Origin of the sequence: Streptomyces sp. NPDC020845, from assembly GCF_044334165.1 — a bacterium.
GTDB lineage: Bacteria > Actinomycetota > Actinomycetes > Streptomycetales > Streptomycetaceae > Streptomyces.
Genome location: NZ_JBIRSJ010000031.1, coordinates 1 through 57,671 on the forward strand (window position 1 = coordinate 1; position 57,671 = coordinate 57,671).

Genomic DNA, 57,671 nt, shown 5'->3' on the forward strand with positions numbered 1-57,671 from the left:
CAACCCACCAGCCACACACGCAGCCGCCACCTCACCCTGCGAATGCCCCACCACCGCAGCAGGCTCCACCCCGAAAGACCGCCACACCGCAGCCAACGACACCATCACCGCCCACAACACCGGCTGCACCACATCCACACGGGCCCACAGCGGATCCTCCGCGTCCCGGAACACCACATCCTTCAGCGACCAGTCCACAAACGGCGCCAGCGCACGCTCACACGCCACCATCGACTCCGCGAACACCGGCGAGGCATCCCACAACTCCCTCCCCATACCGACCCACTGCGACCCCTGACCCGGGAACACGAAGACGATGCCGCTGCGGACCTCGGCGGTGCCGGCGATCACATCGGTGTTCGGCTCCTGGGCCGCCAGGGCGCGGACCCCCTCGGTCAGCGCCGCCATGTCGCCGCCCAGCACGACCGCGCGCTGCTCGAACGCCGAGCGTGTCCCTACCAGCGAGAAGCCCACGTCCCGCGGGCTCAGGTCGGGCTGCTGTGTGAGGTGGTCCAGCAGCCGTGCGGCCTGCTCGCGCAGCGCCGCCTCGTTCCGGCCGGTGACCACCCACGGTGTCACCGGCAGCTCCGCCGGGGCGTCCCCGTCCGCCTGTTCCGCCGGGGCGGCCTCGGGGGCCTGCTCCAGGATGACGTGGGCGTTCGTGCCGCTGATCCCGAAGGACGACACACCCACGCGACGCGGCTGCTCCGTCTCCGGCCACTGACGTGCCTCGGTCAGCAGCTCCACCGCACCCGCCGACCAGTCGACCTCAGGCGTCGGCTCGTCCACGTGCAGCGTCTTGGGCATGATGCCGTGCTGGAGCGCGAGGGCGGCCTTGATGACGCCGGAGATGCCGGCCGCAGCCTGGGTGTGACCGACGTTGGATTTGAGGGTGCCGAGCCAGAGAGGCCGGCCGTCGTGCCGTTCCTGGCCATAGGTGGCGAGCAGCGCCTCGGCTTCGATGGGGTCGCCGAGCGTGGTGCCGGTGCCATGCGCCTCGACCATGTCGACGTCCGCGAGGGTCAGCCCGGCATTGGCGACCGCCTGCCGGATCACCCGCTGCTGCGACGGACCGTTCGGAGCACTCAGACCGTTCGACGCACCATCCTGGTTCACGGCCGACCCGCGGATCACCGCGAGGACGGGGTTGCCGTCCCGGCGCGCGTCGGACAGGCGTTGGATCGCGAGGACGCCCGCGCCTTCGCCCCAGCCGGTGCCGTCCGCGTCCGAGGAGAACGCCTTGCAGCGGCCGTCGCCGGCCGATCCGCCGGTGGCGGAGAACTCGGTGAAAATGGTCGGCGTGATCAGGACAAGAACGCCGCCGGCCAGTGCGAGGTCGCACTCGCCGGTGCGCAGCGACTTGATCGCGAGGTGCAGGGCGACGAGGGAGGACGAGCACGCGGTGTCCACCGTGACCGCCGGCCCCTCCAGGCCCAGCACGTAGGAGATCCGGCCGGACAGGACACTGCCGGGGGCGCCGGTGAGTGCGTAGCCTCCGGCGCCCTGGGCTGAGTTCATCACGAGCGCGCCGTACTCCTGGGGGGCGCCGCCGATGAACACGCCGGTGCGGCTGCCCTTGAGCGAGGCCGGGTCGATACCGGCGCGTTCGAGGGCTTCCCAGGAGGTTTCCAGGAGCAGTCGCTGCTGGGGGTCCATCGCCATCGCCTCGCGCGGCGAGATGCGGAAGAACGCGGGGTCGAAGTTGCCCGCGTCGTGGAGGAAAGCGCCGGTACGGGCGGCGGGGACATCCCAGTCCTCCCATCCACGGTCGGTGGGGAAGTCCGACATGGCGTCACGGCCCTCGGCGATGAGCTGCCACAGGCCCTCGGTATCACGGACTCCGCCGGGATAGCGGCAGCCGATGCCCACGATGGCGAGGGGCTCCGAGGATGCCGCGCTGAGCCGCTGGTTCTGCTGGCGCAGCCGCTCGTTCTCCAGCAGTGAGGCCCGCAGCGCATCGACGATCTCCGACATGGAACTGCTCATGCTCAACTCCCACTCAGGTGTTTCGTCAATGCGCAAGGACAGGCTTGTTTGCAGGCTAGGGGGCCAGGGCGTGGATCCCGGCCCCAGTTCAGGACCGCGAACACCCCTAAGTTCGGGTGGGGTGGCGCAGGCAGGGGTGGTTCTCAGGTGAGGCCGAACTCGTCGCCGAGCAGGTTGACTAGTTCCTCGGTGCTCACCGAGTCGAGGTCGGTATCGCCGTCCGTGTCCTCACCGTCGGTGTCGTCCGCGGTCTCCTCGAGCGCTGTCAGCAGCACCCGCAGCCGGGTCGCCATCGCTCCGCGGTCGTCGGCACCGGGCGCCATCGAGCGGACCGCGGTTTCGAGTTCACGCAGGGCGAGCAGGGCCGGGTCGGTGGCGGTGGCGGTGTCCAGTTCCATGCCGGCGAGCAGGCGGGTGGCCAGGGCCCGTGGGGTGGGGTGGTCGAAGACCAGGGTCGCGGGGAGCCTGACGCCGGTGAGGGCGCTGAGGCGATTGCGGAGGTCGACGGCCATCAGGGAGTCGAAGCCGAGGGTCTTGAACGCCTTGGTGACCGGTACCGCGTCCGCCGAGGGCAGGGCGAGCACCGAGGCCACCTCGGTGCGGACGAGATTCTCCAGGGCGCCGGTCCGGTCGTCCTGCGACAGGGGGCGCAGGCGGTCGCGGAGACCGGACAGGTCGGGGGCGGGGTCGCCGGGCCGGCGTCGGGGTCGGGGCACCAGGGGGCGCAGGGCGGGGGGCAGGGACGCCCGGTCGGCGGTGGACAGGCCGCCGGGTTCGAAGCGGAAGGGCAGCAGCACCGCTTCCCCGGTGGCGTGGGCCGCGTCGAAGAGGGCCAACCCGTCGTCCGGGGTGAGCGGCTGCATGCCCGCGCGGGAGATGCGTCGCAGGTCGGCCGCGGCGAGCTGGGCGGTCATGCCGGCGCTGCTCTCCCAAGGACCCCAGGCGAGCGAGAGCGCGGGCAGGCCATCGGCCCGCCGTCGCAGGCACAGGGCGTCCAGGTAGGCGTTGGCAGCGGCGTAGGCGGACTGGCCGCCGCCGCCGAGGGCTCCGGCGAGGGAGGAGCAGACGACGAAGGCGCGCAGACCGAGGGGGGCGGTGAGGTGGTGCAGGTTCACCGCGGCGTCGATCTTGGGGCGTAGGACGCGGTCGACCTGCTCATCGGTGACCGAGCCGAGCACCCCGTCGTCGACGACGCCCGCGGCGTGCACGACGGCGGTCAAGGGGGCAGTGGACGGGATGCGGCCGAGTACTGCGGCCAGGGCCTCCCGGTCGGCGGCGTCGCAGGCGGTGATGTGGACGTCGGCTCCCGCGTCGGTGAGTTCCCGGCGCAGCTCGGCCATGCCCGGGGTGTCCTCGCCGCGGCGGCCGAGGAGCAGCAGGTGGCGTACGCCGTGTTCGCGGACGAGATGCCGGGCGAGCAGTCCGCCGATCATGCCGCCGGCTCCGGTGATCAGGGTGGTGCCGTCGGCCGGCCACGGTGCTTCCGGCGCCGGGACCTGTCCGGCCTGACGGGTGACGGCCGGTACGAGGGTCAGGGCGTCGCGGATCGCGAACTGGGCCGCGTCGGTGGCCTCGGTCCGGGCCAGGAGCTGCGACCGGGTGAGGTCGTCGAGCGTGGTGCCGGTGTCGAGGTCGACCAGGACGAACCGGTCGGGGTGTTCCAGCTGTGCGCTGCGGGCGAGGCCCCAGACCGCGGCGTGCGCCAGGTCGCGTACGCCTTCGCCCGGTTGTGCCACGACGGCGCCGCGGGTGCACAGCACCAGTCGGCTCTTGGCGAAGTGCTCGTCCTCCGCCCAGGTACGCAGAGTGTGCAGCGCCGCGTGCACGGCGTCGCGGGCTGCGCCGGCGTCGGCGCCGCCGGCGGAGGGGGCACACGGCAGGAGTACCTGGTCGGGTGCCGGGCCGCCGTCGGCGAGGTGCCGGCGCAGGGCCACGAGGTCGGCGTAGTGGTCGATGTCGGGTGTTCCGGGGGCGTCCGGGCCCACCACGGCCCAGCGGACCGTCGGGGCGCCGACGGCCCTGGGCTGTGAGGCGGGTGTCCAGTCCATACGGAACAGGGACGACGCGACCGCGGACGTGCCCAGTTGAGTGCGGGAGACGCTGCGCAGGCTCAGTCCGCCCACGGCTGCGAGTGGCCGGCCGTCGCCGTCCCAGAGGCTAACGGCCACCTCGTCGGTTCCGTTGCCGGGCGTGAGGCGGATCCGGCAGGAGGTGGCGCCGGGGCCGGGGACGGTGACGTCCCGCCAGGCGAACGGCAGAAACGGGCCGCTGCTCCGGTCGGCGCCGGGCAGGAACGCGAGGGTGTGCAGAGCGGCGTCCAGCAGTGCGGGGTGAACTCCGAAGCGCCTGGCGTCGTCGGCCGCCTGCGCGGGCAGCGCCACGTCGGCGTAGATCTCACCGTCCAGCCGCCAGACCGCGGTGAGGCCCTGGAACACCGGCCCGTAGGCGGTCCCGGCGTCGGCCAGACCGGCGTAGAACTCGTCCAGGTCGACGCGCTCGGCGCCCTGCGGCGGCCAGTGGGCCGACGGGTCGGCCGGCTGGGCCGCGGGTCCGGTGGCGAGCAGTCCCTCCGCATGCCTGGTCCATCCGGCGTCGTCGGCGGCGCGGGAGTAGACGGCGACCGGCCTGCGGTCCTCATCGGTGGCCTCGCCGACGACCACCTGCACGGTGACGCCGCCGTGTTCGGGCAGCACCAGCGGGCGGTGGACGACCAGTTCCTCCAGGTCGCCGGCGTCCAGGCGGCTGCCCGCCCAGGAGGCGAGTTCGAGGAAGCCGGTGCCGGGAAACAGGACGGCGTCCAGGACGCGGTGGTCAGCCAGCCAGGGCTGGGCGGCCAGCGAGAGCTCGCCGGTGAACAGGACGTCGCCGCCGGCTGCGCTGACCATGGCGCCGAGCAGGGGGTGCCCGGTGTCGTCGAAACCGGCCGAGGATGGGTCGCTGCGTCTGGCCGTGGACTCCGCGGGCCAGTAGGACTCCCGCTGGAAGGCGTAGGTCGGCAGGTCCACCCACCGAGCGCCGGTGCCGGCGAGGACGGCCTTCCAGTCGACGGTGACGCCGTGCACATGGGCACGGGCCAGGGCCATCAGCAGGGTGACCGGTTCCGATCCGTCACGGCGCAGCAGCGAGGTGCACACGCCGGTGGGGGCGGTGGCGAAGCAGTCCTCGGCCATCGTGGTGAGCGTGGCGTCCGGGCCCAGTTCCAGGAAGTCGGTGACGCCTGCGCCGACGAGGGTGTCGATGCCGTCTGCGAAGCGGACGGTGTGCCGGGCATGCCTTACCCAGTGGCGAGGGTCGGCGAGATCGCTCGCGCCGAGAACGGATCCGGTGAGATCGGAGACAACGGGGATCCTGGGCGCGGCGAAGGTCAGCCGGGACACCAGTTCGGCGAACTCGTCGAGCATCGGTTCCATGAGCGGCGAGTGGAAGGCGTGGCTCACGGTGAGCCGGCGGGTCCGCCGACCCCGCGCGGTGAAGTGCGCGTCGAGCGCGTCCACGGATCGAGCGGTGCCGGAGAACACCACCGAGTGGGGGCCGTTGACGGCGGCCAGGTCCACGGTGGTCGCCCTCTCGCCGAGCACCGCGCCGAGCGCCTCGGTGGCCTCCGTTTCCCCAATCTGCACGGCCAGCATGGCTCCGCCGGGCGGCAGGGCCTGCATCAGGCGCCCCCGGGCGGCCACCAGCCGGGCGGCGTCGGGCAGGTCGAGGACCCCGGCCGCATGGGCGGCGGCGATCTCGCCGACGGAGTGGCCGAGGACGTAGTCCGGCTCCACGCCCCAGGACTCCAGCAGCCGGTACAGGGCCACTTCGAGGGCGAAGAGGGCGGGCTGGGTGATGGCGGTCCGGTCGAGTTCGGCGGCCTCGGCGGTGAACACGGTGTCACGCAAGGGCCGTCCGAGCAGGGGGTCGAGATGTGCGCAGGCCTCGTCGAAGGCGTGGGCGAACGCGGGGAAGGCCGCGTACAGGTCACGCCCCATGCCGGGCCGCTGGGTGCCCTGTCCGGCGAAGAGCAGGGCGAGGCCGCCCTCTTGGGCCGTGCCGCGCAGCAGCCCGTCTAGGACGCGGCCGGCCGCGAACTCGGCGAGCCGGGCGAGCGCCTCGTCCCGGTCGGTGACCGGCAGGGCTGCTCGGTGTTCCAGTGCGGCCCGGCGGGTGGCGAGCGCGTGGCCGATGTCGGTGACAGAGCCCTCCGGCTGTTCCCGCAACCAGCTCACGAGTGTTTCGGCCTGAGCGCGTAGGCCTTGTTCGTCGTGCCCGGACAGCAGCCACGGAGTGACGGGCAGGGGTACCTGATCGACGATCGCCGACTCGGGCTCGGTGGCCTGTTCGAGGATGACGTGGGCGTTGGTGCCGCTGACGCCGAAGGAGGACACACCGGCCCGGCGGGGATGGTCCGTGGCGGGCCAGGAGCGGGTCTCGGTGAGCAGATCGACGGCGCCCGCGGACCAGTCGACGTGCGGGGTCGGCTCGTCGATGTGCAGGGTACGGGGCAGGATGCCGTGGAGCAGGGCCTGCACCGTCTTGATCACTCCGCCGATACCAGCTGCGGCCTGGCTGTGACCGATGTTGGACTTCAGGGAACCGAGCAGCACGGGGCGGTCCGGATCCCGGTCCCGTCCGTAGGTGGCGAGGACGGCCTGTGCCTCGATGGGGTCACCGAGGACGGTTCCGGTGCCGTGCGCCTCGACGGCATCGATGTCCGCAGGGGTGAGCCCGGCCCTGTCGAGTGCCTGCCTGATCACCCGTTGCTGTGACGGCCCGTTGGGCGCGGTCAGCCCGTTGGAGGCGCCATCCTGGTTGACGGCGCTGCCGCGCAGCACCGCGAGGACCGGATGCCCGTTCCGGCGGGCGTCGGAGAGACGTTCGAGGAGGACCATACCGGTGCCCTCCGCCCAGCCGGTGCCGTCGGCGGAACCGGCGAAGGCCTTGCAGCGGCCGTCGGGCGAGAGGCCGCCCTGCCTGGCGAAGTCATCGAAGAGGAACGGACTGGTCATCACGGCAACACCGCCGGCGAGGGCGAGGTCGCAGTCGCCGGCGCGCAGTGACAGGGCGGCGGTGTGCAGGGCGACCAACGAGGACGAGCAGGCCGTGTCCACGGTGACGGCGGGCCCCTCCAGGCCCAGCACGTAGGCCACGCGTCCGGACACCACACTGGTGGAGGCGCCGGTCACGCCGTATCCGGCGAGGGCCTCCGAGCCGCGGCGGAACAGACTGGTGTACCCGGAGGCGGCGGCACCGACGAAGACGCCAGTACGGCTGCCGCGCAGGGTACCCGGCGCGATACCGGCGCGTTCGAGGGCCTCCCAGGATGTCTCCAGCAGCAGCCGCTGCTGCGGGTCCATGGTCAGTGCCTCGCGGGGGGAGATGCCGAAGAACGCGGCGTCGAACTCCGCGACGCGGTCGAGAAACCCGCCCTGCTGCGGCGCGGAGCCGTCGGCGGACCGCTCGCGGCACCAGCCGCGGTCCTCCGGGAAGCCGGAGATGGCGTCGCGCTCCGCGAGGACGAAGTCCCACAGCTCCTCCGGGGTGGAGATACCGCCCGGGTAGCGGCAGGCCATGCCGACGATCACCAGGGGTTCTTCATCGGTGCGGGCGACGGCCGCGGGCGTGGCGCGGGACGGACCGGCCGGGGCGTCGGTTTCGTCCAGGCCACCGAGGAGTTCGGCGGCGAGGAAGTCGGTCAGTGCGCCGGGGGTGGGGTGGTCGAAGACCACGGTGACGGGGAGCCGGAAGCCGACGGCGCCGGTGAGCCGGTTGCGGAACTCAACGGCGGTCAGCGAGTCGAAGCCGAGTTCACGGAAGGGCTTGGCCGCGCCGACCGCGTCTGGGTCAGTGTGGCCAAGCACGGTGGCGGCATTCGAGCGGACCAACTGGAGCAGGATGCGCGTGCGTTCGGTGCCGGTGAGCGGGACCAGCCGTGCGCGCAGCGAGTCGTCCCCGGCCTCGGCGGAGCGGCGTCCGGAACGCCGGGCGGGAGCGGGTATCAGGGCTCGCATGACGGGAGGAACCCGACCGGTGGTCCCGGCGAGCGCAGCGGGGTCGAGCCTCGCGGGGACCAGTTGAGCGCGGTCGGTGCGGCAGGCCAGGTCGAATGTGGCGAGGCCCTCCTCGCTGCTCATGGGCACGATGCCGCCGCGGCTCATGCGCTGTATGTCGCGGTCGTCGAGGTTGCCGGACATCTCACTGCGCTGGTCCCAGAAACCCCAGGCGAGGGATAGCCCGGGCAGCCCCTGGGCCCGCCGGTGTGCGGCCAGGGCGTCGAGCATCACGTTGGCGGCGGCGTAGTTGCCCTGGCCGGGGGCGCCCATGGTGCCGGCCAGGGACGAGAACAGCACGAACGCGCCGAGGTCGAGGTCGCGGGTGAGTTCGTGCAGATGGACGGCACCATCGATCTTGGGGCGCAGAACGGCGCGGGTGCGCTCGGCGGTGAGGGACTCGACGAGACCGTCGTCCAGGGCCGCCGCGGTGTGCAGTACGGCGGTCAGTGGGCGCTCGGCGGGAATGCCGGCGAGCAGAGCGGCCAGCTGATCGCGGTCGGCGACGTCGCACGCGACGACGTCCACCCGGGCACCGGCCTCGGTCAGTTCCGCCGTGAGCTCCGCGACACCCGGGGCGTCGGGGCCGCGCCGGCTGGTGAGCAGCAGGCTGGTCACGTTGTGCGCGGTGACCAGGTGGCGGGCGAGCAGTGCGCCGAGCATACCGGTGCCACCGGTGATCAGGACCGTGCCGTGCGGGGAGAACGGGACGCCGGGAAGGGTGAGCACGGCCTTGCCGACGAGCGCGGCCTGGCTCAGAGCCCGGAAGGCGGCCCGGGCGTCGCGGATGTCCCAGGCGTTGACGTGCGGTGGCCGCAGGACACCGTCCTCGAACAGCCCGGTGAGGGTGACCAGCATCTCGTGGATGCGGTCGGGACCGGCTTCCGGCAGGTCGTACGCCCGGTAGACGACGCCCGGGTGGGCCGCGCCGACCTGTTCGGCATCGCGCTTGTCGGTCTTGCCCATCTCCAGGAAGTACCCGCCGCGGGGCAGCAGTCTGAGGCCCGCGTCGACGAATTCACCTGCCAGACAGTCGAGTACGACGTCCATGCCCCGGCCGTCGGTGGAGTGCAGGAACCACTGCTCGAAGTCGAGGGTCCGCGAGTTGGCGATGTGCGCGCCGTCCAGGCCCTGGGCGCGCAGGGCGTCCCACTTACCGGGGCTGGCCGTCGCGTAGACCTCGGCTCCGAGGTGGCGGGCCAGTTGGACGGCAGCGCTGCCGACGCCGCCGGCTCCGGCGTGGATGAGCACGCTCTGCCCGGCGCGCAGGCCGCCGAGGTCGACAAGTCCGTAGTAGGCCGTCATATGGGTGACGGCGACGGAGGCGGCCTCCTCGAAGGTCCAGCCATCGGGTATCCGGTGGACGGTGCGTTCGTCGGCGACGGTCACCGGGCCGAAGACCTCGGTGGCCAGGCCGAACACCTGGTCGCCGACCCGGTGGTAGGTGACCTCAGCGCCGACGGCGGTGATCACACCGGCGACCTCGCCGCCCAGGCCGGTCAGCCCGGGCACCAGGTCGAGGGCGACGACCACGTCCTTGAAGTTGATGCCGGCGGCGCGGACGGCGATCCGTACCTGCCGGGGTCCGAGGGGGGCGAGAAGCTCCGGGCAGGGGGCCGCGGCCAGCCCCTCGATCGTGCCGGGCCGGGTGTTCTCCAGCCGCCAGGCGCTCTCGCCGGCGGGGGGCAGGATGGTCGTGCCCGGGTCCCACCGGGTCAGGCTCGGCCCGCGCAGTGCTCCGTCGCGCAGCGCGAGTTGCTCCTCCTCCGAGGCGAGCGCCGTGCCGAGCGCCGCGGTGGAGGAGTCGGCGGTGTCGAGGTCGATGAGGCCGAAGCGCCCAGGATGCTCGTTCTGCGCCGAGCGCATCAGGCCCCAGACGCCGGCGGCGGCGAGGTCGGTGACGTCCTCCCTGGGGGCGGTCGCCACCGCGCCCCGGGTGAGCACGACGAGCCGGGTGTCGTCGAGCCGGCCGTCGGCGATCCAGGACTGCAGCACGGCGACGGTGTCGATCACCGGATCGCCGATCCGCTCGGCGGAGCCGTCGCCGGCGACGGGCAGCAGTGCGGTGACGGGGCCGCCCGCGGCGGCCAGCTCGGCGAGTCGCTCGACGTCGGCCACACGCGCGGTGCCTGGCAGGGCGGCGGCGACGCCCAGCGGGTCGGTGCCCAGCAGGACGCAGCGGGGCGCGGATGTCTCCTCCCCGGCCCGGACGGTCTTCCAGTCGAGCCGGTAGAGCGTGTCGGTGCGTACGGTGTCCGGCGCGGCCCCGGTCATCCGGCGCACGACCAGGGAGTCGACCGATACGACGGGGTCACCGGCCTCGTCCGCCAGTGCCACCGTGAAGTCGCTCTCGCCGCGCCGGGCGAGCCGTACCCGCAGCCGTGCGCAGCCGGTGGCGTGCAGCCGAACCCCGGTCCAGGAGAACGGCATGCCGACCCCGCCGCCGTCATCGCCGTCCCAGGTGAAGATGGCGTGCAGGGCGGCGTCGAAGAGGGCGGGGTGCAGGCCGTAGCGTTCCGCCGCTGACGTCTGGTCGGCGGGCAGCGCCACCTCGGCGTAGACGTCGCCGTCGAGGTGCCAGGCCCGGCTCAGACCGCGGAACCCGGGCCCGTACTGGTAGCCGGCCGCGGCCATGCCGTCGTAGAGACCGGAGATGTCCACGGGCTCGGCGCCCTCGGGGGGCCAGACGCCGCTGAGCCCGTCGGTATCCTCCGCGTCCACGGTGTCCTCGGGGACGAGGACACCGGAGGCGTGCCGGGTCCAGACCATGTCGGCGCCGGCGTCGTCAGGGCGGGAGTACACGCCGAGCGCGCGTGCTCCGGTGTCATCGGCCGCCTCGACGTTCACCTGGACGACGAGCGCGCCGGTGCGGGGCACGACGAGCGGGGTGTGCAGGGTCAGTTCCTCGATCCGGCCGCAGCCGACCTGGTCTCCGGCAAGCACCGCCAGCTCCACGAAGCCGGTGCCGGGGAAGATCACCTGGTCGGCCACGCCGTGATCGGCCAGCCAGCCGTGAGTGTGCAAGGAGAGCCGTCCGGTCAGCACGGCCCCGTCGCCGTCGGCCATCCGGACCAGGGCACCGAGCAGCGGGTGGTCTACCGGCGACAGGCCGACCGAGCCCACATCACCGGTGCGATCGGCGGTCTCGGCCCAGTACCGGGTGCGCTGGAAGGCATAGGTGGGCAGGTCCACGGTGCGGGCGCCGGTGCCGGCGAACACCGTGGGCCAGTCGACGCGGACGCCGCCCAGGTGGGCCTTGGTCAGGGAGGTCAGCATCCGGCCGGGGCCGCCCTCGTCCCGCCGCAGGGACTCCACTACGGCGCCCGGCGCCCCTGTGGCATCGACCGTCTGCTCGACGGCCATGGCCAGCACCGGATGCGCGCTGGACTCGACGAAAGCGTGGTGTCCCTCGGCGAGCAGGGTGCGGACGACGGGTTCGAAGAGCACCGGCGCCCGTGTGTTGTCGTACCAGTAGCCGGCGTCCATGGTGGCGGTGTCCAGCAGGCCCCCGGTCACCGTCGAGTACAGCGGCACGGTGCCGGTGCGCGGCCGGACCGGGGCCAGCAGTTCCAGCAGCCGCTCGCGCAGCGGGTCGACGAGGGCGCAGTGCGTCGGCACGGTGGCGGCCACGGTCCTGGCGCGGATGTCGTCGCGGGCGCACTCCTCGACGAACTCGGCGAGCGCGGCGTCGTCCCCGGCCACCGCGACGAGGCGGGGCCCGTTCACGCCGGCGACGGACAGCCGGCCGTCCCAGCGCCGCAGCCGCTCGCGCACCTGGTCGGCGGGGAGCGCCACCGACGCGACGGCGCCCTTGCCGACCAGGGTCTCGGCCAGCAAGCGGCTGCGCAGGCAGATCACACGGGCTGCGTCCTCGAGGGTCAGCCCGCCCGCGACGTGGGCGGCGGCGATCTCGCCCTGGGAGCTGCCGACCACGGCGTCGGGCTGGATGCCGAAGGACCGCCACAGCTCGGCCAGCGACACCATGACGGTGAACAGCACGGGCTGGACGACCTCGATGCGGTCCATGGACGCGGCGCCGGGCTCGTCGCGCAGCACGTCCAGGACCTTGAAGTCCACGAACTCCTCGATGGCCGCGGCGCACTCGGCCGCCTTGGCCGCGAACACCGGCGAGGTGTCGAGGAGTTCCCGGGCCATGCCGGTCCACTGCGCGCCCTGGCCGGGGAAGACGAACACGGCCTTGCCCTCGGCGGCGGTTCCGCGCAGTACCCCGTTGGTGGGGCGGTCGTCGGCGAGGGCCTCCAGCGCGTTCAGGAATCCATCCCGGTCGGCGGCCAGGACGGCGGCCCGGTACTCAAGACCGGTCCGGGTGGTGGCGAGCGAGAGTGCCACGTCGGTGTCGGCCGGTTCGGGATGGGCCAGCAGGTGCGTGTGCAGGGCGCGGGCCTGGCCGCGCAGGGCGTGTTCGCTGCGCGCGGACAGCACCCACGGCAGCAGCGGCCAGGGGGTTCCCTCGGGTGATGGGTCCGCCTCGTCGCCGGTCTCCGGACCACTGTCCTGCGGAGCCTCTTCGAGGATGACATGCGCGTTGGTGCCGCTGATACCGAAGGAGGAGACGGCGGCCCGGCGGCGCGTGCCGGAGGCGGGCCAGTCGCGCGCCCGGTTGAGCAGTTCCACGGCGCCGGAGGACCAGTCGACGTTCGGGGTGGGTTCCTCGGCATGCAGCGTCCTGGGCATGACGCCGTGCCGCAGAGCCTGCACCATCTTGATCACGCCGGCCACCCCGGCCGCGGCTCCGCTGTGCCCGATGTTGGACTTCAGCGAGCCCAGCCACAGCGGCCGGTCGGCCGGCCTGGCCTGGCCGTAGGTGGACAGCAGCGCATCCGCCTCGATCGGGTCGCCGAGACTGGTCCCGGTGCCGTGCGCCTCGACGATGTCCACGTCGGCGGGTGTGAGGCCCGCGTTGGCCAGCGCCTGGCGGATGACTCGCTGCTGCGAGGGGCCGTTGGGCGCGGTCAGCCCGTTGGACGCGCCGTCCTGGTTGACGGCGCTGCCCCGCAGAACCGCGAGGACCCGGTGGCCGAGCCGGCGGGCGTCGGACAGCCGCTCGACGGCGAGGACACCGACTCCCTCGCTCCATCCGGCACCGTCGGCCGCCGCCGAGAACGCCTTGGAGCGGCCGTCGGGTGCCAGTGCGCGCTGACCGGACAGGGCCAGGTGGACGGCGGAGGTGGACAACGTCGTCGCCCCGCCCGCCAGCGCGAGGTCGCACTCGCCGTTGCGCAGCGCCTGCACGGCGAGGTGCAGGGCCACCAGTGAGGAGGAGCAGGCGGTGTCGACGGTGACGGCGGGGCCCTCCAGGCCCAGGACGTACGAGATGCGGCCGGACAGGACGCTGTTGGAGGTGCCGGTGGCGGCGTAGCCGTCCAGCCCGCCCGGTGCGGCGGCCAGCAGAGTGCCGTAGTCCTGCTGGCTGAGGCCGGCGAACACTCCGGTACGGCTGCCGCGTAACGCGTGGATGTCGAGACCGGCCTGTTCCAGCGCTTCCCAGGAGGTCTCGAGGAGCAGGCGCTGCTGAGGGTCCATGGCCTGCGCCTCACGCGGGGAGATGCCGAAGAAGGCCGCGTCGAACGAGGCGATGTCGTCGATGAACCCGCCACCATCCGCGTAGCAGGTGCCGGGGTTGCCGGGGTCGGGGTGGTAGAAGCCGTCCAGGTCCCAGCCCCGGTCGGTGGGGTAGGGGCCGATCGCGTCGGTCTCCTCGATCACGAGCCGCCAAAGGTCCTCGGGGGTGCTCGCCCCGCCGGGATAGCGGCAGGCCATTCCGATGATCGCGACCGGCTCGGTGCTCCGTGCCTCCACGTCGGCCAGGCGCCGACGCGTACGGTGCAGTTCGGCGCCGGCCCGCTTGAGGTAGTCGCGCAGCTGCTGCTCGTTGGCCATCGGACTCAGTCCTCTCCGAATTCCCCGCTGATGAAGTCGAACAGCTCTTCATCCGTGGCGGAATCGAGCTTGCTGCTGATGTCGCCGTCATCGGCTCCATGGCCGTCGTCGGGCTGGGCGCTCCAGGCGGAGGCCAGGGCGCGCAACCGGGCCGCGATCTGCTCGCGGGTGGCGGTGTCGGCCGGGGGCGCCGCGAGCGCGGCCTCCAGGTGGTCGAGCTGGGTGAGCACCGGCAGGGGCGCCCCGACCTGTGACCGCAGGACCTTGCTCTCCAGGTATTCGGCGAGCGCGTCCGCCGTGGGGTGGTCGAAGACCAGCGCGGCGGAGAGCTGGACGCCCGTCGCGGCGACCAGGCGATTGCGCAGCTCCACCGCGGTGAGTGAGTCGAAGCCCAGCTCCCGGAAGGTGCGCCGGGCATCGAGCGGGGTGTCGGCCCCGTAGTCCAGCACGGTGCCCACCTGTCGCTGGATCAACTCCAGCAGCAGCCGCCTGCGACTGCTCCCGGGCTGCTCTGCCAGCCGCTGCGCGAAGGACTGTCCCGCCGCCTGTGCGGGGCCGGCGGCGGCTCGGCGCAGCGGTGTGCGGACCAGTGCGCGGAACGGGGCGGGCAGGGCGGAGTCGGCTGCCTTCCTGCGCAGCACAGCCGTGTCCAGGCTCATCGGTACCAGGGTCGCCGCACCGGAGTTCCACGCCCGGTCGAACAGCGCGATGCCCTGCTGCGGGGTGAGGGCGAGGACGCCCGCCTGGGCCATCCGACGGCGGTCGACCTCGGACAGGCGCGCCGACATGCCCATGTCGGTCTCCCACAGGCCCCAGGCGAGCGAGGACGCCGGGAGCCCGGCAGCCTGTCTGGTCTGCGCCAGCGCGTCCAGGAAGGCGTTGGCCGCCGCGTAGTTGGCCTGCCCGGCGCCCCCGAGCACGCCGACGCCGGAGGAGAACAGCACGAAATGGGAAAGCTCAAGGCCGGCGGTCAGCTCGTGCAGGTGCTGCGCGGCCTCGGCCTTGGGCCGCAGCACGGTGTCGACGCGCTCGGGGCTCAGTGTGGTGAGCACGCCGTCGTCCACGACTCCGGCGATGTGCACGACCGCGGTCACCGGGTGCTCGGCCGGCACCTCGGCCAGGACGGCCTCGAGTGCCGCGCGGTCAGCGATGTCACAGGCCGTGAACGTCGCCTCGGCGCCGTACGCTGCCAGCTCACGGCCCAGTTCGGCCGCGCGGGGGTCGTCAGGGCCCTTCCGGCTGAGCAGCAGCAGCCTGCGCACGCCGTGCTCGGCCACCAGGTGCGGCACGATCTTGGTGCCGATGCCTCCGGTGGCGCCGGTGACCAGCACCGTGCCGTGCTCCTCGGGCCCGGCTGCAAAGGCCTGCGGTGGCTCGGTGACCCGGGCCAGCCGCGGCACGAGCAGCCGGCCGTCGCGGATCGCGAGGTGCGGCTCAGCCGCCGCCAGGGAGGTGCCGACGGCCGCCGTGAGCAGATCGGCGTCCTCCTCCCGGCCGCCCAGGTCGACGACGACGAACCGGTCCGGGTGCTCGGCCTGGGCGGAGAGCAGCAGCCCGCGGACCGCTGCCTGCGCCGGGTCGACCGCCGCGCCGTCGCCGGTGGACACGGACGCCCTCGTGACGAAGGCGAACCGGGTGCCGGTGAGCCGGGTGTCCGCGAGGAGTTCCCCGACCAGACGCAGGGTGTGGTGAACGGTCAGTCGCGCGGACTCCAGGGGTGCGCCGGGTGCCGTCTCCACGGGCAGGACGACAAGACCAGGCATGTCACCGCGGTCGGCCGTGCTGCCGAGGGACGCCAGGTCAGGGTGGGTTGCCACCTCGGCGCCCTGCGCCTCCAGGACCTTGGCCAGGTCGCCGGCGGGGACGCCCACCACTGCCCAGCCGGTGTCCGGTGGGAGGGCCTCGGCGCCGACCGGTGTCCAGGTCAGCTCGTACAGGGCGTCCGGTGCGGCGGCCGTGGCCGAGCGCACGGCCGCCGCACCGTCGGCACGGACCTGGACCCGGTCCACCGAGAGCACCGGTTCGCCTTCCGCGTCCGTCAGCAGCGCGGTGACGGTGTCGGGGGCGACGCGGGTCAGATGGACGCGCAGCACGGTGGCGCCGGTCGCGTACCGGGTCACCCCGGTGAAGTGGACCGGTTCTCCGGCCAGTCCGGCGATCAGCTCCATCACCTCCGCCAGCAGCCCGGGGTGCAGGGCGAAACGGTCGACGTCCGCCGCGTTCCGTTCGGCCAGCGCCGGTTCGGCGAACAACTCGTCCTCCCGGCGCCAGACGAGGTCGGCTCCGACGGGCTCGGCGTGGGCCGGCGGCCAGGCCGCGGTGCCGGGCTCCGGCGGCAGGGGGGTGGGGGTGCCGCCGAGTACGCCGTGGGCGATCCGCGTCCAGGGGCCCTCCACCGGGCCGTGCGGGCCGCCCACCGGGCCCAGGTGGAGCGTGAAGGCCCGGTTTCCGGACTCGTCGGGTGCTGCCACCACCAGTTGCAGCGGCGCCTGGGGAGCGTGGGGCACCGATCCGGCGACATCGAGTCCGGCGATCCGGTGGCAGCCGAAGTTCCCGCCCGCCCACAGCACCAGTTCGAGGATCTCGCCGCCCGACAGGGGCCGTCCGTCCGGGGCCCCGGGCAGGCTGCCGCTGAAGAGGGACTCGCCCGTCCCGGGCAGCGTCGCGGACGCCGTCAACAGCGGGTGTCCGGTACCCGCCAGGCCCGCGCCGGCCAGTGCCTCGGCACCACCCGACGGCGTGTCCAGCCAGTAGCGCCGGCGCTGGAAGGCGTAGGTGGGCAGGTCCACCCGGCGGGCCCCGGTGCCGCGGAAGAACGCGGCCCAGTCCACGCGTTCGGTGCGCACGTGGAGCCTGCCGAGTGCGGTGAGCAGGGTCCGCACCTGGTCACGGTCCCGGCGCTGGGCGGCGATACCGGTGGCCCGCTCCCCGGCCGACTCCTGCGCCATGGCGGTCAGGACGCCATCCGGGCCCAGTTCCAGGAAGGTGGTCACGCCCTCGTCGAGCACGGTGCGCACCCCGTCCGCGAACCGCACGGCCTGCCGCACCTGCCTCACCCAGTAGGCGGGTTCGCACAGCTCGGCGCCGGCCACCTCCCCGGTGAGGTTGGAGACGACGGGCAACGCCGGCTCGGCGAAGGCGACCTGGGCGAGTTCATGCTCGTACGCGGCGAGCATCGGTTCCATGAGGGACGAGTGGAAGGCATGGCTGACGGTAAGTCGCTTGGTGCGCAGCCCCGCCTCGGCGAGCCGGGCGCCGGCGGCCGTCACGGACTCCTCGGTGCCGGACAGGACCAGCGACGCGGGGCCGTTGACCGCAGCGACGGCGACTTCGGCGGACGCGTCGCCGAGCACGGCGGACACCTCGTCCCCGGCCGCAGCGACGGACAGCATCGCGCCGCCCTCCGGCAGTTCCTGCATCAGCCGGGCGCGGGCGGCGACCACCCGGGCCGCGTCCTCGGTCGACCACACGCCGGCCAAGTGGGCGGCGGCGAGCTCGCCGACCGAGTGGCCGAGCAGGGCGTCGGGCCGTACGCCCCAGTGCTCCAGCAGCCGGAACAGTGCCACCTCGACGGCGAACAAGCCGGTCTGGGTGTACAGGGTCTGGTCGAGCAGCGCGGCCTCGTCCGTCCCGGGCTCGGCCCACACGACCGTGCGCAGCGGGCGGGGCAGGTGCCGGTCGAGTTCCGCGCACACCTCGTCGAAGGCCGCGGCGAACTCGGGGAAGGCGTCGTACAGGGAACGTCCCATGCCGGCGCGCTGGGCGCCCTGACCGGTGAAGAGGAAGGCGAGGCCGCCCTCGGCCCGCTCCTCGGCGACCGCTCCCGTGGCCAGGTCGGCCAGGTTCCGGCGCAGTTCGTCCGGGTCCGCGGCGACGACGACCGCGGCCCGGTCCAGCACACCGCGGGTCGTGGCAAGCGAGTAGGCGAGGTCGGTGACCGGGTGATCTTCCCGGTCCAGCAGGGCGGTCAGGCGGGCGGCCTGGTCGCGCAGTGCGTCCGGGGTGCGGGCCGAGACGACGAACGGCACGGGACGGCCGGTGTCCGCCCCGACCGGCGCGCCCGGAGTATCCGACGCCCCGGCGCTCCCGTCGGGCGTCGGCTCCTGCGGTGCCTCTTCCAGGACGACATGCGCGTTGGTGCCGCTGATCCCGAACGCGGAGACCCCAGCACGGCGCGGCTCATCACCTCGCGGCCACGGTCGCGCCTCGACGAGGAGCTCCACCGCCCCGGAGCTCCAGTCCACGTGCGGGCTGGGCGCGTCCACGTGCAGGGTGCGCGGCATCAACTCGTGCCGCATGGCCTGCACCATCTTGATAACACCGGCCATGCCGGCCGCGGCCTGCGTGTGTCCGAGGTTCGACTTGACCGAGCCCAGTCGCAGCGGCCGGTCGGCCGGGCGGTCCTGGCCGTACGTGGCCAGCAGCGCCTGCGCCTCGATCGGGTCGCCGAGCGTGGTGCCGGTCCCGTGCGCCTCCACCACGTCCACCGCGGAGGCGGGCAGCGCGGCGTTGACCAGAGCCTGCCGGATGACCCGCTCCTGGGAAGGGCCGTTGGGCGCGGTGATGCCGTTGGAGGCCCCGTCCTGGTTCACCGCGGAGCCACGGATCAGCGCCAGCACGGGGTGTCCGAGCCGGCGGGCGTCGGACAGCCGCTCCACCAGCAGGACGCCGACACCCTCGCCGAGGGAGAACCCGTCCGCGGCGGCGGCGAACGGCTTGCAGCGGCCGTCGGCGGCCAGTCCGCGCTGTCGGCTGAAGGCCATGAAGGAGGTGGGGTCCGGCATGACGGTGGCGGCGCCCGCGATGGCGAGGTCGCACTCGCCGTTGCGCAGCGCCTGGGTGGCCAGGTGCAGGGCCACCAGCGAGGACGAGCAGGCCGTGTCCACGGTGAGCGCAGGGCCCTGGAGCCCGAGCGAGTACGAGATCCGGCCGGAGGCCACGTTGGACGACGCGCTGACGAGGAAGCCCTCCATGCCGTCCAAGGATCCGCGCAGGCGAGTGCCGTAGGCCTGGTCGGTCAGACCGACGTATACCCCGGTCCGGCTGCCTCGCAGGGACTTCGGGACCATACCGGCGTGTTCCAGTGCTTCCCAGGACGATTCGAGCAGCAGCCGCTGCTGCGGGTCCATGGCCTGTGCCTCTCGCGGCGAGATACCGAAGAAGCCGGGGTCGAAGTCACCGGCGTCGTGCAGGAATCCGCCGTGGTCGACGTAGCTGGTGCCGGGCCGGTCGGGATCGGCGTCCAGCAGTCGGTCAACCGGCCAGCCCCGGTTGATGGGGAATGGGCTGATCAGGTCCTTCTCGTCGCGGACAGCACGCCACAGCTCCTCCGCGGAGGCGATGTCGCCGGGGTAGCGGCAGGCCATGGCGACGATGGCGACCGGCTCGTCCTGGTCGACGCGTACGACGGTGGCGGGTGCGGCGGTCGGCCGGGCCGTCTCCGGCTCCAGGCCACGGCCCAGGAAGTCGGCCAGTTCGGCGATGGTGGGATGGTCGAAGACCAGGGTGGCCGGGAGGCGCATTGCGGCCACGGTGCTCAGTCGGTCACGCAGTTCCACCGCCGTCAGTGAGTCGAAGCCGAGGTCCTTCAGCGCCCGGCCGGCGTCGACGGCCGCCGGGTCGTTGTGGCCCAGCACCGCGGCGACGTGCTCGCGTACGAGGTCGCGCAGCGCCGTGGCGTGCTTGGCCTTGCTCAGCCCGGCCAGCCGACCGGCCAGCGGGGAAGGGGCGTCGGCCTTGGCAGGCCCCGTGTCGGCCTCCGCCGCCCGTGCCTCGGGCAGTTCGTCGAACAGACGGCTGGGGCGGCGCAGGGTGAACTGGGGGATGAACCTGCCCCAGTCCACGTCCACCAGCAGCAGCGACTCCTCCCCCTCGGCGAGGATCGTGGCGAGACCACTGATCGCGAGGTCGGGGTCCACCAGGGGCAGACCCATGCGGTTCAGTGTGTCCGCCACGGCCGGGTCGTCGATCATGCCGCCTCCGCCCCAGGGCGCCCAGGCCACCGACACGGTGTGCACGCCGACCGCACGCCGGGCCTCGGCGCGGGCGTCCAGGACGGCGTTGGCCGCCGCGTAGATGCCGTGGTCACCGGCGCCCCAGGACGCGCTGATGGAGGAGAAGTAGACGACCGCGTCGAGCTGTTGGTCGTCCAGCGCCCGCTCCAGGTTCTCGATGCCGGCGACCTTGCCGGCCATGGCCAGCTCCATGTCGTCCAGTCCCGCGTCGACGAGCGGTCCGAGGCCACCCGCGCCCGCGGTGTGGATGACCGCCCCGATCCGGTCGCCGTCGCGCTGTATCCGGTCGACCAGCGCGAACGCTTCCGAGGCCACGCTCAGGTCGCAGGAGTCCACCGTCACCTGGGCCCCGAGGCCGCTCAGTTCGGCCACCAGGCCGTCGACTCCCGGTGCCTGCGAGCCGCGGCGGCTGGCGAGCACGATATGCTCCGCGCCGTCCCGGGCGAGCCAGCGGGCGACGCGCCCGCCGAGCGCTCCGGTGCCGCCGGTCACCAGCACGGTGCCGCGCGGGCGCCAGCCGGAGCCGGGTGAGGCAGTGGGGTTGGCGCGCATCAGCCGACGGCCGTACGCGCCAGAGGTGCGCAGCGCCACCTGATCCTCGCCGTCCAGGCCGGCGAGGACCGACACCAGTCGCCCCGCGGCGCTGTCGTCGAAGGTGTCCGGCAGGTCGACGAGACCGCCCCAGCTGCCGGGAGCCTCCACGGCCGCGATCCGGCCCAGGGCCCAGAGCGCCGACTGGAGCGGGCTGCCGGGCCCGGCGGTGTCGTCGTCGGTGGCGACGGCGCCGCGGGTCAGGCACCACAGCGGCGCATCGACGTCGGCCGCGTCCAGGGCTTGGAGCAGGGTGACGGTGAGGGCCGTGCCCACCGGGACGACCGGGCTGGCCGGGTGCGGTGAGACGTCCGTGCCGGTCAGTGTGACCACGCCGGCCGGGTGCGTTCCGTCCAGCGCCTCGCGCAACGCTGCCGCGAGTGAAGCCGGCTCGTCGTCGCTGCCGACAGCAAGGGTCACGGTGTGCCCGGCGGCGTCCCGCACCGCCTGGAGGGCGGCGGCGGCAGACGGGTCCCCGACAGCGCCCTCGGTGGTCACCAGGAGCCAGGTGCCGGGCAGTTCGGCGGGGGCCGCGTCCGGCAGCCGCTTCCAACACACGCGGTAGCGCCAGCTGTCTGTGACCGCTTGTTCCGTACGGCTGCGCCGCCAGGCCGACAGAGCGGGCAGCACCTCGTGCAGCGGCTGGTCGTCGGTGACGCCCAGGGTGCCGGTCAGCGCGGGCAGGTCCGCCTCGTCCACCGCCCGCCAGAAGGTCTCGTACACCGGATCGGCGGAGGCCGGGCGCGGATCGGGCCAATAGCGGTCGCGCTGGAAGGCGTAGGTGGGCAACGGCAACGGCCCCGCCGGGGCCTGGTCGAATGCAGCCGACCAGTCGACGGGCGTGCCATGCACCCACAGTTCGGCGAGCGAGGCACGCATCCGGGCGAGCCCGCCTTCACCCCGGCGCAGGGTGCCGGTGACCGTCAGGTCCACGTCGGCGCGTTCAGCGGTCTCCAGCAGGCCGGAGGTGAGCACCGGGTGAGGGCTGACCTCTACGAACACCGTGTGCCCCTGGTCGACGAGCGCGCCGACGGACGGGGCGAACAGCACCGGATCGCGCAGGTTGCGGTACCAGTAGGCAGCGTCCATCGCGGTGGTGTCCTGCCACTGCGTGGAGACGGTGGAGAAGAAGGGGACCTCGGACGCCCGCGGCCGAATCGGTTCCAGCAGTCGGAGGACCTCGTCCTCGATACGGGCCACCTGTGCCGAATGCGAGGCGTAGTCGACCTCGATGCGGCGCACCCGGACGTCCCGGGTGCGGGCGTGCTCCATCAGTTCCTCCAGGGCAGCCGGTTCACCGGAGACCACGACGGAGGAGGGGCCGTTGACCGCGGCCACGGAGATGCGGTCCTCCCAACGCCGCAGCCAGCCCTCGGCCTCGGCGGGCGGGAGTGCGACGGAGACCATGCCGCCCGCACCGGCCAGCACGCCGAGCGCCCTGGCGCGCAGCGCGACGACGCGGGCGGCATCGTCAAGGGACAGCGCTCCCGCGACGCAGGCCGCGGCGATCTCGCCCTGCGAGTGCCCGATCACCGCGGCAGGCCGTACCCCGTACGAACGCCACACCTCAACCAGCGACACCATGACCGCGAAGAGCACGGGCTGGACGACATCGACCCGCTCCAGGGCCGCGGCGTCGCGGACCGCCTCCGTGAGCGAGACGTCCATGTGCGGCGCGAACGCACGCTCGCACTCGGCCCAGCGGGCGGCGAAGGCCGGGCAGATGTCGAGGAGTTCGGACGCCATGCCGGGCCACTGACCGCCCTGGCCGGGAAAGACGAAGACGGGTCCACGGCCGGCCGGACGAGGTGCACCGGCGACCACCGACGGGGTCGGTTCCCCGGCGGCGAGAGCGTCCAGTCCTTCGACGAGATCGACGGTACCGCTGCCCAGCACGACGGCCCGGTGCTCGAAGGCGGTACGGGAGGTGAGCAGCGCGTGTCCGATCGCTTCGGCCGACGGGTCACCGTGCGTCAGATGCCCGGCGAGACGGGCCGCCTGGTCGCGCAGAGCCCGGGCGGAACGTCCGGACAGCAGCCAGGGGACGGCGTTGCCGACAAACCCTCCCGCAGCCCTGGGCGCGGGGTCCTCCTGGACACCGGGCACGCCGCCCGGGGCCAGGTCGGGGCCCTGTTCCAGGATGACGTGCGCGTTGGTGCCGCTGACGCCGAACGACGACACCGCGGCGCGGCGCGGCCGCCCGGTCTCGGGCCAGTCCCGTGCCGTGGTGAGCAGTTCCACCGCGCCCACGGACCAGTCCACCTCGTGGGTCGGCTCGTCGGCGTGCAGGGTCGGCGGCAGGACTCCGTGCCGCATCGCCTCCACCATCTTGATCACGCCGCCGACACCGGCTGCGGCGGCGCTGTGGCCGATGTTCGACTTCAGTGAGCCCAGCCACAGCGGCCGATCGGCGGGGCGACCCTGGCCGTAGGTGGCCAGCACGGCCTGTGCCTCGATCGGGTCGCCGAGCGCCGTGCCGGTGCCGTGCGCCTCCAGGGCGTCGACGTCCGGGGCGGTCAGCCCTGCGTCCGCCAGGGCCTGGCGGATGACCCGCTGCTGCGCGCCGCCGTTGGGTGCGGCGAGCCCGTTCGAGGCGCCGTCCGAGTTGACCGCGCTGCCGCGGAGCACGGCCAGCACACGATGACCGTTGCGGCGGGCGTCGGAGAGCCGCTCGACGAGCAGCACACCCACACCCTCGGCCCAGTTGGTCCCGTCGGCGCCGGCGGCGAACGCCTTGCAGCGGCCGTCCGCCGCCAGCCCGTCCTGCTTGGCGAAGTCCACGAAAGCGTCCGGGGTGGAGATGACGGCGACGCCGGTGGCAAAGGCGAGATCGCACTCGCCCTTGCGCAGCGCGCCCACGGCCGTGTGAAGCGCCACCAGCGAGGAGGAGCAGGCTGTGTCGATGGTGAGCGCCGGGCCCTGCAGACCGAAAACATAGGCGATCCGGCCGGAGACCACGCTGGTGGCCGTTCCGGTCATCAGATAGCCCTCTGCCTCACGCGAACCGGCGAGTGCGGCACCGTAATCGGAGCCGGCCACGCCCGCGAACACCCCGGTGCGGCTGCCGCGCAGCGACGCCGGATCGATGCCGGCGGTCTCCACAGCCTCCCAGGAGGCTTCGAGTAGGAGCCGCTGCTGCGGATCCATAGCCAGTGCCTCGCGCGGCGAGATCCCGAAGAAGGCGGCGTCGAAGGCGGCGGCGTCGGGGAGGAAGCCGGCCCTGAGGGCCATGTGGGGGACGGCACGTCGCAGCGCCGCCAGGTCCCAGCCCCGGTCCGTGGGGAAGTCACCGATGCCTTCGCGTCCGGAGTGGACCAGTTCCCACAGGCCCTCGGGGTCGCTGACCCCGCCGGGGTAACGACACGCCATGCCGATGATGACCACCGGGTCGTCGTGCGATCGGGTGCTGACCGGCTCCGCCTCGTCGGGCCGCCCCCCGGTCAGTTCGGCCAGCAGGTGGGCCACGACCGCCTCGGGCGTGGGGTGGTCGAAGACGAGGGTGGCCGAGAGGTTCAGCCCGGTTTCGGAGGCGATCCGGTCGCGGAAACGCACGGCGGTGAGCGACTCGAACCCGGCGTCGCGGAAGGGGCGCAGCGGGTCCATCGAGTCGCGGAAGGCATGCCCGAGCGCCGTTGCGGCCTCGGTGAGCACCAGGTCCCGCAGCCGGTGTTCCAGGTCGGTGACGTCCATGCCGACGGCGGGCGCCGCCGACGGCGCCGGCCTGAGCGCCCGTACCTCGGGCAGACCGGAGACGACAGGCCGGGGACGCCGGCTGGTGAGGACCGGGTGGAACCGCAGCCAGTCGACGTCGGCGACGGCGAAGACGGCCGCGTCGTCGTCCAGCGCGTGCCACAGCGCGGCCAGTGCCGGCTCGGGGCGCATGGGTACGAGTCCGGGCACGTCCGGCCCGTCGCCGGCGCCGGCCCAGGGGCCCCAGCCTACGCAGGCGCCGCGCAGGCCGGCGGCGGCCCGGCGTTCGGCGGCGGACTCCAGGGCCGCGTGCACGACGGTGTGAACGACGTCCTCGGCGCCGCCCCAGATCCCGGCAACCGAGGACAACAGCACGAAGGCGTCCAGATCCTGGTTGCCGAACAGCTCGGTCAGCCGGTCGACGGTGTGGAGCCGCTCCGCCACTGCGGCAGCCAGGGCCAAAGGGTCGGCGTCGTCCCGTGGGGCGGACGGCTGGATGTTGTCCAGATGTACGACGGCGGTCACCGGCGAGGGCGTCTCGGGTACGTCGGCCGCGGGGTCCCACTCCACGACGGTGCACGACCGGTCGCCCGCGGCCCCGTTCTGCAGGGCGGTGCCGGGTCGCCGCGCCAGCACCACGGGGCGCTCGCCGTCACCGCTCAGCCTCCGCAGCAGGTCATCGGTTGCCGACTCGACGTCGCCGGTGACGAGGACGGTCCCGTCGGCCCGCCACGGGCGAGGAGCGCGCGGCACGGGCTGCACGGCGTGCAGCCGCCGGGCGAACAGCCCACCGGTGCGTACGGCGAGTTCGTCGGCGTCGGCCGGGTTGGTGAGGGCCGCGGCCAGCAGCCCCAGGGACCGTGAGTCCAACCGCTGAGGCAGGTCCACCATCCCCCCGCGGGTTTCCAGAGCCCTGCTCAATCCCCACAGCGGTGCCTGTGCGGCGCCGGGGACGGCCTCACCTCCGACCGAGACCGCCGCACGGGTCGCGCACCACAGGGGGGCGCGCACTTCGGCGACGCGGAGGGCCTCGCGGAGTGCGAGCTGGGCCGCCACGGCCGCCGCGCCGGTCTGCTCCGGCAGGGCCAGAACCCCGGTCACCGGGCGGTCGGCCAGCAGGGCGCCGCGCAGCCGTGCCACCGACCCGGAGGGGTCATCGGGGTCGTGGGCCACGAGCACGGTGTGCGGGCCGAGCGCCTGGGCGACGCGGCGGCCCTCGTCGTCCGGGGAAGCGACGACGAGCCAGGTGCCCTCCGGCCTCGCCTCGGTGTCGAAACCGGTGACCGGCGACCAGCCGACGCGGTACAGCAGCCGGTCTGCCTGCTCGGCGGGCGCGGAGACGGCGGAGGCGACGGAGGGGGTGGCGGGCAGCCAGTAGCGCTCTCGCTGGAAGGCGTAGGTGGGCAGGGCTGCGCGCCGGCCGCCGCGTGCGGTCAGCATCGCGGCCCAGTCCACCTCGACGCCCCGCACATGGAGTTCGGCGAGCGCGGCGAGGAGCGCGGCCGGCTCGTCCTGGTCGCGCCTCAGTGCGGGCACCAAGGCCACATCAGCGGCGGCCGTGAGGCAGTCGCGGGCCAGGGCGGTCAGCACACCGTCCGGGCCGAGTTCGAGGCAGGCGGTGACGCCGTGCGCGGCGAGTCGGCCGACACCGTCGGCGAACCGTACGGTGCCACGGACCTGGCGCACCCAGTAGGCGGCGGAGCCCAGCTCGGCCGCGTCGGCCTGCTGGCCCGTCAGATTGGAGATGATCGGCAGCTCTGGCTGCTGGAAGGTCACGTCGGCGATCTCGCGTGCGAATTCCGCGAGCATCGGCTCCATCAGGGCGGAGTGGAAGGCATGACTCACTCGCAAGTGTTTCGTGCGCAGCCCCGCGCCGGCCAGCCGCTCCCCGACGTCCGCCACGGCACCCGTCGGCCCCGACAGCACGGTGACGGCCGGGCCGTTGACCGCGGCCACATCCACGTCGGCGAGGTCGCCCAGCAGTTCGGCGATACGCTTCTCGCTGGCGGCCACCGACAGCATCGCCCCACCTTCCGGCAGAGCCTGCATCAGCCGCGCCCGCGCCGCGACCACACGGCAGGCGTCCGGCAGCGACCAGACGCCCGCCACGTGCGCGGCGGTCAGCTCGCCGACGGAATGCCCCAGCAGCACTCCCGGTCGGACACCCCACTCCTCCAGCAGCCGGAACAGCGCCACTTCGAAAGCGAACAAGCCGGTCTGGGCGTACAGGGTCTGGTCGACCAGTGCGGCGTCGGCCGAGTTCGGCTCGGCGAAGAGCACCGACTTCAGCGGCCGGGGCAGCAGTCCGTCCAGCTCCGCGCACACCGCGTCGAACGCGGCGGCGAACTCGGGGAACGCGGCGTACGCCGCCCGGCCCATGCCCGCCCGCTGCGCCCCCTGCCCGGTGAACAGGAACGCAATCGTCGCGCTCGGCACGGTCCGTCCGTGCACAGTCCGCGGGGTGCTTTCGCCCGCGGCCAATGCCCCTAGTCCAGCCCGCAGTTCTGCCTGGTCGGTGCCGAACACTATGGCACGGTGGTCGAGTCGGGCCCGGGTGGCCGTGAGCGACAGGGCGGTGTCGATCGGGCGCGGGGCACCGGGTGTGTCCACGAAGCGGTGCAGTCTGCGGGCCTGCGCGCGCAGGGCGTCGGCGCTCGCGGCGGACAGCAGCCACGGAATCGGGGCGCAGGCCGACGGGTCCGGAACCGGCCCGGCCGCATCGGCTGGCTCCCCGACAGTGCCGGTGGGCAGTTCCAGCACGACATGCGCGTTGGTGCCGCTGATCCCGAACGACGACACCGCCGCGCGCCGCGGCCGTCCCGTGTCCGGCCATTCCCGCTCCTCCGTCAGCAGCCGCACATCACCGGCCGACCAGTCGGCCTCAGGGGTCGGTTCGTCCACGTGCAGGGTGCGCGGCAGCAGCCCGTGCCGCATCGCCTGCACCATCTTGATGACGCCGGCCATACCGGCCGCGGCCTGGGTGTGCCCGATGTTCGACTTGACCGAGCCGAGCCACAAGGGCTCGTCGCCGGGCCGGTCCTGGCCGTATGTGGCCAGCAGCGCCTGCGCCTCGATCGGGTCGCCGAGCGCGGTGCCGGTGCCGTGGGCCTCCACGGCGTCGATCTGGCCGGCGACGAGCTGGGCGTCGGCGAGCGCCTTGCGGATGACGCGGCACTGGGCGGGGCCGTTGGGGGCCGAGAGGCCGTTGGAGGCTCCGTCCTGGTTGACTGCGGAGCCGCGTACGGTGGCCAGGACGGGCAGGCCCTGCTCGCGTGCGGTGGACAGCGGCTGCAGCAGGAGTACGCCGACACCTTCGCCCCAGCCGGTGCCGTCCGCAGCAGCCGCGAAGGCCTTGCAGCGGCCGTCTCCGGCCATGCCACCCTGCTCGGCCATCTCCGCGAACAGGGTGGGCTCCGCCATCACCGCGGCGCCGCCGACGAGGGCGAACGGGCACTCACCGGCCCGCAGGGAGCGCACCGCGAGGTGCAGTGCGACCAGCGACGACGAGCAGGCGGTGTCGATGGTGATCGCGGGCCCTTGCAGACCGAGTGAGTAGGCGATCCGGCCTGAGGCAACGCTGCTGGTCGTGCCGGTCAGGACGAGTCCCCTGACCTCACCGAGCAGTTCGTCGTCGCGGGGGCCGTACTTCTGGTCGGCCATGCCGATGAACACGCCGCCGTCGGCGCCCCGCACCGAGGTGGGGTCGACACCGGCCCGCTCCAGCGTGTCCCAGGCCGTCTCGAGGAGCAGCCGCTGCTGCGGGTCCATCGCCAGCGCCTCGCGCGGCGAGATCCCGAACAGACCCGCGTCGAAGTCGCCCGCGTCATAAAGGAATCCGCCGACCCGCCGGAAGTTCCCGCTCAGCCGACTGGTGTGCCAGCCACGGTCGGTAGGGAACTCCGAGATGGCGTCACCGCCCAGGCGCACGAACTCCCAGAGGTCTTCCGGGGAGCTGATGCCTCCGGGGAAGCGGCACCCCATCGCCACGACAGCGATCGGTTCGGCGCTGCCCGACTCCAGCTCGTGGACCCGCTGACGGGTCCGTTTGAGGTCCGCGGTGACCCGCTTCAGGTAGTCGACAAGCTTGTCGTCACTGACCACTGCGATCAACTCCGTACCTGTACTAGGCGAGATCGCCGAATTCGCTGTCGATGAAGGCGAGGACTTCCGTCGCCGAGGCGGTGTCGAGGGAGGTTTCCTCCGTGCCGGAGTGGGCGGCCCCCGGGCCCGACTCCAGGCGTCGCAGCACGCGGCGCAGCCTCGTGGCCACCTCCTCCTGGTGCCCGGCGCCGCCGGAGGCCAGCGCCTCGACGTCGGCCTCGAGCCGGTCGAGTCCGCCCATGACCCGGAGCGCCGGGTCCCGCTCCGGCGGTGCGGCGAGTTCCAGGAGATGCGCGGCGAGCGCGGCCGGTGTCGGATGGTCGAAGACGAGGGTCGCGGGGACGGCCAGGGAGGTCGCCGTCCGCAGGTGGTTGCGCAGTTCGACCGCGGTGAGCGAGTCGAACCCGAGGGCCTTGAACGCCTGGTCGGGGTCGACATCGTCGGCCGAGCCGTGGCCCAGTACGGCCGCGGTGTGCCGACGCACCAGGTCCAGGACGTGCCGCTGCCGCTCCGGGGCGGACAGTCCTGCCAGCCGGTCCGCCAGTGTCATGGCACCGGACGGTCCCGGTGCGGTCGTGGTGTCCGGGGCTGTCGTGGGGTCCTCGGCCGCGGACGGCCGGACGCGGACGAGTTCCCGAAGGACCGCGGGCACCTGCTCGTGTCCGTACCGCGCCCGAAGCGCGGCCAGGTCCAGGCGTGCCGGGGTGAGCGTGGGGAGGCCGGTCAGCCGCGCGGTGTCGAACAGCGCGAGACCGTGCGCGGAGCCGAGGGGCACGACGCCGGACCGGCTCATCCGCTGCCGGTCGCGGTCGAGGAGCCGCCCGGTCATTCCGCTGGCCTGCTCCCACAGCCCCCAGGCGAGGCTGGTGGCGGGCAGCCCAAGGGCGTGCCGGTGCTCGGCGAGCGCGTCGAGGAAGGCGTTGGCCGCGGCGTAGTTGCCCTGACCCGCCGCGCCAAGGGTGGCCGAGGCGGAGGAGAACAGCACGAACATCCGGAGTTCCGGGCCTGCGGTGAGCCGGTGCAGGTTCCACGCTCCGCGCACCTTCGGGTGGAGTACGGCGGACAGCCGGCCGTGGTCCAGCGCGGACACAACCCCGTCGTCGGTGACGCCGGCGGCGTGCACGACGCCCGCGAGGCGGTGCTCGGCGGTGAGGGCGTCCAGCACCTGACGCAGGGCCCGCTCGTCGCCGGCGTCACAGGCCACCACCTCGATGCGCGCACCGAGTTCCGCCACGTCGCCGCGCAGGTGCCGTACCTCCGCGGTCTCGGTACCGCGGCGTCCGGCCAGGATGACGTGGCGCAGCCCGTGCTCGGTCACCAGGTGCCGGGCCAGCAGGGTGCCCAGCGTTCCTGTGCCGCCCGTGATCAGCACCGTCTCGCCGGCCTCGAAGGAAGGGGCGGGGACGGTCAGTACGCCCTTGCCGGTGAGTGCGGCCTGGCTGAGCGCACGGAAGGCGGCCGGGGCGTCCCGGATGTCCCAGACGGTCACGGGCAGCGGGGTGAGCTCACCGGAGGCGAAGAGCTCGGCCAGGTGCGCAAGGACCTCGGCGATGCGGTCCGCGCCGGCCTCACTCAGGTCGAAGGACCGGTATCGAACCCCGGGGTGCTCGGCAGCGACCCGCTCGGGATCGCGCAGGTCGGTCTTGCCCATCTCGACGAACCGGCCGCCTCGCGGCAGGGCCCGCAGCGAGGCGTCAACGAACTCGCCCGCGAGCGAGTTCAGCACCACGTCCACGCCCGCGCCCCCGGTCGCCTTCAGCACCGAGTCGGCGAAGACCGTCGTCCGTGAGGAGGCGATGTGCGCGCGGTCCAGCCCACCGTCGAGCAGCGTGTCCCACTTCGGCTCGCTCGCAGTGCCGTACACCTCGGCGCCCAGGTGCCGGGCCAGCTGGACGGCGGCCATGCCCACCCCGCCGGCGGCGGCGTGTACGAGCACCGACTCCCCCGCGCTTAGCCCGGCCAGGTCGACCAGGCCGTAGTAGGCGGTCAAGAAGGCGACCGGGGTGGCAGCGGCCGTCTCGTAGGACCAGCCGTCCGGTATCCGAGCCAGGAACCGCTGATCGACCACGGCGGTAGGAGCGAAGGCCCTGACCACCATGCCCATCACCCGGTCCCCCGGGACCAGTCCGGTGACGCCCTGCCCCGTCTCCACCACGACTCCGGCGCACTCGGTGCCCAGGTCCGCGCGGCCGGGATACATGTCCAGGGCGATCAGGACGTCCCTGAAGTTCACCCCGGCAGCGCGTACGGCGATCCGCACCATGCCCTCGCCCAGCGGCTCCTCGGCCTGGGCGCAGGGAACCAGCGCCAGGTTGTCCAGGGTGCCGCGCCCGGTGCTCTCCAGCCGCCACGAGCCCGCTCCCGGCGGGACGGCCAGGGCCCATCCGGTGTCCGGACGGGTGAGTCTGCGGGCGTACAGCCGGCCGGCGCGCACAGCCACCTCCGGCTCCGCCTGCCGTACGGCCAGGATGAGGTGCGCCGGGTCGGGTGCGGTGCCGTCGAAGTCGGCCAGGGTGATACGGCCGGGGTTCTCGGTCTGGGCCGAGCGGACCAGACCAAGAAGCGTGGACTGGGCGAGCATCGCGGGGTTGTCCGTCCGATCGGCGGTCTGGTCCTCGGCGCCGGTGGTCACCGCGTGCCGGGTGCCGATCACGAGGTGGCAGTCCGTCAGCCGATCGTCGTCCAGCCACCGCTTGAGCAGATCGAGTGCCCACTCCGCACACCGCCGGGCCGCCTCGGCAGAGTCGACGCCGGCCGCGATGTCCCGCGAACAGCGAGCGAGCACCGTACCCGGTTCCCCCTTGCCGGCCGCGAGTGCCTCGGCGAACGAGTCGAGGTCGGGATGGTGCCGCCAGGCGCCTTCCAGCGGGTCACCGAGCAGTACGCAGTCTGCGGTGGGATATGCGATGCCGTCGGCGACGCTCAGCGGCACCCAGCGAGTGGTGAAGAACGCGTCGTCAAAGGCCGCTGCGGGGCTGTGCAGTCGCTCTGGCGAGATCGGGCGCAGGACCAGCGAGCCGACGGATATCACCGGCCGGCCCGCGGCGTCCGCGCCATGCAACGTGACGGTGCCGTCCTCGGCCCGGACCAGACAGACCCGCAAGCGGTCGGCGCCGGCCGCGTGCACCCGTACCTCGCCCCAGGAGAACGGCAGCCGGGCCGAGCCGGGCTCGTCAGTGTCCCGTGCTGCCGGCCCCAGCGTGTGCAGGGCCGCGTCGAGCAGGGCCGGATGGACGCCGAAGCCACCAGTCTCGTCGGCGGGCAGGCTAACCTCGGCGAAGACCTGGCCGCCGCGCCGCCATGCGGCACGCAGGCCCCGAAAGACCGGCCCGTAGGAGAAGCCCGCGTCGGCGAGCTCTTCGTAGAAGCCGTCCAGTGGGATGGGCTCGCAGCCCGCCACCGGCCAGGTCTCGAAGTCCGTGGGCGGCTGGACGGACGCGTCGCCGCCCGGGGCCAGCAGGCCCTCGGCATGCCGCGTCCAGCCCGCCCCGTCCGTCCCTTCGTCCGCGCCGTCGGGCTGCGAGTACAGCGCGACCGGGCGGCAGCCGGTGTCGTCGGGCGCGCCGAGCACCAACCGCACCCGCACCGCCACGTCCTGTGCGAGCGCCAGCGGCGTGGCGAGGGTCAGTTCACGCAGCGCGCCGCACCCCACTCGGTGGCCCGCCCAGCAGACGAGATCCACGAACGCGGTGCCGGGGACGAGCACGGTGCCCAGCACCCTATGGTCACCCAGCCAGGGATGCGTCGCCAGTGAGATCCGGCCGGTGCACAGCACATCCTCGCCCTCGGGCGAGGGGATCCAGGCCGTCAGCAGCGGATGCCCGGCCTCGGCGAGCCCGGCCGCGGCCAGGTCCCGGCCGGCGGTCGCCTGCCGCGGCCAGTGCCGCTTGTGCTGGAAGGCGTACGTCGGCAGGTCCACGGCCCGCGCTCCGGTACCGGCGAGCGAAGCCGTCCAGTCGACGGTGGCGCCGGTGACGAAGACGGTCGCGAGCGCGTGCAGCAGGGAGGCCTCCTCGGGGCGCCCGGCGTGGAGCACGGGCACGCAGACCGCGCCGGTGCCGGTGTCGTCGAGGACCTCCTCCACCATCGCGGTCAGCGCGCCACCGGGACCCAGCTCCAGGAGCTTGTCCACGCCCCGGCCCAGTACGGTGCCCACCCCGTCGGCGAAGCGGACGGCCTCGCGGACATGGCGCACCCAGTAGTCCGGGGTGAGCAGCTCGGAGCCCGCGGTCCCGCCCGTCAGGTTGGAGATCACCGGGATGCGCGGCGTACGGAACTCCACGGACGCCAGCACCTGCGCGAACTCGGCGAGCATCGGCTCCATCCGCGCCGAGTGGAACGCGTGCGAGACCGTCAGCCGCTTGGTATGCCGCCCCTCCTCGGCCAGCTTCGCCGCCAGCTCAAGTACCGGCTCCTCGTCCCCGGACAACACCAGCGACCGCGGCCCGTTCACCGCCGCCACCGACACCCCCTCCGGCAACACCGGCAACTCCCCCTCCGCCACCCGCACCGCCACCATCGCCCCACCGGAGGGCAGCGCCTGCATCAACCGGCCCCGCGCCGCCACCACCCGACAGGCATCCGCCAACGACCACACACCCGCCACATAAGCCGCCGCCAGCTCACCAACGGAGTGACCCACCAGCACATCCGCCCGCACACCCCACGAGGCGACCAGCTCGAACAGCGCCACCTCCAGCGCGAACAACGCCGGCTGCGCCCACTCCGTACGGTCCACAACCTCGCCGTCGCCACCGAAGACGACCTCCCGCAACGAGCCGGGCAGAAGCCCGTCGAACCTGGCGCACACCGCGTCGAAGGCGGCCGCGAACGCCGGGAACGCCTCGTACAGCTCCCGGCCCGTCCCGGCGCGCTGGGATCCCTGACCGGTGAACAGCAGCGCCGTCCCGCCGTCGCCGGCCACACCCCGCACCGTGCTCGTTCCGGTCCCGGCCTCGGCCAGCGCCTCCAACTGGGCCAGGAACTCCTCCGGTTCCCGCCCGGTCAGCACCGCCCGGTGCTCCAGCACCGCGCGCGTCGCCGCCAGCGACCAGCCCACATCCACCGGGCGCGGCTCACGCCCCCGCAGATGCTCCGCGAGCCGCCGCGCCTGCGCCCGCAGCCCCTCCTCCGACCGCGCCGACAACGCCCACGGCACCACACCGGCGACCCGGTCCGGGACCTCGGGGGAAACCGTCTCCACCGTCTCCAGCGCCTCCTCGAGCACGACGTGGGCGTTGGTGCCGCTGATCCCGAACGCCGACACACCCACCCGCCGCGGACGGCCGGTTTCCGGCCACTGTCGTGTCTCGGTGAGCAGCTCCACCGCACTCGCCGACCAGTCCACCTCCCGCGACGGCACATCCACGTGCAGCGTCTTCGGCAGCACTCCGTGCCGCAGCGCCAGCACAGACTTGATCACACCCGCCACACCCGCGGCGGCCTGCGTGTGACCGATGTTCGACTTCACAGAGCCGAGGTACAGCGGCCGGTCGTCCGCGCGGTCCTGGCCGTACGTCGCCAGCAGCGCCTGTGCCTCGATCGGATCGCCGAGCGCCGTCCCCGTGCCGTGCGCCTCCACCATGTCGATGTCCGCGGGCGACAGTCCGGCACCGGCGACCGCCTGACGGATCACCCGCTGCTGCGAAGGACCGTTCGGCGCGGTCAGACCGTTCGACGCACCGTCGGAGTTCACCGCCGAACCGCGCACCACCGCCAGCACGGTGTGACCGCGCCGACGTGCCTCGGACAGCCGGGAGAGCACCAGCACGCCGACGCCCTCGCCCCACCCGGTGCCGTCCGCGCCGTCGGCGAACGCCTTGCACCGGCCATCGGGAGCCAGGCCCCCCTGCCGCGCGAAGGCGTCGAAGGCGTTGGGGGTGGCCATCACGGCCACGCCGCCGGCGAGGGCCAGGTCGCACTCGCCGCCCCGCAGCGCCTGCGCCGCCAGATGCAGCGCCACCAGCGACGACGAGCACGCCGTGTCCACCGTCAGCGCCGGACCCTCAAGGCCCAGCGCGTAGGCGATCCGGCCGGACAGCACACTGCCGACGGCGCCGGTGAGGGCGTAGTCCTGGCCTCCTTCCAGGGATGCGACGAGGGTGCTGTAGTCGTACGAGCCCGCGCCGACGAAGACGCCGGTGCGGCTGCCGCGCAGCGACAGCGCGTCCACCCCGGCCCGCTCCAGCGCCTCCCACGACGTCTCCAGCAGCAGCCGCTGCTGCGGGTCCATCGCCAGCGCCTCACGCGGCGAGATCCCGAAGAACGCCGCGTCGAACCCGGCCACGTCCGCGAGGAAACCGCCGGTTTGGGAGAAGGCGGCGTCGGGGGCGACGTCCCAGCCCCGGTCGGTGGGGAAGCCGCCGATCGCGTCCTCGCCGGCGGCGAGCAGCTCCCAGAACCTCTCGGGTGTGGTCGTGCCGCCGGGGTACCGGCAGGCCATCGCCACGATGACGACCGGGTCGTCGTCCGCCGGGCCGGCCGGCGCGGTGAGCGCGGGTGCGGCCGTCTCGGCCGGGGTGTCCGCGCCGAACAGCTGGGTCCACAGCGCGTCAGCCGCCGCGCGGGGCGTGGGGTGGTCGAAGACGAGGGTGGCGGGCAGCCGCAGCCCGGTGGCCGCCGTCAGCCGGTTGCGCAGGTCGACCGCAGTCAGCGAGTCGAAGCCCAGTTCCTTGAACGGCTTCGACGGAGCGATGGACTCGGCGCCCCTGTGCCCGAGGGCGAGCGCCGCGGCGTTCCTGACCAGCTCCAGCAGTTCCCGGTCGCGCTCACCGTCGGGCAGCTTCGCGAGCCGCGCGGCCAGGCCGGGGATGTCGTCGGCCGGTTCGGCCGAGGCGGGGGCGGCCTCCGGGATGTCGTCGATCAGCGGGCGCGGGCGGGCCGCGGTGAATGTCTCGGCGAAGCGCGCCCAGTCCATGTCGGTGACCGTCAGCGCGGTCTCGTCGTGGTCGAGCGCCTGCTGGAGAGCGGCGATCGCCCGGTCGGGGTCCATCGAGCGAACGCCACCGCGGGCCAGCTCTCGCGCGAGGTCGTCATCGACCATGCCGCCGTCGGCCCAGCTGCCCCAGGCCACCGACGTGGCGACGAGCCCTCGCCGGCGCCGGTCGGCCGCGAGCGCGTCGGCGTACGCGTTGGCCGCGGCATATCCGCCCTGGCCCGCGCTGCCCCAGACGGCGGCTCCGGACGAGAACAGCACGAACGCGTCGAGGTCCTGGCCGGCCAGCAGCTCGTCCAGATTGCGGGCGCCGGCGGCCTTGGCGGCGACGACCTCCGCCAGCTCGGCGAGGGTGGTCCCGGCGAGCGGGGCGTTGCGGCTCACGCCCGCGGTATGAATCACTGCGCTGACCGGAAACGCCTTGGGCACGGCTGCCAGCGCGTCGGCCAGCTGGGCCCGGTCGGCGACATCACAGGCGGTGATCGTCACTTCGGCGCCCAGCGCCCGCAGTTCGTCGGAGAGTTCGACGGCACCGTCGGCGACCGGCCCGCGCCGGCTGGTCAGCAGCAGGTGCCCGGCACCCGCGCGGGCGAGCCAGCGGGCCACCCTGGCGCCCAGTGCTCCGGTGCCGCCGGTGACGACGACGGTGCCGTCGGGTCGCGGGCGCCAGGAGCGCGGCGCCGCCACGCCCGCCAGGGGCGCCCGAACCAGGCGGCGTACGTACGCTCCTGAAGGCCGAAGGGCGTATTCCTGCTCGATTCCGTCGGCGGTGAGCGCGGCCCGCAGCAAGGCCGCGGTGCGCTCGTCGGGTTCGGCGGGCAGGTCGACAAGTCCGCCCCAGGTCGCGGGGGTCTCCAGCCCGGCGACCCGGCCCAGCCCCCAGAGCTGGGCCTGGTCCGGTGCCGTGACCTGGTCCAGGCCACCGGTGCCGACGGCGCCGCTGGTCAGACACCACAGAGGTGCCTCGATCCCGGCCTCTCGCAGCGCGGTCAGCAGGGTCACAGTTGCGGCCACCCCCGTCGGCAGGGCGGGGTGCTGCGGGTGCGGGCGGTCGGTGAGGCCCAGCAGGGACACCACGCCCGTCCACGCGGTGTCCTGCGGTGTGCACGGCCGGGCGGGCACGTCGGCCGGCCGCACCACGGTGGCGGCGCCCTTGCCGAGGGCCGCGCTCACCCATCGGGTGACGGCCGCGTCCGGGTCGTCGGTCACCAGCAGCCAGTCGCCGGCCAGGGCGGCCGGTGCGGGCGGGTTCACCTGCGTCCAGGTGACGCGGTAGCGCCAGGTGTCGAGCGTCGCGGAGTCCTTGCGGCGGCGGCGCCAGCCGGACAGCGCGGGCACCAGGTCACGCAACGACCGGCCGTCCGGTAGGGCCAGTTCGGCGGCCACGGCGTCCAGGTCGCCGCGCTCCACGGCCTGCCACAGCGGGGCGTCATCCTCGCCGCCACCGGTCGCGGTGGCCGGTGTGATGGGCTCGGGCCAGAACCGTGTGCGCTGGAAGGGATAGGTGGGTAGCTGGACCGGGCGGGTGCCGGTGCCGCCCAGCACGGCCGCCCAGTCCACGTGGGCACCGCGGACGAAGGCCTCGGCCAGCGAGAGCAGGAACCGTTCCGGGCCGCCGTCGCCCCGGCGCAGGCTGCCCACCGCGGCGGCCGTCGCGGTGACCGCGTCGGAGGCCTCCTGCACGGCCGGCACCAGTACGGGGTGCGGGCTCATCTCCAGGAACACGTCGTGGCCCTGGGTGAGGAGTTCCTCGGTGACCGGCCCGAACAGCACGGGCTTGCGAAGGTTGCGGTACCAGTACCCGGCGTCCAGGCCCGTGGTGTGGAGCCTGGTACCGGTCACGGTGGAATGGAAGGGAATCTCCGAGGAGCGCGACACGATCCCGGCCGCCAGCTCGGTCAGCTTCCGCTCGATCCGCTCCACCTGCGGTGAGTGGGAAGCGTAGTCCACGGGGATGCGGCGGGCCCGTATGCCGTCCGCCTCGCAGGCGGCGAGCAGTTCGGCCAGCGCCGCCGGCTCGCCGGCGATGACGGTGGAGCGGCGGCTGTTGTGCGCCGCGACGCAGATCCTGCCCTTCCAGCTGGCTATGCGGTCCGCCGTGCCGGCCGGGGACAGGGCCACCGACACCATGCCGCCGTGCCCGGACAGCTCCTCGCGGATGAGCCGACTGCGCAGCGTCACCAGCATGGCACCGTCCTCCAGCGAGAGGGCACCCGCCACACACGCCGCGGCTATCTCCCCCTGCGAGTGCCCCACCACGACGGCCGGTTCGACCCCGCAGGAACGCCACAGGGCGGCCAGCGAGACGCTCACGGCCCAGGACGCCGGCTGGAGCACGTCCACGCGGTCCAGTCCGGGCGCTCCGTCGGCCTGGTGGATCACCTCGGCGAGGGACCAGTCGGTCAGGTCCCCGAGGGCCTTGTCACAGCGATCCATCCACCGCGCGAACTCCGGCGACGACTCCCACAGCCGGGCGGCCATGCCGGCCCACTGCGCGCCCTGGCCGGGGAAGACGAAGACGACCCGGCCGCGGGTGTCGGCGGTGCCGCGCACGACCCGCGCGTCGCCATCTCCAGTGGCCAGCGCGGCGAGCCCGGAGGCGTACGCGTCACGGCCGTCGGCGAGCAGCACGGCGCGCTCCGCCCAGATCGTCCTGGTCGTCACAAGGGAGCGTGCGACGTCGGCCGGGACCGCGCCGGGTGCCGCCTCGCGCAAGCGGTCCGCGAGCGCGCCCAGCGCCTCCCCCGACCTGGCGGTCAGCACCCACGGCTGGACGGAGCTGTCCACCGCGGGCGGCCGAACGGCGGGTGCCGGGTCGGAGGAGGCCGACGGGGGCGCCTGCTCCAGGATCACGTGGGCGTTGGTGCCGCTGACGCCGAAGGCGGAGACGCCGGCGCGGCGCGGCCGGTCGACGGCCGGCCAGGGCCGGTCCTCGGTGAGCAGGGCGACCGCGCCCTCGGACCAGTCGACCTCCGAGGTCGGCCGCGGGGCATGCAGGGTCTTCGGGAGCTGCCCGTGCCTCAGTGCGAACAGCATCTTCAGCACGCCGGCCAGTCCGGCGGCGGCCTGGGCGTGCCCGATGTTCGACTTGACGGAGCCGAGATACAGCGGCCGGTCGGCAGGGCGGTCCTGACCGTAGGTGGCGAGCAGGGCCTGCGCCTCGATGGGGTCGCCCAACCGGGTGCCGGTGCCGTGCGCCTCCACCGCGTCCACGTCGGACGGTGCGCAGCCGGCGTCGGCCAGCGCCTGGCGGATAACCCGCTGCTGCGCGCGCCCGCTGGGGGCGCTGAGCCCGTTGGAGGCGCCGTCCTGATTGACGGCGGTGCCGCGCACGACGCCCAGCACCTCATGGCCCAGGCGGCGCGCGTCGGAGAGCCGTTCCAGAACGACGGTGCCCACGCCCTCGGCCCAGCCGGTGCCGTCCGCGTCGGGGCCGAAAGCCTTGCAGCGCCCGTCGGCGGACAGGCCGCGCTGCCGGGAGAACTCCACGAATATGTCGGGTCCGGACATGACGGTCACACCGCCCGCGAGCGCGAGGTCGCACTCCCCGGAGCTGAGCGCCTGGACGGCGAGGTGCAGGGCGACCAGCGAGGAGGAGCAGGCGGTGTCGACGGTCAGCGCGGGGCCCTCGAGCCCCAGGGTGTAGGCGATGCGGCCGGACAGGACGCTGGAGGCCGTGCCGGTCAGCACATGCCCCTCGACATCGGAGGAGTGCAGCAGGTTCGCGTAGTCCTGGCCGTTGGAGCCGACGAACACGCCGGTCCGGCTGCCGGCCAGGGAGCCCGGGACGATGCCGGCCCGCTCCAGCGCCTCCCACGAGGTCTCGAGCAGCAGCCGCTGCTGCGGATCCATCGCCAGCGCCTCACGCGGCGAGATCCCGAAGAACACCGCGTCGAAGTCCGCCACGCCGGTGAGGAAACCGCCCTCGCGGACGTAACTGGTGCCTGACGCGCCGGAGTCGGGATCGTAGAGGCGGTCGAGGTCCCAGCCCCGGTCCACCGGGAAGGGGCCGATGGCGTCGCCGCCGTCGAGGACGAGCTGCCACAGGTCCTCCGGGGTACGCACGCCACCGGGGAACCGGCAGGCGGCGGACACGATCACGACAGGGTCGTCGTGGGTGCGTGTGGGGCCAACCGGTCGCCCGCCGACGGTCGAGGGCTGGTCGCCGCCGTCCACTCCGGCGGCCAGGTGCTCTACGAGCCTGCCTGGCGTGGGGTGGTCGTAGATCAGGCTGGGCGGCAGCCGCCTGCCGAGTGCGGCGGCGAGCCGGTTGCGGAACTCCACGCCGATCAGCGAGTCGAAGCCGAGCGACTTGAAGGTGCGACCGGTCGGCACCCGGTCCTTGGCCCGGAACCCCAGCACAGCGGCGACCTCCACGGTCACCATGTCGTCGAGCGCCTGGCGCAGTTCGTCACCCGCCAGTCCGGCAAGCCGGTCCGCCGGCCCGTCGGTGACCTGGCCGGTCTCCTGCGGCCGGGCGTGCCATAGCTCGGGGATCCCGGCGAGCAGCGGGTGCGGCCTGCCAGGGGCGAACCCGGCCGCGAACCGCTCCCAGTCCACATCGGCGACGGTCACGGCGGTCTCGCCGTCGGCGATGGCCCGGTCAAGCACGGCGAGAGCGGCGGCGGGGTCGAGGGGCGCCAGGCCGGCGCGCGCCAGCCGGTCACGGGCAGCCCGGGTGTCGCCGGCCATGCCAGCGCCGGACCAGGAGCCCCAGGCCACCGCCGTTGCCGGTAGGCCGAGCTGGGCCCGGTGCACGGCGAGGGCGTCCAGGTAGGCGTTGGCGGCCGCGTAGTTGCCCTGTCCGGCCAGGCCGACCGTGCCGACGACGGACGAGAACATCACGAACAGGGACAGGTCGAGATCGCGCGTGAGTTCGTGCAGGTGCCGGGCGCCGATCACCTTGGGCCGGGCGACCGCGTCGAACCGGTCTGGGGTGAGCGAGTCGAGCACCCCGTCGTCGAGGACACCGGCCGCGTGCACGACACCCGTCAGCGGTCGGTCCGCCGGCAGTGCGCCGATCAGGTCCGCCAGGCGCTGCCGGTCGGCCACGTCGCATGCGGCGACGGTCACCTCGGTGCCCAGCTCCCGCAGCCGCGCGGTGAGGTCCGCAGCGCCCTCGGCGTCCGGGCCACGGCGGCTGGTGAGCAGTACATGCCGGGTGCCGGACCTGGCGAGCCAGTTGGCGATGTGCGCGCCCAGGGCACCGGTGCCGCCGGTCACCAGCACGGTGCCGTACGTATACGCCCGGCCGTCGCCCACCCCCTGGCCGGAGGCGGTGCCCGCACCCTCGGTGGTGGGCACCCGGGGCGCCACGCGGTGCAGCCGCCGGGCGTACAGCCCCGCCGCCCGCACGGCCACCTGATCCTCACCGGTGCTGCCCGACAGTACGGCACACAGCCGAGCCCGCGCCCGGTCGTCCAGCTCGGTGGGCAGGTCGACGAGGCCGCCCCAGCGCTCGGGGTGCTCCAGTGCCGCGACGCGGCCCATCCCCCACACCTGGGCCTGCCCGGGGTCGGTCAGCGCGTCGGAGCGGCTCACCGACACCGCGCCACGCGTCAGCGACCACAGGCGGCCACCGCCGTCGAGCCCGGTGAGGGCCTGCAGCAGCACGGCGGTCGCGGCGACGCCCGCGAAGGGCCCGCGGTCCAGGGCGAGCAGCGACACCACGCCGCTGCCCTCCTCGCCGAGCGCCGCGCGCAGGGCGTCGGCGATCTCGGCGCGGTCGGCTCGCTCCGGGTCGACCTCGACCAGCACGGTCCGCGCACCGTGCTCCCGGAGGGCGGCCGTAACGTCCGGCAGGACATCCAGGTGGCCCTCGCCCGCGGGGACGACGACGGCCTGGACACCGCTCAGCGACGGCGTGGCGCAGTCCGGCACACTCACCCACTCGGCGCGGTAGCGGAGAGGATCCGCAGGCGCCGAGGCGGGTGCGACGGGGTCCAACCAGTAACGTCGGTGTTCGAAGGCGTAGGTGGGCAGCTCGACGGTGCGGGCTCCGTACGGCGCGAGGAACGCCGCCCAGCCCACATCCATGCCGGTGGTGTGCAGCTGGCCGAGGGCGGTCAGCAGCGTGCGGGATTCGGGCTGGTCATGGCGGAGCGCGGGTACGACGGCCACATCCCGGTCGATGCCCTGCTCGGCCAGGGTGTCGTGAGCGAGGGAGGTCAGGACGCCGTCGGGTCCGAGTTCGAGATAACGCCGGACGCCCGAGCCGTGTGCGGTGGTCACTCCGTCGGCGAAGCGGACGGCCTCGCGTACCTGGCGTACCCAGTACTCGGGCGTGGTCAGCTCCTCGCCGGCCAACTCACCGGTCACGTTGGAGATCACCGGGATCCGCGGTGCACGGAACTCCACCGCCGCCAGCACCTGCGCGAACTCGGCGAGCATCGGCTCCATCCGCGCCGAGTGAAACGCATGCGAGACCCTCAACCGCCTGGTATCCAGGCCCTCCCCGGCCAGTTGCGCCGCCAGCTCAAGTACCGGCCCCTCATCCCCGGACAGGACCAGCGACCGCGGCCCGTTCACCGCCGCCACCGACACCCCCTCCGGCAACACCGGCAACTCCCCCTCCGCCACCCGCACCGCGACCATCACCCCACCGGTCGGCAGCGCCTGCATCAACCGACCCCGCGCCGCCACCACCCGACACGCATCCGCCAACGACCACACACCCGCCACATAAGCCGCCACCAACTCACCAACCGAGTGACCCACCAGCACATCCGCCCGCACACCCCACGACACGACCAACTCGAACAACGCCACCTCCAACGCGAACAACGCCGGCTGCGCCCACTCCGTACGGTCCACAACCCCGCCACCATCACCAAAAACAACACCCCGCAACGACCCGGGCAACATCCCCTCGAACCCGGCACACACCGCATCGAACGCCGCCGCGAACACCGGAAACGCCTCATACAACTCCCGGCCCATACCCACACGCTGCGCACCCTGACCCGTGAACAACAACGCCGTCCCACCATCACCAGCCACACCCCGCACCACACCCGGCCCCAACACCCCATCGCACAACGCACGAAGCCCCGCCACCAACTCCTCCCCATCCCCTCCCAACACCACCGCCCGGTGCTCCAGCACCGCACGCGACCGGGCCAACGACCAGCCCACATCCACCGGCCCCAGCCCAGACCCGCCCACCACATGCTCCACCAACCGGGCAGCCTGCGCCCGCAACCCCTCCTCCGACCGCGCCGACACCACCCACGGCACCAGCCCCGCAACCTCACCAGGCGCGCTCTCCTCGACAGCCTCCGGCGCCTCCTCCAGGATCACGTGGGCGTTGGTGCCGCTGATCCCGAACGCCGACACACCCACCCGCCGCGGACGGCCCGTCTCCGGCCACTCCACCGCCTCGGTGAGCAACTCCACCGCACCCGCCGACCAGTCCACCTCCCGCGACGGCACATCCACATGCAGCGTCCGCGGCAGCACCCCATGCCGCAACGCCAGCACAGACTTGATCACACCCGCCACACCCGCAGCCGCCTGCGTATGCCCGATGTTCGACTTCACCGAACCCACATACAACGGCCGATCCGCCCCACGCTCCTGCCCATACGTGGCCAACAACGCCTGCGCCTCGATCGGATCACCCAGCGCCGTCCCCGTCCCATGCGCCTCCACCACGTCCACATCCACAGACGACAACCCCGCCGACGCCAACGCCTGACGGATCACCCGCTGCTGCGAAGGACCGTTCGGCGCCGTCAGACCATTCGACGCACCATCCGAATTCACCGCCGAACCACTCACCACCGCCAACACCGTGTGACCACACCGACGCGCCTCCGACAGGCGCGAAAGCACCAGGACACCAACCCCCTCACCCCACCCCGTGCCATCCGCCCCGTCCGCGAACGCCTTGCACCGGCCATCAGGAGCCAGACCCCCCTGCCGCGCGAACTCTGCGAACATGCCCGCCGTCGCCATCACAGCCACACCGCCGGCGAGGGCCAGGTCGCACTCACCGCCCCGCAGCGCCTGCGCCGCCAGATGCAGCGCCACCAGCGACGACGAGCACGCCGTGTCCACCGTCAGCGCCGGACCCTCAAGGCCCAGCGCATAGGCGACCCGGCCCGACAACACACTGGGCGCCGTACCGGTCAGCACGTGTCCGTCGGCTTGCGAAGGTTCGTGGAGTCTGGGGCCGTATTCCGAGGGGCTCGCGCCGACGAAGACGCCGGTGCGGCTGCCGCGCAGCGACAGCGCGTCCACCCCGGCCCGCTCCAGCGCCTCCCACGACGTCTCGAGCAGCAGCCGCTGCTGCGGGTCCATCGCCAGCGCCTCACGCGGCGAGATCCCGAAGAACGCCGCGTCGAACCCGGCCACGTCCGCCAGGAAACCACCCTCGGCGGGGAAGTCCCCGGAGACGGCCCAGCCCCGGTCGGTGGGCAGCGGAGAGATGGCGTCGCCGTCCGCCGCCATGAACTGCCAGAACTCCTCCGGCGACCGGATCCCTCCGGGCAGCCGGCAGGCCATGCCCACGACCACGACGGGGTCGTCGGCGTGCGCCGCCGAGGGAGCAGTGGTGAGCGCCGCGGGCCGTTCAGCACCCCCGGACGTCAGCTCGCGTACGAGTGCGTCCGGAGTCGGGTGGTCGAAGAGCAGGGTCGTGGGGACCCGGCGCCCGGTCGCCTCGGTGAGCCGCTCGCCGACTTCGGCCAGCATCAGGGAGCTGAGCCCCAACTCCCTGAACGTCGTGTGCGCGGGGATGTCGTCCGGGGAGTCGTGCCCGAGCACCAGTGCCACGGCTGCCCGGACGGTCTCCCGCATCGTACGGTCGCCGCGCGGTGCGTGCGCCGACGGCGCCAGCTCGTTGACGGGACGGGACCGCTGTCCGGCAGCCCGGCCGGGGGCAGGCACAGAATCCTGGGCGACCGGGTCGGGCAGCCAGTGGCGCCGCCGCTGAAATGGGTATGTGGGCAGCGGCACCCGCCGGGCGCCCTCCTCGGTGGCCAGCCGCTCCCAGTGCATCGGCACACCACGGACCTGGAGGGTGGCCAGGGCGGCGACCACCTCCTCCGGTTCGGTGCGGCCGCGCAGCAGGGGCACGGACACGGCGTCGACGCCGCGCAGGCAGCCCCGGGCCAGGGACGACAGCGTGCCGTCGGGGCCGAGTTCGAGCAGGGTGGTCACACCCTGCTCCTCCAGCAGGCGCACTCCGTCCAGGAACCGCACGGTCACGCGGGCTTGCCGTACCCAGTACTCCGGCGAGCACGCTTCCGCCTCGGTGAGCAGGGCGCCCGTCTCGTTCGACACGATCGGGACACGGGGGGCCTCGAAGGTCAGCTGCCCGGCGACCCGGTGGAACTCCTCGAGCATGCCGTCCATGTGCGGCGAGTGGAAGGCGTGGCTGACTCTCAGCCGCTTGGTTCTGCGGCCCTTGGCCGCCCAGTGCGCGGCGACGGCCAGGACGGCTTCCTCGTCGCCCGCAAGGACGGTAGAAGCCGGGCCGTTCAGGGCGGCCGCCGCCACCGACCCGTCGAGGAACGGCGCAAGTTCCTTCTCTGTAGCCTGGATGGCCGCCATCGCCCCGGTGGCCGACTGGGCCTGCATCAGCCGGCCGCGCGCGGCGACCAGGCTGCAGGCGTCGGCGAGGGACAGGACGCCGGCGACGTGCGCCGCGGCCAGTTCGCCGACGGAGTGGCCGAGCAGCAGCCGTGGGACGAGGCCACAGTGCTCCGCGAACCGGAAGAGGGCGACTTCGACGGCGAACAGTGCGGGCTGGGTGAACTCCGTACGGTCGAGCAGGACCGCTTCCGCCGTTCCTTCCGCGGCGAAGAGTACCTCCCGCAAGGGCACCCGCAACTGGGGATCGAGATGGGCGCAGACCTCGTCGAGGGCGGCCGCGTACTCGGGCGAGGACTGGTACAACTCGGCGGTCATGCCGGGGCGCTGGCTGCCCTGTCCGGTGAACAGGAAGGCGAGGGAGCTACAGGTCGCGGTGGCGCGTACGAGGTCCGGGCCGGGCGTGCCGTCGGCGAGCCGGGCGAGGCCGTCGGTCATGTCCTGCGGCTCGCGGGCGAGTAGCACGGCCCTGTGCTCGAACGCCGTGCGGCCGGCGGCCAAGGTGTGGGCGACGTCCTTCAGGCGCAGCGGACCGTGCTCGTCGAGGTGCCGGCCCAGGTGGTGCGCCTGGTCGCGCAGCGCCTGCTCGTCCCGGCCGGTGATGAGGAGGGGCACCGCTGTCCCGTTGGGGCGGATGCCGGGTGCGGTCACCGGTGCGACGCCGTGCCATTCCGTGAGGACGACATGACAGTTGGTGCCCCCCATGCCGAAGGAGCTGACGCCCACGATCAGCGGGCCGGCCTCGCTCAGCCAGGGACGCAGTGCCGTGTTGACACTCAGGCCCAGCTCGGTCATGGGGATGCGAGTGCTGGGGGTGGTGAAGTTGAGGCTTGCGTGGATCTCGCGGTGGCGTACGGTCAGCACGGCCTTGAGGAGTCCGGCGATACCGGCGGCGCCTTCGAGGTGGCCGATGTTGGTCTTCACCGAACCGACCAGCAGCGGCTGTTCCGCACTGCGGCCCGCGCCGAGCACGGCACCGACGGCCGCGGCCTCCACGGGGTCACCGGCAGGGGTTCCCGTGCCGTGCAGTTCCACGTATCCGACGGCGTTCGGGGAGATCCCCGCCTGCTCGTACGCGGCGGTGAGCACGGCCTCCTGACCCTGGCGGTCGGGTACGGTCAGGCCTTCGCCGCCACCGTCGTTGTTCACCGCGCTGCCCGCGAGCACGCACAGGATGTCGTCGCCGTCCGCGACCGCGTCAGTGAGCCGCTTGAGGACGACGACACCGCCGCCCTCGCCGCGCACATAGCCGTTGGCGCGAGCGTCGAAGGTGTAGCAGCGGCCGTCCGGGGAGAGCGCCCCGAAGCGTTCGACGGCGGCCGTGCTGTCCTCTGCGAGGATCAGGTTCACCCCGCCGGCCAGGGCCAGGGAGCACTCGCCCCGGCGCAGGCTCTCGGTGGCCAGGTGCACGGCGACCAGGGACGACGACTGTCCCGAGTCGACCGTAAAGCTCGGACCCCGCAGGCCCAGCCTGTAGGAGACCCGGTTGGCGATCATGCCCCGGTTGAGGCCGGTGCTCGTCTCCGGGGTGGCGGCGTCCACGCCGGCGGCCCGGGACAGTACGGCGTAGTCGTCGGTGATGGCGCCCACGAAGACACCGGCGTCGCTACCGTCGAGGCGGGCGGGCACGATGCCTGAGTCTTCGAGTGCTTCCCAGCACAGTTCCAGCATCAGCCGCTGCTGCGGGTCCATGACCGCGGCCTCGCGCGGCGAGACACCGAAGAATCCGGCGTCGAAACGGTCCACCGAGTCCAGGAAGCCACCCCGCGGCGGGGCGTACGGACGATCCGGGGCGGCGGCGCCGACAGCTTCCGTACCGCTGCGGAGAATGGCGCGAAATTCCGCCGGTCCCGCCGCACCGGGCAGCCGGCACGCCATTCCCACCACCGCGATCGGCTGGGCGGATCGCGCCGTGAACTCAGCGGCCTCTGACTCGGATCCACCCGCCATGCGTTTCCCTTACGTCGCTAGGAACCTGAAGCGCGCCTCAATGCGGCACCCGGCCGCAGGTCACACCGAATATCCGAGCGGGCGGCCCCTAGCCTCAACCACTAGGCGACCCCTTAGCCGGGACCGCCGTAAGGCCTCCGCCCCTGCTGACTTGCGCTTTCCATGTCACGGACGGAGTCGGTGTCCTGGGGTAGGGGGCCGGGACAGCGTGCGGGGGCACCCCGCGCCGGGGTGCCCCGCATCGCTGCTCATACCGCTGCCGTGGCGACTGCGGATCACCACTCGACCGGCAGTTCCTCCACTCCGTAGAAGTGGAGGAACTGCGTGGGCCAGGGACTGGCCCGCACCTTGATCAGGGACGATCTTCGTGCAGCAGGCGAGTTGCTCGGGTGCGCAGCAGTGCGAGTATGGCCTGGCGTCCGAGCTCAAACGCCGGTCCCCCAGCACCGCACACCTCTTTGTAGCGGCGAGACGGTCGGCCGCGGGGTGCGTCCTCAGCCGACGGCGGCCGAGGACGTCCTGCCCATCACCTGGGGCTGGGCTGCGAGGTTGATCCCGGCGAGCAGGTCGCCGAGGTCGGCCCGGTTGCGTACCCCGAGCTTCCGGTAGACCCGGGTGAGGTGCTGCTCGACGGTGCTCTTGGTGATGAAGAGCTTGCGTCCGATCTCCCGGTTGGAGTACCCGAGGGCGGCCAGGGCGGTGACCCGCCGCTCCGCGTCGGTCAGGCTGGCAAACCCCTGGTGGTCCTGCCCGAAGTCGGCCGATTCGTCGGTGTCCTCGGGCACCTCCTCCTTGAACAGCCTGCGAAAGAGCGTCTCCGTGCCACAATTGTCGGCGACGGTTCTGGCATGCCGGGCCGCAATCCGTGCCTTCGCGGGTGCCCCCGCTTCGGACAGCGCCTGGAACTGGTCGGCCAGCGAATGCAGCAACTCCACGTGATCGCCACAGCTCTCCAGCAGATTGACCGACTCGCGTAACAGAGCAGGGCGGCGGTCGAGTTCGCTCGTGGCGGCGAGCACCCGCAGCGACACCGCCCGGCACCTCGGCCAGCCGCCGCCGGGCCGGGTCAGCTGCTCCCGTGCCAAGGCACTGGCCCGGCTGCCGTTGCCCAGGGCCAGGTGGGCCAGCGCGGCTGAGGTGCGCCACGGCAGAAATGTGGGCACGTCCATGCCCCACTCCTTGGCCAGCCGGCCACAGGTCAGGAAGTCCTCCAGAGCGACAGCCGGGCGGTCGGTGGCCAGGTGGTAATGACCGCGTGCGTGCATGTACAGCAGTCCGTGGCGGGTGCGGAACATCCCCTGGGGTACGTCCTGATTCAGCCAGGCCCCTGCCAGGCCGGTGCGACCCGCGGCCATCGCGGCCCGTACCCGGACGGCCAGGGGCGAGCCGATGGCCACCCCCCAGCCCAGCCGTGAGATGGCGTTGAGGGCCCGGTCCGCGTACGTCTCGGCCTCTTCCAATGCGCCTTGCCGAAGGGCGATTTCGGCGCGAATACTGCTCAGGATCGCAGCGGCTGTGCCGGTGGGGTGATCTCCTGCCTGCTCCAGCAGCGCCTCACACCAGTGCAGTGCCCGGCCGGGACGTTCGGCATAGACGAGGACCAGCAGGGCTCCTTCGACAGCTTCGACGGTGGTCTCACCGAACCGGCAGCCGCGAAGGATCTCCTCGGCCATGGCCGCGGCCTGATCGCAGGGGCCCTCGGTGAAAAGCCGGCCAAGCATCTCGACGGCGTACGAGGCCGGTCTCAGTTGGAACCGCTGCGGGAACGGACCGGACAGGGGGGGCGCATCTGCGTCCACCGATCCCTCGAGCAAGGTGGGGCAGGTGTACCGCACCCAATGCCGGACGATCTCGAGTTCGGCGTGCGCGTCGGTGTTCTCCTCGGTTCGCTCCATCAGTGCGGAAAGGATGTCGGCGGCCTCCTCGACATGGTCGTGCCATGCAAAGTGCTTGACGGTCCAGGCAGCGTCCGAGCTGCCGACGTGTCCTCGGCGGAGTGCGGCGCCGAGTTCGCCGAGCCATGGGGTGATCAGCCGGGGATCGATCTCCCAGCCGATCCGGACCCGGGCGGCGACAACGGCGGCACGTTCCTCCTCGCTTGCCGCCTGTCGGCCTGCCAGCCGGAGGCAGTCGAGGCTGAAGTCCTGCCCGCCGCCCTGGACAGCCTGCTCGGCCGCGGCGAGCAAGGTCGGCAGCACCCAGGATTCGGCGATCGGGGTAGCGAGCAGATGGTGCGCGACGTCGGCAGGAAGTGCCGCGTCGGCGTGGAGCAGCTCGGCCGCGCGCCGGTGCAGCTCTCCGCGAGTCTCCACATCCAGGAGCTCCAGCAGGGCCTTCGCAACGAGTGGGCTACGGAAGGCGGGGCCATTGAGCAGGCTTGCCGTGTTCAGTGCGGTCATGACACGGGCCACCACATCGGCTCCCCGGTCGACCAGGCAGGCCACGAGGGCGGGAGACGCGTTCTCGCCGAGGACGGCAATGCCGCAGACGACCTCGAAAAGTACGGGGTCGCCCCGGTAAGCCGAGACCAGTGCGGCTTGAGTGAAGGCCGGGTATCCGTTGTACTGTGCGCCGATGCCCTGCTCTTCCAGCCGTTGTCCGGCCCGGTGATCAGCCAGCAGCCCGCGCACCAGGACGGGGTTGCCACCGCTGACGGCATGGAACTGGGTGGCCAGCCGCGCCACCTCGGTCTCGGCCACGTAGGGCTCTATCATCCGGGTGACGCCGTCCACGGACAGCGGCTGCAGCCGAAGACGTCGGCACCGGGGATGCCGGAGAAGTTCCGCCTGGAAAGCGAGCGGGAGGGCGCACGATCCGACGGGCTCAGTGAGGACGATCAGCACAGGAGTGGTGCGCAGCCGGCGTATGAGGTGCAGCAGGAACCGCAGAGACGCCGCGTCGGCCAGCTGAACGTCGTCGACCGCCAGCACCAGCGGGCCCTGCCGGAACTCCCCGCGCAGCATGTCGAAGAGCCGGTCGGCATCCGGGGACGGGTCGCCGTGGTGGTCGTCGAGCGCCCGGGCCAGCCAGACCGCAGCGGCGATCGGCCCGTCTTCCGGGAACAGCTGGGTAACGACGCCCAACTCGTTGCCGGTCTCGGCGGCCGATCCCGTGGCGGCGCACACCCGGGCCCCGGAATTCCCAGACTGCCGCAGGAATTCATCGAGCAGTGCCGTACGACCGACTCCGGGCCCAGAATGGATGACAACTACGGCACCTTCGCCGCGCTTGGTGTTTGCGAGGTCTTGGGCAAGCAACGAGATTTCTTCGGAGCGTTCGACAATCTCCGGATAATAGGAGGGTTCCGAGAGTTTCATCCCATCACCCCCTCTGCCCGAATCTGGAATCGCTCGTCACGGTTGAGGTATATGCCAGACCATCCAGCGTCATACCTGGACACGACCCTTACCCCCCTTTCCAGTCGTCACATTCCGTGAATACGCCACGATCCGTCCGGCCCGTTTCTTACGGGCAGACCGGCGCCGATCCGCGCGGGAACGGGCCGGCGGCAGGGTGGCCGCCCGTGCGGGCGGCGACCGCGGGGTGGTCGAGCGAGTCAGCCGCAGCAGTCGAAGAACGGCTGCGTGGAAAGGGTGGCCGCGGCCGCGGAACCCTCCTCGATCGGAAGGTCGGCGATGAGGTCCGCCACGCCCGCCGGGTGGTCCGGGCCCGCCCCGAGACCCTCCCGGCACATGGCGTCCTTCCAGGCGGTCACAGTGCTGTTCATCAGGGTCCCTTCGAAAAATCGGTGCGCAAGCCGCGGTATCCGGTCCGCACGCCGGCCTCCGCAGGAATACGGGGACGCTAACGCGGACCGCTGCGGAATTCCTTCTTCCGCTCTATATATCCATTGTTCCCCATCGGCCGTCGCGCGAGAGGAAGCATAGAGAATCCGCACCATATTCATAGAAGCAGCTGGTAGCGTGCATTACCGAACGAGCGCTCCATGACCGCACAAAAGACGCTTCCTTTTCTACTCCCTGTTACGTCATGGCTTCAAGAGGATGCTGTGCGTGGACGGTCCCGCGCGTTCCCCCGGGCATTGAATTACTGAAGGAGCGGAACCCGGCGGTATCACGGTGGCGGCTCCTTCACCCGACCTGTTCCGGGAAAGGCCGACGGAGCCGTCGGCTGTGTCCGCCGGCAGCCAGGACCGCCAGGACCGCCAGGACCGCCAGGACCGCCAGGACCGCCAGGCGAGCTGACCAAGCGCATCATGGAGCGGTTCAGCGGTGACAGGTAGGCGGTTTTCATGCACGACCTGCCATCGATCCGGGAGCAGGAGGCGACCCCGGAGGTCCCGGCAAGACGTCGGCCGCCGCGGCCGCGCTGCTCCGTGTGCTGGGCGACGAACCCGCACAGCCGTCATCCCAACGCCACCGCAAAGCCCGGCTTCATCCACGAATACAAGCAGGTCGCATAAGGTGCCACCGTTTCCGCACCCACAGGGTGCAGTGGGCGGGCGTTGGCGATGCCCTGGTGTGGTCGGTGTCCGTTGTAGAACTGCTCGAACTCTCGTAGGGCGTGGAGCAGGTGCCGGTGTTCCAGATCAAGGTGCGGTCCAGGAGTCCCCGTCTGCAGGCCTGTACCCACCGTTCCATGATCGAGTTCATTCTCGGCATCTGAACGCCGCTGAGGACGACCTCGATCCCCGCATCCGCCAGGATGGCATCGAACAGGGCGGGGAACTTCCCGTCCCGGTCCCTGATCATGAACCGCGCTCGGCAGCCTACGTCCTCAAGAGCCATGACGAGATTCCTCGCGGCCTGTGCCACCCACGCTGAGGTCGGGTGCGCGGTGACACCCAGGACCCGGATCCGTCGACTGGCATGCTCGATGACGGCCAGCACGTACATCCGAGCCCCGGACAAGGTGACCGTTTCGAAGAAGTCACAGGCCAGCAGGGCATCGGCCTGGGAACGCAGAAAGTCCGCCCACGTGCTGGAGGACCGCTCGGGTGCCGGATCGACGCCGGCCTCCTGCAAGATCTCCCAGACGGTGGAAGCGGCCACCTTCACGCCCAAGACGAGCAATTCACCGTGCAGGCGGCGATACCCCCAGCTGGGGTCCTCCCACGCCAGGCGCAGCACCAGGGCCCGCACGGAGTGCACGGTCCGAGGCCGTCCCGAGCGCTTAGGCCGGGAGGCGGCAGTATGGCGGCGGGCGAGAAGGTCGCGGTGCCAGCGCAGCACCGTGTCCGGACGCACCAGCAGCCGCACCCCGCGGAGCACGTCCGTGGGAAGCCGGTGCAGCAGCGCCGCCAGAAATACCCGGTCGCTCGGGGTGAACCGCACCCTGAAAGCGCGCAGCCTGAAGGCTCAGAGGACTCCGCGCTCACCGCGGGTCTCTCCCCGTCTTGGTGCCCTTGGCCAGGGGCACCGAGACGGGCGGCGCCTCAGCGTTCACCGGGTGTCATCACGTTGCCATCACGTGTCACACGAACGCAATCAGCGGGCCTGCCATCACTGGCAAACCCGCTGGTCACACCGTCGGGACGACAGGATTTGAACCTGCGACCCCTTGACCCCCAGATCAGTCTCCGCTGTAGAGGCGGTCCAAGTCGACGAGTTGGACCGTGGGATCGCGAAGGGCGAGGTCGCGCAGGTCACTGGTGAAGCCGGCGCCGCTGAAGCACAGCAGCCGGGTCCGCTCGGCGTGCACACCGCCCCGGGCGCGCAGCAAGGTGCGGATACGGTCGAGGCGTTGGAGGTGGCCCAGGCCCATCGTCTCGTTCCACTTGGCTTCGCCGATGGTCAGCAGGACCTCGCGGCCGTCCTCATCACGGCCGAAGGTTGCCAGGTCGACTTCGTGACTCGTCTTGGCGGCCGGGTCCGGGACGGTGCCGGATTCCACGCGGGAGCGCTGTCCGCCGAGGGTGTCGGGGCTTGCGTACCAGCGGGTCCAGGTGCGGCAGAGCTGTTCGAAGTGGGGGCCGATGACTTTGCTGCGGAAAGTGGCCTGCGAGCGTTCCCAAACGGCGGGTGCCTGGCCGGGGCGCTCCAGGTCGCTCCATTCGGGGCGCATCAGTGCGTGGTAGAAGGTCAGGATGGGTTCGGCGATGCGGTAGGCGGAGCGTTTGCCGTGGAAGGCGTCCGGCTCGCGGACGATCATGCCGGTGTCTTCCAGCACCGTCAGCGCGTGACTGAGGTCCGTCGACTTGCGCTCCAGGAAGCCGGCGATGCCGCCGCGGGTGTGGTTGCCCTGAGCGATGGCGGCGAGCACGCCGTGATAGAGGGCGGTGTCCCGCAAGTCGGGCTCCTCGGCCAGCAGGAAGCGGGCTTCCCGGAACAGCGGGCGCCCCGGGTTGAGGACGTTGCGCAGGACCCACGGGCCGAAGTCGTCCAGAGTGGCGGGCGTGTCACCGAGGACGAACTCGCGCCGGTAGGCGGGGGTCCCGCCTACCACGGAGTTGACCAACAGCGCCAGCCGAGGGTCGTCGGTCAGCTCCCAGAAGCGGGCAGCCTGGCGGAAGTCCAGGGTCGGCACCACCAACTCCATGCTGGCCCGGCCCCGCAGAGGGGCAGTGCCGGCGAGCAGGCTCCCCATGAACGACAGTGCCGAGCCGCACAGCAGCAGGCGCACCGGACCGCTCTCGTGCCGGGCCTGTGGCCCCAGGGCCCGCTGCAGCAGCGAGGGAAGTTCCGGCGAAGCCTTGGCCAGGAAGGGAAACTCGTCCAGTACCACCACCAGGGGCGCACCATCAGGTCCCGTCAAGCCCATCAGTTCAGAGACCGCCTCCTCCCAGTGCGCGAACCGGTAAGGCGTCCGACGTCCTTCGAACCGTGCCAGTGCCGCCCCGAACTGGCGCAGCGACTCCGCCTCGGTCGCCTCGCTCGCCGCGAAGAAGAAACCTCCCGCAGCCCGGCACAGCCCATCCAGCAGGAACGTCTTCCCCTGACGCCTCCGCCCCGAGACCACCCCAAGCGTCGCCTCCGCCCCCGCATAGGAGGCGAACCGGACCAGCTCATCCCACTCGAAATCCCGGTCGAACATCCCCACCGGCTTGTCCACCACACCACCTCCATCACATCAGTCAATGATGAGTCAGTCTATTATAGATGGACTCATCATTACTTATTGCGGGGAAGCGGATTGGGCGTGCCCGGCAGCTGCACCACGAGCCCCCCGAATGAACGCGCAGTCGAACGTGTCGTCGGGCGGCAACGGACGCGAAGTCTCGACCACATCCTGATCATGAAAGAGTCCCACGCCCACCACGTCCTTGCAGCCGCACCAACGAGTACACCTATGCGGCATAACGACACCCACAGGCCCATACGGATCGCAGGTGACCTGGAGCGGCGCGCACGAACAACAGATCGCGGTGAAAGTACGATCATGCAATGGCTGACATGACCGAAACCACACCCGGTTGGCTGAGTCCCGACAACCTCGAACAGGCACGCGCGCAGATGCCGATCCTGTACGTCGAGGCCGTGCCCGTGCGAGTCGACGACAGCGGCGAAGTCACCAGCATCGGACTACTGCTCCGCATCGGGCCGGACGGCGCGGTCAGCCGCACCCTCGTCTCGGGCCGGGTGCTGCACCACGAACGGGTCCGGGACGCCCTCCTGCGCCACCTGGAGAAGGACCTCGGGCCGGTGGCACTGCCCCGGGTCCCGGCCTCGCTGCAACCCTTCACGGTCGCCGAGTACTTCCCGACGCAAGGGATCACACCGTTCCACGATCCCCGCCAGCACGCGGTGGCCCTTGCCTACATCGTCCCAGTGACCGGTGACTGCCGCCCCCGCCAGGACGCCCTGGACCTGGTCTGGTTCAGCCCGCAAGAAGCCGCGTCGCCACTGGTGCAGAACGAAATGCCGGGCGGCCAGGGAGTCCTGCTCAAGCAGGCACTCGCCCACGTGGGCTGCCTGTCCTGACGGGGACGCCTACCGCAGACGCCACCCTTTGCGACTCTGTCGCCCGATTCGGTCGACCTAGTGCAACCGGTAGGCCGCTGGCGCTGAATGCTCAGGTCACGCTGATCGAATCGGGCCTCACCGCGAATCGGGCGACAGAGTCCCACACGATCCCCAACACCATCCCACCCCGAGAACCCGCAGGTCAGCCGATCCTCGAGAATCGGGCGACAGAGTCGCACAGGTTGTGCACGATCTCCTTGCGCACGTACACCGGCGCCCCGTCCAGGTCCAGTGCCCGCTCGACGATGCCGATGGCGCGCCGTACGCCCGCGCAGAAGCCGCGCGGCTGGGCCAGGACGACGTTCCCTTCGCTCACGTCGTGTCACCCCCGGCCGGTGCGGGGACGGCGGAGGTCATCCGGCGCGGGGTGCGTGCGTCCAGCCTCAGGCGCAGCCGGCGCGGGTGGTAGACGGTGGCCAGCGGGACCGGGCGGATGTCCATCCCGGGCTCGCAGGTGACCCGCCAGCGGCTGAGGATGGTGGCGAGCCCCAGGGTGGCCTCGGTGCGTGCGTAGAGGTCGCCGATGCACTTGCGGGCACCGGTGCCGAACGGCACGTAGGCGTGGCGGGAGGCCGGCGCGATACGGTCCGGGAGCCAGCGGTCGGGGTCGAACTTCTTGGGGTTGTCGAAGGCGTCCTCGTACTGGGCGACCGCGGCGGGGCTGAAGACGACGGTGGAGCCGGTGGGCAGCTGACGGCCCGCGAGTTCGGTCGGGGAGGCGGTGAGTCGGGTGAACAGCCAGGCCGGCGGGTGCAGTCGCAGCGTCTCGGAGATGATCCGGTCGGCCAGGGAGAGGTTCGGCAGGTCGTCCCACTGCGGGGCGCGGCCGTCGAGGACGGTGTCGATCTCGTCGTAGAGCGCGGCCTCGATCTTCGGGTGCTGGGAGAGGAGGTAGAAGACCCAGGTGAGGGTGCCGGCGACGGTCTCGGTGCCGGCCGCCATGACGGTGATGACCTGGTCGTGGATCTCCTTGTCGCCGAGTCGGCCGCCGTCGTCGTCGCGGGAGGCGATCAGGGCGGCGAGCAGGTCGTCGTGCTCGGTGTCGGAGCTGCGGTAGTCGTCGATGAGCTGCTGGGTGGTCTCGTGCAGGAAGTCCAGGTTGCCCTTGTAGCGGCGCTGGGACGGCAGGGGCAGCCGGCGGATCGAGGCCGGCAGGAACATCTGCCGGAACAGGCCGTTGAGCACAATGTCGAAGGAACGTTCCACCTTCGCCGCCAGCTCGGGGCTGACCGGTGTGGAGTACAGGGTGCGGCCGACCGTGCGCAGGGCCATGCCGTACATCTCCTGGAAGGCGTCGACGACCATGCCGTCCTGCCAGCGCGACGCCGTGTCCTCGATCTCGGCCTGCATGGCCTCGGCGTACCGCTTGAGCTGGCTGCGGGTGAACGCCGACTGCATCAGCCGGCGCTGGCGGCGGTGGTCGGCGAACGGGCAGGTGACGAGGCCGTTGCCGGCGATGTCACGGGCACGGTCATAGAAGATGCCGCCCTTGTCGAAGACGCGGTCGTTGGTCAGGACGTGCCGCAGCAGTTCGGGGTGGGTCGGGACGTAGGCCGTGGTGGGGCCGATCTTGATCTCGACCAGGTCGCCGTGGGCCGACAGCGAGGCCATGAAGTTCACGGGGTGACGCATCATCTGGAGGGCGTGTCCCACGACGGGGAGCGCCCCGGGGGCCGCTCCCGCCGAGAAGGTGGTCTGCTCGGTCATTCGATTCTCAACTTCCTGTCTCTACTGATTGGTTGACAGCCGCTCCGGTCCGTTGACAGCTGTGCCGCCGCGACGGCCGGGCGCGGGTGCGTGTTGCTGGTATGCGGTGCTGCCGAGCTCCTCCAGGTAGCCCTGGACACCGGCAGCGAGCGCGAACTCGGCGTCGTAGCGGCCCGAGGAACGGTGCCAGTCGTAGGAACCGCGGATCACGGTGCGCACAGCGTCGTTGCGGTAGCGCTCCAGGGCCTCGCGCTCGGCCTCGTCGAGCCGGTAGATGTCGCCAACCTGCGGCAGGCACGACTCCAGCAGGAGGTACTGCTCCAGGCGGGTGCGCACCTCGCCCTGGATGTGGGCGACGCTGCGGTCCTTGGACCAGCCGTGCTCCCGGCGCAGGATCATGACCATGTTGTTCTGCTCGCCGCGAGCCTCTTCCTTCTCCAGAGAGGCGATGTCGTTGAGCAGCAGATTGACGTCGACGGCGATCTGGAGCATCGCGGAGAGCACGGCGCTGTCGAAGACCCGGTGCGGCACCTCGAAGCGGCCCGCGCGCTCGGCGAGGTCGACTGTCGGCTGCACTCCGATGGTCTGCCGGCGAACGGCCAGGTACTCGGCCGCGGAGTTGTACGGCGTGTCCCAGAAGCGGCTCTCCGCCTCGTCGACGTAGCCGTCGAAGTAGCTGCGCCAGTGCCGGGCGCTGCGCGCGCACCAGGCGGGTGTCATGCCCTCGCTGGTGCGCCGCCAGATGTCGGCGAAGCCGTGGGCGATGGGGGGCGCGGTGTCGGAAAGGGGGCCGTCCAGCGCCGCCGCGACCGCGTCGGTGAGCTGTTTGGTCTCCTCCGGGTTTTCGCCGCGCGGCCCGTCGAAGAGGTCGTCGAAGAGGAAGAACCACGACATCAGGTCGACGCCCAGGTCCAGGTCGGCGCCGGTGGCGTGCGGGTAGAAGCGGGAGGCCAGGTCGGCGTAGCCGCCGCGCAGATGACGCATCGCCGCTGCCTCGGACTTGATCAGCTGGAGCGACCGCGGCCAGGCGAGCTGCTCGGCGTCGGCCCGCGCGTGATCCGGGCTCTGTCGGCCCGGCAGGGGTATGTGGAAGTCGATGTCCTGGGGCATGAGGGAATCCTTGGGAGTGGGTTGCGGAGGGGCAGCGGGCATGGTGGTGCCCTGGCGGGAGTGTTGTGCTGATCGGAGAGTCAGAAGTCAGAAAGGGGCGTACGGGTATGGAGGCCGGCCCGGTCTCAGACCTCGCGGT

At 72.4% G+C, this 57,671-nt stretch carries 11 protein-coding genes and 2 pseudogenes (1 of these 13 running past the window's edge); 1 reads left to right on the forward strand and 12 read right to left on the reverse strand.

The features are described 5' to 3' along the window. The 8 genes and pseudogenes from ACH4U7_RS49720 to ACH4U7_RS49755 all read right to left on the reverse strand — a co-directional run. Nucleotides 1-1,986: type I polyketide synthase (locus ACH4U7_RS49720; RefSeq protein WP_398534372.1), on the reverse strand; the 1,986-nt coding region annotated here is incomplete at its 3' end. 143 nt (nt 1,987-2,129) lie between these two features. Beyond that, nucleotides 2,130-13,919 (reverse strand): SDR family NAD(P)-dependent oxidoreductase, encoded by an 11,790-nt coding sequence (locus ACH4U7_RS49725; protein ID WP_398534373.1) that lies wholly within the window; start codon nt 13,917-13,919, stop codon nt 2,130-2,132. A gap of 5 nt (nt 13,920-13,924) precedes the next feature. After that, the gene (locus ACH4U7_RS49730; RefSeq protein ID WP_398534374.1) at nt 13,925-28,315 is read right to left on the reverse strand and encodes a type I polyketide synthase; all 14,391 of its coding nucleotides are present in this window, start codon (nt 28,313-28,315) and stop codon (nt 13,925-13,927) included. Nucleotides 28,316-28,337: 22 nt separating this feature from the next. After that, nucleotides 28,338-46,793 (reverse strand): type I polyketide synthase, encoded by an 18,456-nt coding sequence (locus tag ACH4U7_RS49735; protein ID WP_398534375.1) that lies wholly within the window; start codon nt 46,791-46,793, stop codon nt 28,338-28,340. A gap of 494 nt (nt 46,794-47,287) precedes the next feature. Continuing rightward, complete coding sequence (locus ACH4U7_RS49740) at nt 47,288-50,110, reverse strand: AAA family ATPase (RefSeq protein WP_398534376.1); 2,823 nt, start codon at nt 50,108-50,110, stop codon at nt 47,288-47,290. Between the two features lie 239 nt (nt 50,111-50,349). Beyond that, entirely contained in the window at nt 50,350-50,520 is a 171-nt protein-coding gene (locus ACH4U7_RS49745) for a mersacidin/lichenicidin family type 2 lantibiotic (protein ID WP_358707868.1), read from the reverse strand. 638 nt (nt 50,521-51,158) lie between these two features. Then, nucleotides 51,159-52,102: pseudogene (locus ACH4U7_RS49750) on the reverse strand (integrase core domain-containing protein). A 223-nt stretch (nt 52,103-52,325) separates the two neighbouring features. After that, nucleotides 52,326-53,804 carry an ATP-binding protein gene (locus tag ACH4U7_RS49755; protein ID WP_398534398.1) on the reverse strand — a complete coding sequence of 493 codons (1,479 nt, stop codon included), beginning with the start codon at nt 53,802-53,804 and terminating at the stop codon, nt 52,326-52,328. 341 nt (nt 53,805-54,145) lie between these two features. Between ACH4U7_RS49755 and ACH4U7_RS49760 the strand changes: the two genes are divergently transcribed. Then, nucleotides 54,146-54,673, forward strand: a complete 528-nt coding sequence (locus ACH4U7_RS49760; RefSeq protein WP_398534399.1) for an NUDIX hydrolase family protein — start codon at nt 54,146-54,148, stop codon at nt 54,671-54,673. A 223-nt stretch (nt 54,674-54,896) separates the two neighbouring features. Here ACH4U7_RS49760 and ACH4U7_RS49765 read toward each other — a convergent pair. The 4 genes and pseudogenes from ACH4U7_RS49765 to ACH4U7_RS49780 all read right to left on the reverse strand — a co-directional run. Further along, a pseudogene (locus tag ACH4U7_RS49765) lies at nt 54,897-55,031 on the reverse strand (4-hydroxy-3-methylbut-2-enyl diphosphate reductase); the annotation flags it as partial. Continuing rightward, a complete protein-coding gene (gene ptlI, locus ACH4U7_RS49770; protein ID WP_398534377.1) occupies nt 55,028-56,422 on the reverse strand; it encodes a pentalenene oxygenase in 1,395 nt (464 codons plus the stop codon). The pseudogene ACH4U7_RS49765 and the gene ptlI, both read right to left, overlap by 4 nt. A 21-nt stretch (nt 56,423-56,443) precedes the next feature. Continuing rightward, nucleotides 56,444-57,532: a pentalenene synthase gene (ptlA, locus tag ACH4U7_RS49775; RefSeq protein ID WP_398534378.1), complete on the reverse strand. Its 1,089-nt coding sequence runs from the start codon at nt 57,530-57,532 to the stop codon at nt 56,444-56,446. 125 nt (nt 57,533-57,657) lie between these two features. Continuing rightward, a protein-coding gene (locus ACH4U7_RS49780; RefSeq protein WP_398534379.1) for a polyprenyl synthetase family protein crosses the window boundary here: on the reverse strand, nt 57,658-57,671 show its end. Its footprint extends 1,000 nt past the window's final position; 14 of the gene's 1,014 nt are visible here — the last part of the coding sequence; its start codon lies off the right edge, out of view — the gene reads right to left on this strand; the stop codon is at nt 57,658-57,660.

Excerpts from the sequence above, each read along its gene's own strand:
- ptlA (WP_398534378.1), bottom strand. The coding sequence starts at position 57,532 with ATGCCCCAGGACATCGACTTCCACATACCCCTGCCGGGCCGACAGAGC.
- ACH4U7_RS49760 (WP_398534399.1), top strand. The coding sequence starts at position 54,146 with ATGACCGAAACCACACCCGGTTGGCTGAGTCCCGACAACCTCGAACAG.
- ACH4U7_RS49745 (WP_358707868.1), bottom strand. The coding sequence starts at position 50,520 with ATGAACAGCACTGTGACCGCCTGGAAGGACGCCATGTGCCGGGAGGGT.
- ACH4U7_RS49735 (WP_398534375.1), bottom strand. The coding sequence starts at position 46,793 with ATGGCGGGTGGATCCGAGTCAGAGGCCGCTGAGTTCACGGCGCGATCC.
- ACH4U7_RS49740 (WP_398534376.1), bottom strand. The coding sequence starts at position 50,110 with ATGAAACTCTCGGAACCCTCCTATTATCCGGAGATTGTCGAACGCTCC.
- ptlI (WP_398534377.1), bottom strand. The coding sequence starts at position 56,422 with ATGACCGAGCAGACCACCTTCTCGGCGGGAGCGGCCCCCGGGGCGCTC.
- ACH4U7_RS49725 (WP_398534373.1), bottom strand. The coding sequence starts at position 13,919 with ATGGCCAACGAGCAGCAGCTGCGCGACTACCTCAAGCGGGCCGGCGCC.